The 57,671-nt window shown below is 66.8% G+C and carries 46 protein-coding genes and 1 pseudogene (1 of these 47 running past the window's edge); 22 read left to right on the top strand and 25 right to left on the bottom strand.

Features of this window, described 5'->3' with window-relative positions; translation table 11 throughout:
• The 5 genes from treS to B5520_RS09210 all read right to left on the bottom strand — a co-directional run.
• A protein-coding gene (gene treS / locus B5520_RS09230; protein WP_079596772.1) for a maltose alpha-D-glucosyltransferase crosses the window boundary here: on the bottom strand, positions 1-841 show its beginning. Its footprint begins 1,454 nt before the window's first position; only the first 841 of its 2,295 coding nucleotides appear in the window; it begins with the start codon at positions 839-841; the stop codon falls past the left edge of the window.
• 125 nt (positions 842-966) lie between these two features.
• A complete protein-coding gene (locus B5520_RS09225) occupies positions 967-1,626 on the bottom strand; it encodes a GntR family transcriptional regulator (protein ID WP_079596771.1) in 660 nt (219 codons plus the stop codon).
• Positions 1,627-1,735: 109 nt separating this feature from the next.
• Positions 1,736-2,755: a transketolase family protein gene (locus B5520_RS09220; RefSeq protein ID WP_079596770.1), complete on the bottom strand. Its 1,020-nt coding sequence runs from the start codon at positions 2,753-2,755 to the stop codon at positions 1,736-1,738.
• Positions 2,752-3,648 (bottom strand): transketolase, encoded by an 897-nt coding sequence (locus tag B5520_RS09215; RefSeq protein WP_079597005.1) that lies wholly within the window; start codon positions 3,646-3,648, stop codon positions 2,752-2,754. The genes B5520_RS09220 and B5520_RS09215 overlap by 4 nt, the downstream gene beginning before the upstream one ends.
• A gap of 35 nt (positions 3,649-3,683) precedes the next feature.
• Positions 3,684-5,021, bottom strand: coding sequence for an MFS transporter (locus tag B5520_RS09210; RefSeq protein WP_079596769.1), 1,338 nt, complete (start codon positions 5,019-5,021; stop codon positions 3,684-3,686).
• Positions 5,022-5,247: 226 nt separating this feature from the next.
• Between B5520_RS09210 and B5520_RS09205 the strand changes: the two genes are divergently transcribed.
• From B5520_RS09205 to B5520_RS09195, 3 genes are read left to right on the top strand one after another with little or no spacing between them, the layout of a single operon-like run.
• Positions 5,248-6,021, top strand: coding sequence for an SDR family NAD(P)-dependent oxidoreductase (locus B5520_RS09205; protein ID WP_079596768.1), 774 nt, complete (start codon positions 5,248-5,250; stop codon positions 6,019-6,021).
• Between the two features lie 7 nt (positions 6,022-6,028).
• The gene (locus tag B5520_RS09200; protein WP_079596767.1) at positions 6,029-6,313 is read left to right on the top strand and encodes a hypothetical protein; all 285 of its coding nucleotides are present in this window, start codon (positions 6,029-6,031) and stop codon (positions 6,311-6,313) included.
• A gap of 46 nt (positions 6,314-6,359) precedes the next feature.
• A complete protein-coding gene (locus tag B5520_RS09195; RefSeq protein WP_079596766.1) occupies positions 6,360-6,800 on the top strand; it encodes an SRPBCC family protein in 441 nt (146 codons plus the stop codon).
• On the opposite strand, the gene B5520_RS09190 is transcribed toward B5520_RS09195, so the two are convergent.
• Positions 6,778-8,376, bottom strand: coding sequence for a carboxylesterase/lipase family protein (locus tag B5520_RS09190; protein ID WP_079596765.1), 1,599 nt, complete (start codon positions 8,374-8,376; stop codon positions 6,778-6,780). The two genes, B5520_RS09195 and B5520_RS09190, sit on opposite strands and share 23 nt — an antisense overlap.
• Positions 8,377-8,437: 61 nt before the next feature.
• Here B5520_RS09190 and B5520_RS09185 point away from each other — a divergent pair, with 61 nt between their 5' ends.
• Positions 8,438-9,232, top strand: coding sequence for a GAF and ANTAR domain-containing protein (locus B5520_RS09185; protein ID WP_079596764.1), 795 nt, complete (start codon positions 8,438-8,440; stop codon positions 9,230-9,232).
• Here B5520_RS09185 and B5520_RS09180 read toward each other — a convergent pair.
• A complete protein-coding gene (locus B5520_RS09180) occupies positions 9,217-9,507 on the bottom strand; it encodes a hypothetical protein (protein WP_079596763.1) in 291 nt (96 codons plus the stop codon). The genes B5520_RS09185 and B5520_RS09180 overlap by 16 nt on opposite strands.
• Before the next feature lie 81 nt (positions 9,508-9,588).
• Positions 9,589-10,854: a glycoside hydrolase family 1 protein gene (locus B5520_RS09175; protein WP_079597004.1), complete on the bottom strand. Its 1,266-nt coding sequence runs from the start codon at positions 10,852-10,854 to the stop codon at positions 9,589-9,591.
• A 217-nt stretch (positions 10,855-11,071) separates the two neighbouring features.
• Between B5520_RS09175 and B5520_RS09170 the strand changes: the two genes are divergently transcribed.
• From B5520_RS09170 to B5520_RS09150, 5 genes are all read left to right on the top strand, one after another.
• Positions 11,072-12,628 carry an ABC transporter substrate-binding protein gene (locus B5520_RS09170; RefSeq protein WP_079596762.1) on the top strand — a complete coding sequence of 519 codons (1,557 nt, stop codon included), beginning with the start codon at positions 11,072-11,074 and terminating at the stop codon, positions 12,626-12,628.
• Positions 12,629-12,689: 61 nt separating this feature from the next.
• On the top strand, positions 12,690-13,643 hold the full coding sequence (locus B5520_RS09165) for an ABC transporter permease (protein ID WP_079596761.1): 954 nt from the start codon (positions 12,690-12,692) through the stop codon (positions 13,641-13,643).
• Positions 13,640-15,715 carry a dipeptide/oligopeptide/nickel ABC transporter permease/ATP-binding protein gene (locus B5520_RS09160; RefSeq protein WP_079596760.1) on the top strand — a complete coding sequence of 692 codons (2,076 nt, stop codon included), beginning with the start codon at positions 13,640-13,642 and terminating at the stop codon, positions 15,713-15,715. The genes B5520_RS09165 and B5520_RS09160 overlap by 4 nt, the downstream gene beginning before the upstream one ends.
• Positions 15,712-16,716 carry an ABC transporter ATP-binding protein gene (locus tag B5520_RS09155; protein WP_079596759.1) on the top strand — a complete coding sequence of 335 codons (1,005 nt, stop codon included), beginning with the start codon at positions 15,712-15,714 and terminating at the stop codon, positions 16,714-16,716. Before B5520_RS09160 ends, B5520_RS09155 begins: the two co-directional genes overlap by 4 nt.
• A gap of 54 nt (positions 16,717-16,770) precedes the next feature.
• On the top strand, positions 16,771-19,044 hold the full coding sequence (locus B5520_RS09150) for an alpha-L-rhamnosidase (RefSeq protein ID WP_079596758.1): 2,274 nt from the start codon (positions 16,771-16,773) through the stop codon (positions 19,042-19,044).
• A gap of 82 nt (positions 19,045-19,126) precedes the next feature.
• Here B5520_RS09150 and B5520_RS09145 read toward each other — a convergent pair whose 3' ends face one another.
• From B5520_RS09145 to B5520_RS09135, 3 genes are all read right to left on the bottom strand, one after another.
• Positions 19,127-20,467 (bottom strand): MFS transporter, encoded by a 1,341-nt coding sequence (locus B5520_RS09145; protein ID WP_079596757.1) that lies wholly within the window; start codon positions 20,465-20,467, stop codon positions 19,127-19,129.
• A 307-nt stretch (positions 20,468-20,774) separates the two neighbouring features.
• A complete protein-coding gene (locus tag B5520_RS09140) occupies positions 20,775-21,230 on the bottom strand; it encodes an Hpt domain-containing protein (RefSeq protein WP_254865530.1) in 456 nt (151 codons plus the stop codon).
• Between the two features lie 212 nt (positions 21,231-21,442).
• Positions 21,443-22,273, bottom strand: coding sequence for an IclR family transcriptional regulator (locus B5520_RS09135; RefSeq protein ID WP_079596756.1), 831 nt, complete (start codon positions 22,271-22,273; stop codon positions 21,443-21,445).
• A 163-nt stretch (positions 22,274-22,436) separates the two neighbouring features.
• Between B5520_RS09135 and B5520_RS09130 the strand changes: the two genes are divergently transcribed.
• The 7 genes from B5520_RS09130 (at position 22,437) to B5520_RS09100 (ending at position 32,106) form a co-directional block, all read left to right on the top strand.
• Positions 22,437-25,127: an alpha-L-rhamnosidase gene (locus tag B5520_RS09130; RefSeq protein WP_079596755.1), complete on the top strand. Its 2,691-nt coding sequence runs from the start codon at positions 22,437-22,439 to the stop codon at positions 25,125-25,127.
• Positions 25,124-26,161, top strand: coding sequence for an alpha/beta hydrolase (locus B5520_RS09125; RefSeq protein WP_079596754.1), 1,038 nt, complete (start codon positions 25,124-25,126; stop codon positions 26,159-26,161). Before B5520_RS09130 ends, B5520_RS09125 begins: the two co-directional genes overlap by 4 nt.
• Positions 26,161-27,114, top strand: coding sequence for an alpha/beta hydrolase (locus tag B5520_RS09120; RefSeq protein WP_079596753.1), 954 nt, complete (start codon positions 26,161-26,163; stop codon positions 27,112-27,114). The genes B5520_RS09125 and B5520_RS09120 overlap by 1 nt, the downstream gene beginning before the upstream one ends.
• A gap of 178 nt (positions 27,115-27,292) precedes the next feature.
• Positions 27,293-28,171: an alpha/beta hydrolase gene (locus B5520_RS09115; protein WP_079596752.1), complete on the top strand. Its 879-nt coding sequence runs from the start codon at positions 27,293-27,295 to the stop codon at positions 28,169-28,171.
• 74 nt (positions 28,172-28,245) lie between these two features.
• Positions 28,246-29,112, top strand: coding sequence for a fumarylacetoacetate hydrolase family protein (locus B5520_RS09110; RefSeq protein ID WP_079596751.1), 867 nt, complete (start codon positions 28,246-28,248; stop codon positions 29,110-29,112).
• A complete protein-coding gene (locus tag B5520_RS09105) occupies positions 29,112-30,896 on the top strand; it encodes an FAD-dependent monooxygenase (RefSeq protein WP_079596750.1) in 1,785 nt (594 codons plus the stop codon). The genes B5520_RS09110 and B5520_RS09105 overlap by 1 nt, the downstream gene beginning before the upstream one ends.
• Complete coding sequence (locus tag B5520_RS09100; RefSeq protein ID WP_079596749.1) at positions 30,874-32,106, top strand: DUF3500 domain-containing protein; 1,233 nt, start codon at positions 30,874-30,876, stop codon at positions 32,104-32,106. Before B5520_RS09105 ends, B5520_RS09100 begins: the two co-directional genes overlap by 23 nt.
• 73 nt (positions 32,107-32,179) lie before the next feature.
• Here the strand turns inward: B5520_RS09100 and B5520_RS09095 are convergent, their stop codons facing one another.
• The 5 genes from B5520_RS09095 to B5520_RS09075 all read right to left on the bottom strand — a co-directional run bounded on the left by B5520_RS09095 (position 32,180) and on the right by B5520_RS09075 (position 37,452).
• Positions 32,180-33,250, bottom strand: a complete 1,071-nt coding sequence (locus B5520_RS09095) for a quercetin 2,3-dioxygenase (protein WP_079596748.1) — start codon at positions 33,248-33,250, stop codon at positions 32,180-32,182.
• 170 nt (positions 33,251-33,420) lie between these two features.
• Positions 33,421-33,720: a DUF4193 domain-containing protein gene (locus tag B5520_RS09090; RefSeq protein WP_079596747.1), complete on the bottom strand. Its 300-nt coding sequence runs from the start codon at positions 33,718-33,720 to the stop codon at positions 33,421-33,423.
• Between the two features lie 204 nt (positions 33,721-33,924).
• Positions 33,925-35,811, bottom strand: a complete 1,887-nt coding sequence (locus tag B5520_RS09085; RefSeq protein WP_079596746.1) for a glycoside hydrolase family 15 protein — start codon at positions 35,809-35,811, stop codon at positions 33,925-33,927.
• 29 nt (positions 35,812-35,840) lie between these two features.
• Entirely contained in the window at positions 35,841-36,317 is a 477-nt protein-coding gene (locus tag B5520_RS09080) for a hypothetical protein (protein ID WP_079596745.1), read from the bottom strand.
• Positions 36,318-36,591: 274 nt separating this feature from the next.
• The gene (locus B5520_RS09075) at positions 36,592-37,452 is read right to left on the bottom strand and encodes an SDR family NAD(P)-dependent oxidoreductase (RefSeq protein ID WP_254865529.1); all 861 of its coding nucleotides are present in this window, start codon (positions 37,450-37,452) and stop codon (positions 36,592-36,594) included.
• Positions 37,453-37,587: 135 nt separating this feature from the next.
• Between B5520_RS09075 and B5520_RS09070 the strand changes: the two genes are divergently transcribed.
• Complete coding sequence (locus B5520_RS09070) at positions 37,588-38,181, top strand: TetR/AcrR family transcriptional regulator (protein WP_079596744.1); 594 nt, start codon at positions 37,588-37,590, stop codon at positions 38,179-38,181.
• Positions 38,178-39,290 carry a DMT family transporter gene (locus tag B5520_RS09065; protein ID WP_079596743.1) on the top strand — a complete coding sequence of 371 codons (1,113 nt, stop codon included), beginning with the start codon at positions 38,178-38,180 and terminating at the stop codon, positions 39,288-39,290. Before B5520_RS09070 ends, B5520_RS09065 begins: the two co-directional genes overlap by 4 nt.
• On the opposite strand, the pseudogene B5520_RS23035 reads toward B5520_RS09065, so the two are convergent.
• Together B5520_RS23035 and B5520_RS09055 are read right to left on the bottom strand one after the other, a co-directional pair.
• Positions 39,246-39,419, bottom strand: a pseudogene (locus B5520_RS23035) (DUF3040 domain-containing protein); the annotation flags it as partial. The gene B5520_RS09065 and the pseudogene B5520_RS23035 sit on opposite strands and share 45 nt — an antisense overlap.
• 263 nt (positions 39,420-39,682) lie before the next feature.
• Positions 39,683-40,729: an aldo/keto reductase gene (locus B5520_RS09055; protein ID WP_079596741.1), complete on the bottom strand. Its 1,047-nt coding sequence runs from the start codon at positions 40,727-40,729 to the stop codon at positions 39,683-39,685.
• 183 nt (positions 40,730-40,912) lie between these two features.
• Between B5520_RS09055 and B5520_RS09050 the strand changes: the two genes are divergently transcribed.
• Positions 40,913-41,647: a GAF and ANTAR domain-containing protein gene (locus tag B5520_RS09050; RefSeq protein WP_079596740.1), complete on the top strand. Its 735-nt coding sequence runs from the start codon at positions 40,913-40,915 to the stop codon at positions 41,645-41,647.
• A 134-nt stretch (positions 41,648-41,781) separates the two neighbouring features.
• Here B5520_RS09050 and B5520_RS09045 read toward each other — a convergent pair whose 3' ends face one another.
• The 4 genes from B5520_RS09045 to B5520_RS09030 form a co-directional block, all read right to left on the bottom strand.
• The gene (locus B5520_RS09045) at positions 41,782-44,364 is read right to left on the bottom strand and encodes a glycoside hydrolase family 78 protein (protein ID WP_079596739.1); all 2,583 of its coding nucleotides are present in this window, start codon (positions 44,362-44,364) and stop codon (positions 41,782-41,784) included.
• Between the two features lie 79 nt (positions 44,365-44,443).
• Entirely contained in the window at positions 44,444-45,274 is an 831-nt protein-coding gene (locus tag B5520_RS09040; RefSeq protein WP_079596738.1) for a carbohydrate ABC transporter permease, read from the bottom strand.
• On the bottom strand, positions 45,271-46,197 hold the full coding sequence (locus tag B5520_RS09035; RefSeq protein ID WP_079596737.1) for a carbohydrate ABC transporter permease: 927 nt from the start codon (positions 46,195-46,197) through the stop codon (positions 45,271-45,273). The genes B5520_RS09040 and B5520_RS09035 overlap by 4 nt, the downstream gene beginning before the upstream one ends.
• 64 nt (positions 46,198-46,261) lie before the next feature.
• Entirely contained in the window at positions 46,262-47,575 is a 1,314-nt protein-coding gene (locus B5520_RS09030) for an ABC transporter substrate-binding protein (RefSeq protein ID WP_079596736.1), read from the bottom strand.
• A 208-nt stretch (positions 47,576-47,783) separates the two neighbouring features.
• Between B5520_RS09030 and B5520_RS09025 the strand changes: the two genes are divergently transcribed.
• Together B5520_RS09025 and malQ are read left to right on the top strand one after the other, a co-directional pair.
• Complete coding sequence (locus tag B5520_RS09025) at positions 47,784-48,815, top strand: LacI family DNA-binding transcriptional regulator (RefSeq protein ID WP_079596735.1); 1,032 nt, start codon at positions 47,784-47,786, stop codon at positions 48,813-48,815.
• A gap of 174 nt (positions 48,816-48,989) precedes the next feature.
• Complete coding sequence (gene malQ, locus B5520_RS09020) at positions 48,990-51,245, top strand: 4-alpha-glucanotransferase (RefSeq protein ID WP_079596734.1); 2,256 nt, start codon at positions 48,990-48,992, stop codon at positions 51,243-51,245.
• Between the two features lie 121 nt (positions 51,246-51,366).
• Here malQ and B5520_RS09015 read toward each other — a convergent pair whose 3' ends face one another.
• Entirely contained in the window at positions 51,367-54,240 is a 2,874-nt protein-coding gene (locus B5520_RS09015; protein WP_254865528.1) for an alpha-amylase family glycosyl hydrolase, read from the bottom strand.
• A gap of 500 nt (positions 54,241-54,740) precedes the next feature.
• Complete coding sequence (locus B5520_RS09010) at positions 54,741-55,787, bottom strand: lactonase family protein (RefSeq protein WP_079596732.1); 1,047 nt, start codon at positions 55,785-55,787, stop codon at positions 54,741-54,743.
• Positions 55,788-55,982: 195 nt separating this feature from the next.
• Between B5520_RS09010 and B5520_RS09005 the strand changes: the two genes are divergently transcribed.
• Positions 55,983-56,819, top strand: coding sequence for a putative protein N(5)-glutamine methyltransferase (locus B5520_RS09005; RefSeq protein ID WP_079596731.1), 837 nt, complete (start codon positions 55,983-55,985; stop codon positions 56,817-56,819).
• Between the two features lie 260 nt (positions 56,820-57,079).
• Here B5520_RS09005 and B5520_RS09000 read toward each other — a convergent pair.
• A partial coding sequence (locus B5520_RS09000; protein ID WP_254865527.1) for an HNH endonuclease signature motif containing protein occupies positions 57,080-57,671 on the bottom strand: 592 nt, incomplete at its 5' end.

The raw sequence follows: 57,671 nt of genomic DNA, 5'->3' as shown, positions 1-57,671 counted from the left end.
GGCCAATGATGTACCCGGCCTTCTGCAGGGCCTGCTCGGAATCGGGGCTCAGGTTGACGGAGTCCTGCCCCTCGGGGACGTCCGGCAGCAGGTGCCAGTCCTCCTCCGGGATATCCACCATGTGGTAGATGCCCGGGTAGTCCCGGAAATTCATTTCGGCCAGGCGGAAATCAGCTCCCTTGCCGGTGTGGCCGGGAACGATGTCATCGATGATGGTTCCGCCGTGTTCCGCGGCGACCTCGCACATCCGGCGGAACTCATCCTCGGTTCCGAACACCGGATCGATCGCCATGCTGATCCGGTCGAAGTGCCCGTCCACGCTGGGCGTCTGGGACCAGCCGCTGATGCCTCCGGCCAGTTTCACCGGACCGGTGTGGATGGCCCGGATGCCTATTTCGCTGAACGCTTCCCACATGGCCGGATCGCCCAGGGCCGAGAGGAAGGACTCGGTGGACCTGGTGATGAAGGACAGCGGATAGGCAGTGAACCAGACGGGTGCCCGCTCCACGGCAGCCCGGGGGTTCGGGTGAGCGTAGGAGTTCTGCCACATGCTGGCTTGCCCGGAGAGCTGCCGGGCCAATGTGTTGGCGTCGCCGAGCATCGCCTGGTTCCGCAGCCATTCAACATAGGCCGCATTGCGTCCATCGAATTCGAAGGATGGCCTGGTGGCAAAGTATTGGCGCCGCCGGGCGGTGGGCCTTAGGGCCTTGGGCCGGGCCGGATAAAACTGCTCGTCGAAATTGACGTCCGGGTCCGCTGACGGTTCAGCAGCTGCTTCTTCGTTTTCGCCGGCAACGGTCTCCGCTTCAAAAACATCGTCGCTGGTCATCGGTTCCCGCATTGAGTCCTCTTTCTACAGTTGGTCCCGCGGTCCCAAGGCATACTGCCTGGCCACCCTGCTCATAGTCCAACGTACCCGGGGGCGCGGGGACTATTCGCGCGAACTACGAAACTACCAAGAAGTGGCTAGGACACCAGGGTGGCCGCGGCCGTGTCCATGTGCTCGAGGATGGTCTTGCGGACCAGGGCGGCGTCGCCGGTGTCGATGGCGGCGACGATGTCCCGGTGTCGGTCCACGCTCATGTTGCTGACGCCCTTTTCCCGGCCGGCGAACATGATGGACATCCGGATGGAGCCTTCCAGCGATTGCCAGGAATGCAGGAGCGTCTCGTTGCCGGTCAGGCGGCAAAGGGTGCGATGGAATTCGAGGTCCGATTCGATCCGTTCCTCAAGCGTCCCGTCAGCTGTCGCGCTCATCGCGTCGATGGCTTTGTGCAGGGACTGCGTGACGTGTTGCCGGTCCGGAAGTTCGCAGAGGGTCCGGGCGGCAAGCGACTCCAGGGCGGCGCGGACGGCGAAGATATCCCGGATTTCCTTTTCATCCAGGTGCCGGACGGAGAGCCGGCCACGGGGCCCGGCCGAGAGCAGGCCTTCCTGTTCCAGCTGGCGCAGGGCTTCACGGAGAGTTCCCCGGCTGATCTGCAGCATCTCGGACAGCTCGGTTTCCACCAGGTGCCGCCCGGGTTCCAGCTCGCCGCTGGTGATGGCGGTCCTCAGTGCCGCGAGCGCCTGCTCGCGCAGGCTTTTCTTTTCCAGTCCCAGCAGCGGGGCTGTCAGTCCGGCCATGGCTTCCGTCCTCAATGTTGTAAGTCGACTGTTTACAGTCGTACGTCGATACTACGACAGAAAGCACGGCACCGGCCGGGACCGGTGCCGTGCTCTTTGATGCTGAAGGTCAGCCCAGTTCGGCGAGGACCTTTGCGACGATCCGGTCCACGGCAAGCCCGTAGCGGTCGTGCAGGGTGGGCAGCGCCCCGGCGTCGAGGAACTGGTCCGGCAGCGCCACGGGGACCACGCGCTTTCCTACGCCGGCGGTGACGACGGCGGAGGCGACGGTTTCGAACAGGCCGCCCACCACGGAGTGGTTTTCCAGCGTCACGGCCAGCCGGTCGGTGTTGATCTCCTTGAGGACGGTTTCGGCGTCGAACGGCTTGATGGTGGGGGTGTGTACGACGGCGACGTCCACGTTGTGTGCCGCCAGCGCTTTAGCGGCCTGCAGGGCACGCATGGTCATCAGGCCGGAGGAGATGAACACAACGTCGTTGCCGCCGCGCAGGACCTTGGCCTTGCCGAGCTCGAACGTGTAGTCGTATTCGTCCAGGACGGTGGGCACGTTGCCGCGCAGCAGGCGCAGGTAGGTGGGGCCCTCGGACGCTGCGAGCTGGGGGACAGCCTGCTCGATGTCCACCGAGTCGCAGGGGTCCACGATGGTCAGGTTGGGCATGCCGCGGAAGATCGCCATGTCCTCGGTGGCCTGGTGGCTGGGGCCGTAGCCGGTGGTGAGGCCGGGCAGGCCGCCCACGATGTTGACGTTCAGGTTGGGCTCGGCGGCGTCCAGGCACAGGAAGTCGTAGGCGCGGCGGGCAGCGAACACCGAGTAGGTGGACGCGAACGGCACCAGCCCGGTTTCCGCCAGGCCGGCCGCGGCGCCAAAGAGCAGCTGCTCGGCCATGCCCATCTGGAAGAACCGTTCCGGGAATGCCTTGGCGAAGATGTGCATGTCCGTGTACTTGCCCAGGTCCGCGGTCAGGCCGACGATCCTGTCGTTTTCCTGCGCGGCCTTGACCAGGGCGTGCCCGAACGGTGCGGACGCCGTCTTCTGGCCCGGGTCAGCGAAGGAGGCGATCATGGCCGAGGTCTTCAGCTTCGGCTTGACGGCTGTCGTGGTGTTGGGGGCCTCGGTGGTGGTGCTCATGCTGAAGCCTTTCCTTCATAGCCGGCGGTGAGCTGCTCGCGGCAGGTCTGCCATTCGTGTTCTTCGATGCGCATGAAGTGCGCCTTTTCGCGGTTTTCGAGCAGGGGTACGCCGCGGCCTACCTTGGTGTCGCAGAGGATCACGGAGGGGCGTCCGACGGCGGCGGCCTGGGTGGCTGCGTTGTCGAAGGCTGCGAGCAGCGCGGCGACGTCGTTGCCGTCCACCCGCTGGGTGTACCAGCCGAACGATTCCCACTTTTCGGTCACCGGCTCGGTGCGCAGTACCGTGTCCGTCTTGCCGTCCGCCTGCAGGGCGTTGATGTCCACCATTGCTGTGAGGTTGCCCAGCTGGTGGTGGTGCGCGCCCATGGCCGCCTCCCAGGTGGAGCCTTCGTCCAGCTCGCCGTCGGAGAGGAAGTTGAACACCCTCGAATCGGAGCCCTGGTACCGGAGGCCCAGGGCCATGCCGACGGCGATGGTCAGGCCGTGGCCCAGGGAGCCGCCGGAGATCTCCATTCCGGGCGTGTAAGTGGACATGCCGGACATCGGCAGCCGCGAATCATCCGAGCCGTAGGTTTCGAGCTCGTCGACCGGGACGATGCCGGCTTCGGCCAGCGCGGCGTAGTGGCCGATGGCATAGTGGCCGGTGGAGAGCAGGAACCGGTCCCGGGCCTCCCAGTGCGGGTCCTCGGCGCGGAAGCGGAGCTGGTCGCCGTAGACCGTGGCCAGCATGTCCGCTGCACCCAGGGCCTGGCCCACGTAGCCCTGGCCCTGCACCTCGCCCATGTTCAGGGCGTGGTGCCGGATCCGGTAGGCGGCGGCGGCGATTGTGGCGATCCGCTCCTGAGCCGCTTGGCTTTTGATGGCCGGGGCTTGGACGGTTTCTGTCGGCATGGCTTGCTCCGTGTTCGTATCGTGCGTGACGGTCATTAGACGCTCACCGTGTTGGGGGTGCTTTTGGTGGCTTCATCGGCCAGCTCGCGCTCGCGCTTTCCCCAGGTTTCGCGGGTGGCGACTGCGGCCCACAGGCCCACTGCTGCATAGGCGCCGAACAGAAGGGCCGGGCCCATCCAGCCGAAGCTGACGAAGAGCAGCGTGGTGACGAAGGGGGTGAAGCCGGAGACCATGGCGGAGATCTGGTAGGCAAGGCTGGCGCCTGAGGCGCGGGTCTTGGCCTGGAAGAGCTCCGGGAACCAGGCGCCCTGGGCGCCGGCAAGTGAGTTCTGGCAGACGGCGTAGGAGATGGCGATGGTGGCGATGATGAAGAAGAACAGGCCGGTGTTGACCAGCAGGAACATGGGCACGGCGAACAGGACGGCGAAGGCGCAGGACCAGAGGTAGACCGGGCGGCGGCCGATGCGGTCGGTGAGGCGTGCCCACGCGGCGGTGGCGAAGATGCCGATGAAGGATGCGATGCAGAGCGCCACGAGGGTCTGCGTCTTGTCCGCCAGCTGTTCGGTGTGCAGGTAGGAAATCATGTACGTGATGGACACGGCGTAGCCGGCAGTCTCAGCAACGCGGAGGCCGATGCCCTTGACGATGTTGCGCCAGTCGGTCTTGATGACCTCCACGATGGGGGACTTGACGATGTCACCGCTGTCCTTGACCTCGTCGAAGACGGGGGACTCGGGAACCTTGGAGCGGATGATCAGGCCCACAACCACCAGAACGATGCTGGCCAGGAACGGAACGCGCCAGGCGAGTTCGCCACCGAGATTGACGCTGACCAGGAAGACCAGGTTGGCGAGCAGGAGGCCTACCGGGAAGCCGGCCTGGACAATGCCGGTGTACTTGCCCTTGGACTTCCATGGTGCGTGCTCGTAGCTCATCAGGATGGCGCCGCCCCATTCGGCGCCGAAGGCCAGGCCCTGGACGATGCGGACAAACACCAGCAGCGCCGGAGCCAGCAGGCCCACCTGGCTGTAGGTAGGGAGCAGGCCGATCAGGAACGTGGCCACGCCCATCAGGATCAGCGAGGTGACCAGCACGGGCTTGCGGCCCACCTTGTCACCCAGGTGTCCACCAATGATGCCGCCCAGCGGGCGGGCAGCGAAGCCAACGCCCAGGGTGGCGAAGGCGGCCAGGGTGCCGGTAACGGGATCGCCGGTGGGGAAGAAAGCGGTCCCGAAGTACAGCGCAGCGGCGGTGCCGAAACCGATGAAGTCGTACGTCTCGATTACTGCGCCCACACCGGAGCCAATGGCGACGCGCTTCGCGTCCTTGGTGCCATGCACTGGACCGCGCATGTTCAGAGCATCTTTGCCCATGGTGGTTCCCTTTCGGAAAGCGGCTCGTTGGGGTAGCCGCTGTCGACGGTTAACAAAATGATAGGTCCAGTGTGATCGGCGTCATGAGCAATGTCAACAGTCAATGTCGGAGGTTGACTGTTAACATTGGCAGGACTAATGTGGTCCCCATCACGAATGCCCGTGCGAGCCGGGCCAGCCAACCCAAGGGACCAAAGATGTTCCATCACAGCCAAGGAGCACCATCATGACCACCATCCAGCGCACCGCAGTCCTCACCGGGGCAACCTCGGACCGGGGCATCGGCATCACCACCGCACGCCGCTACGCCAACCAGGGCTGGGCAGTGGTGATCCTGGACCTCGACGGCGAGAAGTCCGCCAAGGTCGCCGCCGAGATCGGAAACGAATTCAACGTCCCCGCCTTTGGCCACGAAATCGACGTCGCCAACGAAGCATCCGTCAACGCCGCCTACCAGGCCGTAGCCGCGGAGGTCACCGCCGGCAACCTGCCGCCGGTAGGGGCCCTGGCCAACATCGCCGGGATCACTTCCCCCGTCCCGTTCCTGGAGACCACCCTTGAGCTGTGGCACAAGGTGATGGACGTCAACGCCACCGGCACCTACCTGGTGACCAAGGCCTTCCTGCCGGACATGATCGCCAACGGCTGGGGCCGGATCGTCAACATGTCCTCCGTATCAGCCCAGCGCGGTGGCGGGGTCTTCGGCAAGGTCCCGTACTCCGCAGCCAAGGCCGCCATTCTGGGCCTTACCAAGGCCCTGGCCCGCGAACTGGGCACCACCGGCGTGACCGTCAACGCCATCACCCCGGGCGCCGTGGACACCAACATCCGGGTGGGCAGCACCGAGGAGCAGGAAGCCGCCATCAACGCCGGGATTCCGCTGGGCCGCAACGCCACCACGGAAGAAGTTGCTGCCGTGATCACCTTCCTGTCCTCCGAGGAATCCGCCTACCTCACCGGCACCACGGTGGACATCAACGGCGGAAGCCACATGCACTGACCGCGCCATGAAGTGGTTTCGCTTTCACGACTGGAGCCGGCTCGTCGGGATTCCCGTGGAGGTCCGGAAGGATTTCCAGCTGGTCCGGGCAGGGGTGGTGGATGACGCCATGCAGGATTCCTCCGCCCTCTGGCTTGCAGCGGACATGACAGCGGGCAGGGCCCTGTTCTCGGCAGCCGAGGGCTATGAGGTGTGGATCCATCCCCGCGAACTCGGCGGGCAGCTGTGCTACAAAATGGCGTCCGTCCAGCTGGCCGGACGGAAAACGGCTGCGGCGGCCGGGCGGGCGTAGGGCGGCGGGGCTGTGCATCCCGCCAGCCCGTTCCTACACTGGGGTGATGATCACAGTCACCGGAAGCGTGGAAACCAAGCTGTCTGCCGAAAAGGCCTTTGCCTTCATGAGGGAGTTCGAGAACACGAGCACGTGGGACCCCAACACTCCCGTGATGGACAAGCTGACGCCGGGCCCGGTGGCGGTGGGCCACCGTTACCACGCGGAGTCCGAATTCCGGGGGAAGCGCCAGACCCTGGAGTACGAGGTCATCGAGCTGACGGAGAACCACATCAAGCTCCGCGGCGAGAACAAGACCGTCACGGCCTTTGACTCCGTTGACGTCAGCCCGTCCGGCACCGGGTCGCTGGTGAAGTACACGGCCGAGTTCAGCATCAAGGGACCGGCCAAGATTATTCAGCCGCTGCTGAAGCCTGCCTTCATGCAGCTCCGGGACCCCGCGCTGAACGGGATCCGGGATACCCTCAACGCCCAGGCTGCAGGCTGACCCGGTTCGCCTCGAAGAACTCCCTGATGTCCCGGCGCGGATCCGCGTCCACCCGGGGTGCCGCGTCGAGGATCATAGTGTTGCGGTGCCGCCCGTATTCCGGCCACTCCAGTCCGGGCAGGACGGGTGTTCCGGTCCACGCGAATGACGCCCACGCGCCGCTCATGGTGTCGCTGAGGGATTGCGGTGCCCGGCCGCGGGTGAGGAAGGCCGCCTCCGGCGCATCCAGGTGCCGGAAGACGAACGGGATGTCCAGGGCGTGGCATGCCCCGAGTTTTCCGCCCATGGCCGGGCTGCGCCAGGTGAAGAGGTAGGAAAAGGTCCGGCCCGGCGCCCCGTGCCGGGCGCCACTACCGCGCGCGTCCAGCAGGTTGTTGCTGGGCTGGCGGTAGACGGAATCGGCAATGGCGGCTTCGAGGAGTTCCTTGCCGGACACATCCCGCGGCAGGCCGGCGTCCTGCGATAAACCGGCCTCCAGCGACAGAACCTTGGCGAGGGCGGCCGCGTAATCCGCCGCCCGGTCCCCGGCAATCCCGGCGGCCGTGAGAACGGCGGCCGCGCGTTCCGGATAGCCAGGATCCTCTGGGGCAGTCGGCCGCATTTCCACCGCGAAGGACCCCTCGTTGAGGTTGGTCCCGACAATAAGATCCACTCCGGCGTTGAGCCCTTGCCGGACCGCGTCCAGGGGCGGCTGCGGCAGTGAGGGCGTCCCCACTGTCGGCTGGAAGGGCAGGGGAACCGCGAATGTTTCCCGGCCCACCTCCTGCACCAGCTTTTCCTGGGCCTTCAGCAGCCGCTCCACGGGCAGGGCCAGCAGCTCGGCGGCCGAGTAGCTGTCCAGGCCGCACAGGGCGAGGAACCTCCGGCTGGTGCTGGCAGAGTCAACGGGCGTGCGCCAGCGTTCGGCGGTGCCGCTTTGCATGATGGCCCGGCGGAACAGGCCTTCCGACGCCGGCATGCCCAGGAGGGTGCCGATGGCCGCGGCCCCGGCCGATTCCCCAAACAGGGTCACGTTCTGCGGGTCCCCGCCGAACCCGGCGATGTTGCGGCGGACCCAGCGCAATGCTTCGAGCTGGTCCAGGAGGGCAATGTTGGAGGAGTCTTCGTAGCCAGGTCCCAGGAGGTCCGCCAGGTGCAGGAAACCGAGCGCTCCCAGCCGGTAGTTGATCGTGACCACCACGGCATCGCCCGCGGCGGCGAGGTTGGCGCCGTCGTACATGCCGTCACTGTTGGAACCACTGAGGTAGGCGCCGCCATGGATCCACACCATCACGGGCCTGGCAGGGCCGTCCGTGGCGGGAGTCCAGATGTTGAGGTTGAGGCAGCCCTCCTCGCTCCAGATCCGCGGTTTGGCGCCGGGCGGTGCCGGCGACTCAGGATTCTGCGGGGCGGCCGGACCCGGCGCGGTGCCGTCGAGCACACCGGGCCATGGGGACACGGGAACGGGCGGGCGGAAACGGCGTTCCCCCGTCGGCGGCTCCGCGTACGGAACCCCCAGGAAACTGTGCACCGGGACGCCGCCGGCCGTCACTGTTCTACCGCGGACGGAGCCGCTGTGGCTGGAGGCGGGCTTCATGGTTGACACGTTACGTCCTTCGCACGGGTAGGCTGGAATGACCGTTTGGCAGTGAGCGGCCATGTTGTTATGGCTTTTCATTTTCGTCCGGGAGGAAAGATCCTTGGTGGTCACCGATGTTGCGGATGGCAGAGTCTTTGCCGATGTTGCAGCGCACCTGCAGGACCTGGTCCTCGGGAACCGCGGCGTGGAGCAGCTCCTTCAGGACCTCGCAGAGTACTCTGCCGCGCGCCTGGGCAGTGCCGGCCGGGACGTGTCCTGCGGCATCAGGCTGACCCGCCCCAAGAAGCCCACCGCCACGGCCGGCAGCAGCCCCGGCTCCTGCCTGCTCACCGAGCTGGAAGACACGCAGGGGGACGGCCCGGGCCTGGCCGCCATCCGGACCAGGGGAACAGTCCTCGTCCCGGACCTGGAACACGAAGACCGCTGGCCGGAGTACGTGGTGGCCGCCCGGGAGCAGGGCATCGGGTCTGTGCTGGGCATCCCGCTGATCCTGGAAGGCAAGGACCTCGGCGCTCTTACCCTTCACTTCGAGCAGCCGGGGGCGTGCAGCGGTGACGACGCCGCCACCGCCGAGGCTTATACCGAACAGGTCTCCAAGGGGCTCACGCTTGCCCTCCGGATGGCCAGGCTTCAGGAGTCCAGGGACGGCATGAGTGCGGCCATGCAGTCACGGACGGTCATCGACCTGGCCACCGGTGCCATCATGGCGCAGAACCGCTGCAGCCAGGCCGCCGCCTTCCAGGTCCTGCGCGAGGCCTCCAATTCCAGGAACGTGAAGCTGCGGGACGTCGCGGCCACCGTGGTCTCCTCCGTGGCGGGCGGCACTGACACCTTCACCTACTTCGACGAGTAGGGATCCTGCCGTTCCTTCTGCGGAAGCGCGAGGAGGGAACCGCTGAAGGGTGCCCGGACCAGTGCATTCGCCGCGGCACAGTGCTCATTCACTGCCTGGTTCAGGGCATCCCGGTCATCTTTTGACAGTGCCGCCGTCCCGGAGCTGTAATCCCTGATGTCCTGTTCGGAGGCGTCCCCGCCGAGGGCAACAAAGTCGAGCCACACCTCGGCGAGGTCGAGGCTGTGCCTCTTGATCACCGCTCCGGTCAGGGCCTGCTGGTCCGCTTCATCCATCGTCCCGTCCTAGCTTTGGGAGTTTTGTCCCAAGGGATTCGGAGCGGGCGGCCGGACTGATGGGTGAAGTGCCGGATCTCCCTAGGCAGGCTGCGTCACGTGTGACAGCGCATGCTCACGGGCGAGGCTCCCCAGCCAGTGGGCGCTTTCCTTGGGAGTGCGCTCCTGCGTGCCGCGGTCGACGGCGATGAGCCCGAACTTGGGCCGGTAGCCGAAGATCCACTCGAAGTTGTCGAAGGCGGTCCAGGCGATGTAGCCCCGGACGTCGATGCCGTCCGCCAGGCAGGCCGCGACGCCGTCCACGGCCACCTGAAGGTAAGCCACGCGCTGGGCGTCGTCCTCGGTAGCCAGGCCGTTCTCCGTCACCATGACGGGAATGCCTGCGATCCGGTGCGCTTCGCGGATGGTCGCCTCCAGTGCCTGCGGGTAAATTTCCTCGCCCATCTGGTTGACCTCCACGCTTTCGGGCGCCGGTGCGTGGCCGTCCGGACCGTATACCGTGCGGCCGTACGTCTGGATCCCCACGAAGTCATCGCCCCGGGATGCTTCGAGGAAGCGCTCGTTGACGTCCCGGCGGACCCGGTCGGCCAGATCGCGGCCGCCCTCGATGGACTGGATGTCCGAGTTGGCAAGCGTCCAGCCCACCTGCAGCCCGGGCCGGTGCGCCTTGATCGCTGCGGTGGCGGCCCGGTGAGCCGCCAGCTTGACGGCGAACCCGGCCTCGGTGGAGCAGAACTGGAAGGGCGCCACGGTGCTGGCATACACGCCCAGGCGTTCGGCGGCGGCAGCCCACATGGGCACCGAAACGCGGTTTTCCGGCGCTTCACCGCCGATGCCAAACGATTCCAGCAGCCACGGCAGGTTCGGTTCATTCAAGGTGCAGGCGACGCCGACCAGGTCACCCAGGTGCGCCATCACGCGGCCGCAATAGCGGGCAAAAAGCTCCGCCGTCCGCGGGCCCTCCCACCCGCCCATGGCCAGCAGCCACCGCGGTGACGTGAAGTGGTGGAAGGTCACAACCGGGGTCAGTCCATGGTCACGGCACGCCTCCAGCATGCGGCGGTAATGGTCCAGTTCGGCCACCGAGAAATGGCCTTCCTCGGGTTCTATCCGCGCCCATTCCAGCGAGAACCGGTAGCTGGTGAAGCCGAGTCCGGCGATCATGGCGATGTCCTCGCGGTACCGGTGGTAATGGTCCACGGCGTCACCTGAGGGCTCGGCAAAAATCGTTCCGGGCAGGTGCTCCAGGAGCCACGTGTCGCTGTTGACGTTGTTTCCTTCCACCTGGTGCGCGGCGCTGGCCACACCCCACAGGAAGTCGGGCGGGAAAAAAGGGGAGACGGTCATGGTGATCCTTTCGGTGCAACGCCGGGGCCCGGCGCCAGGCTTCGCTGCCTTGACATTCATCCTGTCCTGCGCAGTGACCGGCGCCACAGAAGTATTCCAACCAATGAAATAGTCGTGTCTGGCGAAAACGTGCCCACAGCATTCTTGAGGAAGCCGGCCACTCGCCTGGCCCACACAGTCCTCTCCGTTGTCACATCAGAATGCAAAGGCGCACTACATGAAACTCCTGAACTCCACCGCCCGTGGGAGCTCCGCCATTCTGGCCGGCGCCCTCCTGCTGGGATCACTCACCGCCTGCGGCGGCGGCTCCGGCCAGGCGGCCGCCAAAGTGGACACCAGCACCCTGACCCTCGCCATCGACAGCGACTCCGCATCCTTCGGCTTCGATCCGCTGCGTGTGTCGGCCGCCCAGCGGCAGTTCTTCGAAGGGCTCTACGAAAGCCTGATGATCCTGCAGCCGGACGGCTCGGCAGGCCCGGGCCTGGCCAAGGAGTTCAGCTACAACGCTGACAACACGGTCCTGACCCTGACCCTCAAGGACGACGTCACTTTCACGGACGGGTCAAAGCTCGACGCCGAACTGGTCAAGGCAAACCTCGACCGCCGCTCCGACCCGGCCTTGACTGCCTACTCCGCCGTCGCCAAGGGCGGCGCGCAGGAGATCGCCTCGGTGGACGTCGTCAGCCCCACGCAGGTGGCCCTGACCTTCGCCAAGCCGCAGCCGGGGTTCGAAAAGAACCTGGCCTCCACCACCGGCATGATCGTCGGCAAGACCGCCGTTACAGACACCGCGAGCCTCGCTGCAACCCCGGACGGCTCAGGCCCCTACACGCTTGATCCCTCCACCGTGAAGGGCAACAAGTACGTCCTGGTCAAGAACAGCAAGAGCCCGGAAGCCTCCAAGTACGCCTTCGACAAGGTCATCTTCAGTGTGGTCCTTGACCCGCAGGCCCGGGCGAACGCCCTGGTCTCCGGCCAGGCCGACGTTGCCATGCTGACGTCCTCCACGGTGGACTTCGTGAAGACCAAGGGCGTGGGGGTGTCCCAGATTGGCGGCACGGTCAACACCATGATCTCCTTCGACAAGATCGGCAAGACTGCTCCGGCGTTCGCCGAGGAAAAGGTCCGCCAGGCCATCCAGTACGCCATCAACCGCCAGGCCCTGGTGGACGCGCTCCACAAGGGTGACATCCCGGCCTGGAACGCCCTGCCCAAGGACTCCGCCGGCTTCACCAAGGACCTCGAAACGGCGTTCGCCTACAACCCGGAGAAGGCCAAGAGCCTGCTCGCCGAGGCCGGCTACCCGGACGGCTTCGAGTTCACCATCATTGCCGGCGCCCAGACCCAGACGGACCTGCAGGCAGTCCAGAAGGACCTCGCCGCCGTCGGGATCACCATGAACGTCAAGATGGCCGCCTCAACGGACGAGGCGTTCGCCGCCGTCGCCACCACCCCGCTCGGCTACGCACCGCTGAACTGGGACAACCCCGTGGGCGTGATGTACGGAGCAGTCCTGAGCGGCTTCACCAACGTCCAGAAGGCCACCGACGAGCAGCTCAGCGCCGCCACCGGTGAGCTGGCTGCCGCGAAGGACGACGCCGCCGTCAAGGCCGCGGCCAGCAAGCTGAACACCCGGCTGGTGGAATCCGGCTGGATGATTCCGCTGTACGAGGCGCTCACCAACCAGGGCTACAACACCAAGAAGGTGGCGCCGGTGGAGTTCGCCGGCACCAACGCCTACCCGCTCCTCTCGTCCTACAAGCCGGCCAGCTAACACCCGCACCTGCCGGACGGGCCTTCCCCCACAGGAGGGCCCGCCCGGCAGGGCCTGACCGATGGAGGTCACCATGGCACTATTCATCACCAAACGCCTGCTGATGGCGCTTGCCACCGTTCTGGTGGTTGCGGTGCTGGCATTCCTGTTGGTGCACGCGATGCCCGGAAGCCCCGGAGCCGTCTCGCTCGGAGCCGGCGCCACCCAGGAGGCCATCGACGAAGTCAACCAGCGGCTGGGCTGGAATGATCCGCTGCTGACCCAGTTTGTCCGCTGGCTGGGCGACGCCGTCCAGGGCAATCTCGGCACTTCGCTGATTGACGGCCGCTCCGTCAGCGCCGACCTGGCCAGCAGGCTTCCCGTCACCGCGTCCCTGGCCGCCGGGGCCACGCTGCTCAGCGCTCTTTTGGGCATCACCCTGGGCGTCACCGCAGCGGTCCGCGGGGGAACGGCAGACCGCATCATCGGCGCTGCCTGCGGCATGGGTGTGGCCCTGCCCAACTTCTGGGTGGGCGTCATCTTCGTGTACCTGTTCGCGGTCCAGTCCTCCATCTTCCCCGCCACCGGCTACGTCCCGTTCGAGGCATCCCCGCAGGACTGGGCACTGTCCCTTGCCCTGCCCGTCATCACCCTGGCAGTGGGCGGCGCAGCGTTCATCGCCCGCCAGACCAGGGCCTCCATGCTTGAGGCGCTGCAGCAGGAACACATCCGGACCCTTCGCGCCACCGCTACCCCCACCTGGAAAATCCTCTACGTCCACGCCCTGCGGTATGCCAGCCTCCCCATCGTTGCCGGCATCGCACTGCAGTTCATCCAACTGTTCGGCGGCTCCGTCATCGCGGAGCAGCTGTTCGCCATGCCGGGCCTGGGCCAGGCTGTCCAAACCTCCGTCAGCACCCATGACGCTCCGTCCGTCCAGGGCGTGGTGGTGATCGCCACCGTTGTGGTGGTTGCCGTGAACCTGGTGCTGGAACTCGCCACCAAGTTCCTAGACCCGAAGTTGCGTGCCTCATGATCCCCTCAGTTGCCCCTGCCCCCGCGGGTTCCCCCGCCGAGGCTCCCGCCGCCGGTGCCGCAGCGCCCACGGTGTCCCGCCGGCCGGCACTTACCCGCTTCTCCGGGAGCAAGCTGTTCGCCTCACCGGGAAGCATCGCCGGGGTGGCCTGGCTGGCCGCCATGGTGGCCGCGTCCGTGACCGCGCCGCTCTGGCTGCCCTTCAAGACCGAGGACCAGGACTTCACCGCAGTCCTCTCGGGCCCCACGGCCGCGCACTGGCTCGGCACCGACGAACTGGGCCGGGACCTCCTCAGCCGCATTTTCGCTGCCGCGGCCGGCACCCTGGGAACGTCCATGATCACGGTGCTCGTCGCCGTCGGGCTCGGGACCATCCTGGCCATGCTGGCAGCCGCCGGCGGGGACCGCACGGAGTCGGTCATCAGCCGCACCACCGAGATCATGATGTCGATCCCCGGCACCGTGATCATCCTCGCCGTGATCGGCGCGGTGGGCACCAACATCCCCGTGGTCATGGCCATCCTGGGCATCCTCATTTCCGCCGGCATCTACCGCGTCATGCTGGGCCAGGCCAAGTCGCTGCAGTCCCAGCTGTATGTGGACGCAGCCAAAGTGGACGGCGTCAGCATGCTCGGGATCAGCCTCCGGCACGTCCTTCCCGGACTGACCAACACCATCGTGGTGCAGTCCGCCCTCATCTTCGCCGTCGGCATGCTGATCCAGGCCGGCCTCGCCTTCATCGGGTTCGGCCCGCCCATCCCGCAGCCCAGCTGGGGCGGGATGATCCAAAGCGCGTCCCAGCACGTCTACGACGCCCCCTGGCTGATGGTTCCCACCGGCGCCGTGCTGGCCCTGACCGTGCTTGCCGCCAACGCCATCGGCAATGCCCTGGGCAAGTCGCCCAACGCCACCGCCTCCCACCTGCCGTCCGCAGCAGCCCGCCGCCAGCGGGCAAAGGCCGTCTCCGCCATCGCTGCAGCATCACCGGTAAACCCGGAGGAGGCACCGGCGCAGGACCAGCTCAGCGTCCGGAACCTCTCCGTGGGCGTGGACGGCAGCGTCCGCCTGGTCACCGACGTCTCGTTCGACGTCGAACGCGGCACCGTGCTTGGCCTGGTGGGAGAGTCCGGCTGCGGCAAGACCATGACCGCACTTTCGCTGCTGGGACTGCTGCCCTCCGGGGTGTCCGTGACCGGCGGGGAAATCCTCTGGAACGGCAGGAACCTGGCCGCGGCAACTGACAAGGACATGGAAGGCATCCGCGGACGGGAAATCGCCCTCATTTCGCAGGAACCCATGCGCGCCCTGGACCCGATGTTCACGGTGGGCTACCAGCTCACCGCGGCGATCCGCCGCCTCCGTGGCATGGGCAAGGCCGAAGCCCGCACCGAAGCCCTGGGCCTGTTGCAGAAGGTGGGCATCGTGGACGCCGAACGCATCCTGAAGACCTACCCGCACCAGATCAGCGGCGGCATGGCACAGCGCGTCGCCATCGCCCTGGCACTGTCCGGCAGGCCCCGCCTCCTCGTTGCCGACGAACCCACCACCGCCCTGGACGTGACAGTGCAGGCGGAAATCCTCTCCCTGCTGCGCTCGCTGGTGAAGGACACCGGCATGTCGGTGGTCATCGTGACGCACGATCTCGGCGTGGTGGCCGACATCTGCGACAGGGTGGCAGTGATGTACGCGGGCCAGGTGGTGGAAAGCGGCCAGACCGCCGGCATCCTGGACAACCCCCGGCACCCGTACACCCTGGCGCTCCTCGCAGCTGATCCGCACGCCAATTCCGCCGCGGACATGCCGGAGCGGCTGGCAACCATCAGCGGCCAGGTGCCGCAGCCCAAGGACTGGCCCGCAGGCTGCCGGTTTGCCGCCCGCTGCCAGTTCGCCGGCTCCGCCTGCGCCGCCCCGGTGCCGTTGCTGCCGTCCGGTTCGGAATCCGGGCTGGTCCGCTGCGTCAAGGCGGACGAACTCGCGGTTGAGGGCCTGGCATGGGTGCCCACCGAAGTGCCCACCCACCGTCTGCTGGACGTTACCCCCAAGGTTATGACTGTTGAAAAGGACCTGGCATGAGCATCGAGACCCCGGCCCGACAGGCACCAGCGGCCGTCCTGGCCACCCCCATCCTCGAGGTCAAGGACCTCGTGGTCCGGTACGGCCGCGGCCGCAAGGCTGCCGCAGCCCCTGCCGCGGTGGACCGCGTCAGCTTTACCATCCAGCCCGGTGAGACAGTTGGCCTGGTGGGGGAGTCCGGCTCCGGAAAGTCCACCATCGGCAAGGCCATCCTGGGCCTGCAGAAGGTCTCCGCCGGATCCATCAGCTACCAGGGCAAGGACATCACGCACGCCGGTTCCGGCCGGCGGCGGGCCCTGGGCAGCGAACTGCGGGCTGTCTTCCAGGACCCCAACTCCTCGCTCAACCCCCGCCAGACAGTGGGCGCCTCCCTGGCCGAGCCCCTCCGGATCCGCGGCGTTGCCGCACCGGATGCCCGGGACAGGGCAGAAGCCATGCTGGAACGCGTGGGCCTTCCCCGCGAAGCCGTGGACCGGTACCCCAGCCAGTTCTCCGGCGGCCAGCGCCAGCGCATCGCCGTGGCCAGGGCGCTGATCTGCGAACCCAGCCTGGTGGTGTGCGACGAGGCCGTGAGCGCCCTTGACCTTTCCACCCAGGCCCAGGTGCTGAACCTCCTGGCAGACCTTCGCGATGAGCGGGGACTGAGCTACCTGTTCATCGCCCACGACATCTCCGTGGTGCAGTTCCTGGCCCAGCGCGTCGTGGTGCTGTACCGGGGGCAGGTGATGGAGAGCGGGCCTGCCGCCGCCGTCACCGAGGACCCGAAACACCCCTTCACCCAGGCGCTGGTGGCAGCGTCCCCCGTGCCCCGGCCGGCCGAGCAGGCCGAGCGGCGCACGCTGCGTGAATCCATGGGGGTGCGGACGGCATCCTCAGTTTCCAACGCGCCGGGCGGCTGCCCGTTCCGGCAGCGCTGCCCGCTCGCCACCGAACTGTGCGCAACGGAACGTCCCGCCCTCCGCGTGGTGGGCGGATCTGACGTCGCCTGCCACTACGCCTGACGCCATCATTGCCCCAAGCACACCTCCCTGCAGACCTATAGAACGGAACCCTTCATGACACCCACGTGGCACGCCGCCATGATTTCACCGCAGCAGGACTTCGACGGCGCCCCGCGGCTCCGCAAGGAGTTCCGGCTTGAGGAGGGCCACGGGGCCGTGGTGAAGGCGACGCTGCGCGCCACCGCCTTCGGTGTCTACGAGGCCTTCATCAACGGCGCCCCCGTGGGCGTCGATGTCCTGAGCCCGGGCTGGAGCTCCTACGAATGGCGGCTCCGCTACCGCACCTACGATGTGACGGCCCTCGTGGCACCGTCAACGGTCATCGGCGTGGAACTGGGCAACGGCTGGTACCGCGGCCGGCTGGCCTGGCACGGCGAATCCAACCTGTACGGCAGCGAGCTGGGGTTCTACGGGCAGCTGGACATCGAATACGCGGACGGGCACGTCCAGTCCGTCGCCTCGGACGGCACGTGGCAGGCCGGCCCCTCCGCCACCACCTTCAACGAGATCTACGACGGCCAGGCCATCGATGCCCGCCGCACCCAGCCCGGCTGGACCAAGCCAGGCTTCGGCGGCGGCGGCTGGACGGGCGTGCGTGAGGTGGAGTTCGACGCCGGCCGGCTGGCAGAGCCGGTGGGCCCACCCGTGGTGCGTGCCGGCGTCGTCAAGCCCGTCAGGGTCTTCACCTCACCCGCCGGAAAAACCCTCGTGGACTTCGGCCAGAACCTGGTGGGCTGGCTGCGGTTCACGGTCCAGGGCGGGCCGGGTGAGGTAATCACGCTGCGGCACGCGGAGGTGCTCGAAGACGGCGAGCTGGGCGTCCGCCCGCTGCGCTCGGCCAAAGCCACGGACACGTTCATCCTTTCGGGAGGGCAGGACTTCTTCGAGCCCACCAAGACCTTCCACGGCTTCCGCTACGCCGAGGTGACCGGCTGGCCCGGCACCCTCACCGAGGACTCTCTCGAAGCCGTGGTGGTCCACTCCGAACTGGAGCGCACGGGGACTTTCGAATGCTCCAACGAACTGGTCAACCAGCTGCACCGCAACATCGTCTGGGGGCTCCGCGGCAACTTCCTGGACCTCCCCACCGACTGCCCGCAGCGCGACGAACGCCTGGGCTGGACCGGCGACATCGCCGTGTTCGCCCCCACCGCCGCGTTCCTCTACGACGTCAAGGACTTCCTGCAGGATTGGCTGCTGGACCTCGCCGCCGAGCAGGAAGCCGCCGACGGGCTGGTCCCCATCACCGTCCCGGATATCCTCAAGTACTGCCCCCAGCCGCCGGAGTTCCCGAAGCCGGAGTCCTCCGCGCTGTGGAGCGAAGCCTCCGTCTGGGTGCCGTGGGCGCTCTGGGAGGCCTACGGTGACGTCGGCGTGCTGGAAAACCAGTACGCGTCGATGGCCTCGCACACCCGCCGGGTGGAGGGACTGCTCTCACCCACCGGGCTGTGGGACCAGGGCTTCCAGTTCGGCGACTGGCTGGACCCGGACGCCGCACCCGACGAGCCCTGGGCTGCGAAGGCCGACACCGGCGTGGTGGCCACCGCCTGCCTCTACCGCACCGCGTGCATCACCGCCCAGACCGCCAGGCTCCTGGGCAAAACGGACGACGCCGCGTACTTCGAGCAGCTTGCCGGCCGGGTCCGGGCGTCCTTTGCCGAGCACTATGTGGCCGCGGACGGAACCATCCGCAGCGACTGCACCACCGTCTATGCCCTGGCCATTGCCTTCGACGTGCTGCACACCGAGGGCCTGCGGGAGTTCGCCGGGAACCGCCTGGCGGAGCTGGTCCGGGATAACAACTACCGCGTTTCCACCGGGTTTGCCGGCACACCGTTCATCACGCACGCCCTCACGGACACCGGCCATGCCGACGAGGCCTACCGCCTGCTCCTGGAAGAGAGCTGCCCCTCCTGGCTCTACCCCGTAACCATGGGTGCCACCACCGTCTGGGAGCGCTGGGACTCCATGCTGCCGGACGGGACCATCAACCCCGGCGAGATGACCAGCTTCAACCACTACGCCCTGGGCGCGGTGGCCGACTGGATGCACAAGGCCGTCGGCGGCATCCGGCCCCTCGCCCCGGGCTACGGCAAAGTCCGGATTGCACCGCTGCCGGGGGTCGGGATCGACTGGGCCAGGACGTCGCTGAAGACGCCACACGGCACCGTCAGTGTGGAATGGCGGCTCGACGGCGGCGCCCTCCACGTGGAGGCGACGGTCCCTGACGGGGTGGAGGCCGACGTCGACCTTCCGGGCCGCGAGCCCTTCACTGTCCAGGGCGGCACGCACCGCTTCACGGCGGATGCGGGCCTTCTGGCGACGTAGCCGACTTGGAAAACCGCAAAGGCCGGGGGCCGGAACAGATGTTCCGGCCCCCGGCCTTTGCGTGTTGGCTGGCGCTGCAGCGTCAGTTGGCGGCGCCTTCCAGCAGGTACTCCTCGTCCTCCGCCACGTTCGAATCCCGGCCGAGGGCCAGGCCCACCATGGTGAGCAGGCAGGCGGCGGTCAGGTAGATGGCCACCGGGAGCCAGCTATTGAAGGCGCCCATCAGGAGGGTGAACATGAACGGTGCCAGAGCGCCGCCGATGATTCCGGCGAAAGTGTAGGCCAGGGAGCTGCCGGTGGACCGGAGCCGCGGGCTGAACTGCTCCACCACGAAGGCGGCCTGGGGGCCGTACATAAAGGAGTGGAACACCAGTCCCATCACCGTGCCGATGATCAGGACCGTGGGCGACTTGCCTTCCAGGACGAAGAAGAACACGAAGGCCCACACCGAGGCGCCAACGGCGGCGGCACCGTAGACGAGCCGGCGGTTGATGCGGTCCGAGATGGCTCCTGCCAGGGGCATCGTGAAGAGCTGGAGTGCCGAGCCGATCATCACTGCCACCAGGACCTGGCCGCGGTCGAACCCGAGTTTCTGGATCCCGTACGTGAGCGTGAAGACGGTGCACAGTGCGTACAGCACGTCCGGGCCGATGCGGCTCAGGATGGCTGCCGCCAGCGGGCGGCGCTGGGTGAGCAGGACTTCGCGGATGGGTGCGTTGGGCTTTTCGCCGCGGGCCTCAAGTGCGCGGAACACCGGTGTGTCCTCCAGCTTCAACCGGATCCAGAGCCCGAACGCCACCAGGACGGCCGAGATAAGGAACGCGATCCGCCAGCCGTAATCAAGGAACGCCTGCTCGGAGAGGACCAGGGTGAGGACGGCCAGGGCGCCGTTGGCCATCAGGTTGCCGGCAGGCGGGCCGATCTGCGCGGCGGAGGCCCAGAACCCGCGGCGGTTGGGGTCGCCGAACTCGCTGGAAAGCAGGACGGCGCTGCCCCACTCGCCGCCTACTCCCACGCCCTGGGCAAACCGCAGCAGGACCAGCGCGGCCGGGGCGATGATGCCGATGTTGCCGTACGTCGGCAGCAGGCCGATCAGGAAGGTTGCGACGCCGATCAACATCAGCGTGATGACCAGTACCTTCTTGCGGCCGATCTCGTCCCCAAGCCGGCCGAAGATGATGCCGCCCACGGGCCGGGAGATGTACCCCACGGCGTAGGTGGAGAAGGCGAGCAGGGTGCCGGTCAGCGGATCCTGGGCGGGAAAGAAGATGAGGGGAAAGACGATCGCGGCTGCTGCCGAGTAGACGGCAAAGTCGTAGAACTCAAGCGCGGTGCCGGTGAGGCTGGCGGCAAAGGCTTTGTACATGTCCTTGCGTCCGACAACCGTTGTCGGCTCGGCGGCAGGTACTGGCGTGATGGCCATTGGTGTCCTCCAGGGGATGCGGTGCGGTGTTGCGTACGGCTGAAATTGCCGGCGGTGGCCGACGACGCGTCCGGGTCATGGCGGCATGGCCTGGCGAAGACGCTGGGTTGGGCGGGCATCCGGCGCTTCGCAATAGCCGCTGGCCGGATGGTCACTTTTCGATTCAGGTTGTTGAACAATCTGAGGTTGTTGAACAATCTAATGTGAAGTGGACCACTACGTCAAGGGCTGGGCACAAAAGAGGCATCCACCCGCTGCCGCAGCAGAAGTGGATGCCAAGCCGCACCTGGTGAAGGGCGGCTACGGGTCAGCGACCGAAGGGACGTGCCTCCAGCCGTTGTTTGGTCTGCAGGCCGCACTGATGGATGGCCCGAAGGAACAGCGCTGCGAGCCGCGGAAGGACTACGGCATCCGCCTCGCGTGTCTGGATCCGGATCTCGCCCTCCAGGTCCGTTAGCAGGGCGGACAGCCGCTCGGCACCTACGGCATGGCTGGACAGCTTGAGGCCCTGGACGGCGTCCAAGGACCCTTCGAGGTCGCCCGTGGTCAGGGCCAGCCGCAGCTGGTTGAAGCGCCGCGGCAGGCCCTCGATAAAATCGTCCGCAAACACCCTCCGGCAGCCTTCGTATTCGTCCAGCTCCTCGCGAAGCCCGTCAAGGAATGACGGCCCCACCACCGGCAGCGTGGCATCGCCCAGCGCGCCCGTCGCGCCCCTGCGGCCGGATTCCCCTGAAGGGGCGGTGCATTCGGTTCGCAGCTTCATCGTTGTCCATCCCCTGCCGGCAGCCTGCACCAGGACAGCTGCCCGGCGGCGCCGGTGCTGTGCTGGTTTTGTGCCACGGTAGGCCGGAGGGCTTGGAATTTGTTTGGCGGATCAGGTCCGGTTCCGGGCCCGGCCGCCTAGGGTTTTTCCAACGTTTAAACCCCGCAGACGAGTGCTATGGATCGCCTGACCCAAACAGGGATTGGAACCGTTCAGCCCTGGGAATGGGTCCGCACATCCGGGCTGACAGCTGCCTGGTGCCCCAGGCTGCGGGACACGGCCCTGGCGGCGGCACGGACCGCCGGGGCCAGCACGTTCGGGGGAGTGGAGCCGTCCGGAACCACGATGGACAAGGCGGCCACCACCGCGCCCTGTGCATCGAAAATCGGCGAGGCGACCGAGACGGTCCGGGACGGGACGGTGCGGCGGATCATGGCGATGCCGGTACGCCGCACATCCGACAGCGTCCTGCGGACCTGGCCTTCGGGCATGGCGGCCACGCCGGGCTCATTCTCCGGATCCTTCGCCAGGATGGTTTCCTGGAACTGCTGGTCCGCGCCGGCCAGCAGCACGAGTCCGACGGCGGTGGACCGCAGGGGTGCCCGGCCTCCCACCCGGTAGGCCACTTCGGTGGCGTCCTTGGCGGAGAGCCGCTCGATCAGCACGGCTTCCTCGTTGTCCCGCACGGCCAGCAGGACGTGGTGCCGGGTGACTTCGAACAGGTCCTCCAGGTATGGCAGGGCGATCTCGCGGACGCCGTGGCCGCGCGGGGACAGTGAGGCGACTTCCCACAGCCGGACGCCTACGACGTACCGCCCGTCGTCGAGCCTTTCCAGCGCGCCCCAGGCTACGAGCCGGGCAATCAGCCGCAGCGCCGTGGGGGCCGGCATCTCCGCGTACCGTGCCATCTCTGACAGGGTCAGCGCCCTGCGCCGGTCGGAGAAAACTGCCAGCAGGCTCAACGCGCGGTCGATGACCGGCTCACCCTGCTTGGGCCGCTTTCCACGGGCGGCAGGGGTGTCCGTTCCTGAGGGGTTGGTCATGGCAGAAATTCCTAGCGCCGTTGATCGATGCACCCAAGGTCATGGGGTTCCGCAGTGAGCTGCCCCACAATACTATTCCAGCCAATGAAAGTGAGCTGTGGGGCAAGGCTGCCCGGAAAGGAAGCTGGAAGCGTCAGCCACCTCACGTTCAGGAGTCCGCCCCATGACTGCCCCCACCCGGCTTCGGGCCGAGCACCTGGCCGAAGCCATCGGCCTCACCACCACGCGGCCGCGCCTGAGCTGGACACCGCCGGCCGGGACCACAGCCCAGTCGGGCTACCGCATCCAGGCCACCAACGGGTGGGACACCGGCCGGGTGCCCTCCGGCCGGCATCTGCTGGTGCCGTACACGGGCCCTGCCCTGCAGTCGAGGAGCCGCTTCGAATGGCGTGTCCGCACGTGGAACATCCGCGAAGACGGCACCGAAACGGACAGCGGCTGGTCCGCGCCGATGGCCGTGGAACTGGGACTCCTGCACCCCTCCGACTGGCAAGCCCGGTGGATCGGCCCGGAGGAGCGGGAAACCCCTCCGCCGGGACGGCGCCCCGGCTATGCCCTCTCCACCAGCTTCTCCCTGGCGGCCGCCCCGGACGTGGCCCGCGCCTACGCCACCGCTCATGGCATCTACGAACTGTTCATCAACGGGCAGCGCGTTGGCAACCAGGAGCTCACGCCCGGATCCACCAGCTACCACAGCACCCTCCAGGTCCAGACGCACGATGTCACCCCGCTGCTGCGCGCGGGCACCAACACCGCTACTGCGGTGCTCACCGACGGCTGGTACCGCGGCACGTTCGGCTACACGCGCGACGCCGACATGTACGGAACACAGACGGCCTTCCTTGCCCAGCTGGAACTGGAGTCCGGGCCGGGGCGGAAGGTCATCGGCACCGACGCGTCCTGGCACGTCGCACCCACCGAAATCGTGGCCGCAGACCTGATGGCGGGCCAGCGCGTGGACTTCCGGGTCCTCGGCAACACGGGGACGGCCGGCGGCGCACCCACGGCGGGTGCCGCCGTCGTCCGCAACTGCTCGTACCGCAACCTGGCAGGACAAACCGCGCCGCCCACCCGCGTGGTCCGGGAGTTCGCACCGGTGTCCATCACGCGCCTGGCCGGCGGGAACCAGGTGGTGGATTTCGGCCAGAACATCCACGGCTGGGTGCGGCTCGGAAAGCTGGGGGACCCGGACGAGACAGTCACCCTGGCCTACGGTGAGGCGCTGGACAAAACCGGCGACGTCACCCGCGACCACCTCCGCCCGCACGACTTCCGTTCCCCCGGCGCCTTCCTTGACGCGGGGCAGGTGGACTCCGTCATCGCCTCGGGAACGCCCGGGGAAATGTTCGAGCCGCGGCACACCACGCACGGCTTCCGGTACGTCTCCATCCAAGGGCTCCGGGCCGATCTGCTGCCGGGGGACATCACCGGCTGCCTGGTCCAGACCGACCTGGAGAGCATCGGCTCCTTCAGCTGCAGCGAAGACCGGCTGAACCGGCTCCATGACATCGTGGAATGGAGCTTCCGGGACAACTCCTGCGAGGTCCCCACCGACTGCCCGCAACGCGAAAAGGCCGGCTGGACCGGGGACTGGCAGCTCTTCGTCCCCACCGCCGCCTATCTGTTCGACGTCACAGGCTTTTCCCGCAAGTGGCTTCGGGACGTGCGGGCGGACCAATGGGACAACGGGATTATTGCCAACATTTCGCCTTCGCCCGGGCCCGCCGCCACCTCCGCCGACTTCATGGCCTTCGTGAACGGGTCCGCCGGTTGGGGCGACGCTATCGTGATGGTCCCCTGGGAGCTGTACCTGGCCACGGGGGACGCTGACATCCTTGCGGAAAACTGGGACGCCATGAACCGCTGGCTCGGCTTTGTCCGTTCCACCGCCGAATCGCAGCGGCACGCCTCCCGCGCAGCCGCCGGTCCCGTAGCCGCGCCGCACGAGAAGTATTTGTGGGACACCGGCTTCCACTGGGGCGAATGGATGGAACCGGGCGGGCCGCCGCCCAACCTGTTCGCCGCCCGCGATGCCGACCACGGCATCGTGGCCACCGCCTTCTACCGGAACACCACCGCGCTGATGGCACGGATCGCCCACGTCCTGGACCTCCCCGCCGAAGCCCGGGACCTGGCCGCGCTCTCGGCCGGCATCCGGCAGGCATGGGAAACCGAATACCTCGATGCCGACGGACGGGTCACGGAGGCCAGCCAGGCGAACTGCGTCCGCGCCCTGGCCTTCGACCTGGTCAGCCCCGCACATCGGGCCGCCGTCACCGCGCAGCTGGTGTCGCTGATCCGGGACGCCGGCACCCACCTGGGCACCGGCTTCCTGGCCACGCCCTACCTGCTGCCCGTCCTCGCGGACAACGGCGAACTTGACCTGGCGTACGAGCTTTTGATGCAGGACACCGAACCGTCCTGGCTGGCCATGGTGGACCGGGGCGCCACCACCATGTGGGAACTCTGGAACGGATTGGATACGGACGGCACCCCGCACCAGTCGCTCAACCATTACAGCAAGGGCGCCGTGGTGTCCTTCCTGCACCGCTACAGCGCCGGGCTCCGGCAGGCGCCGGGCAGCGCGGGCTACAAGCAGGTCATCATCGAGCCGCGCCCCGGGGCAGGACTGACGTCAGCCGGCACCTCCCACCAGGGCCCGCAGGGCCTGATTGAAGTGCAGTGGGCAACGGACGACGGCGGGCTGACGCTCACCGCCGTGGTCCCGTCCGGCACCAGCGCCGAGGTACGGCTGCCCGGCCGGCCCGCCGCCGTCGTGGGCCCCGGGACACACACCATTCTTGCCGCCGCCGGCGGCGTCCGGAAACCCGAGCTTGTGAGGAGCACACTATGACAGTGGAAGAAGCAACCGACGTATTCGATCCTGCCCGCCAGAATGTCGCCCCGCCGGACACTTCCCGACTGGACACTTCCCCGCCGGACACTTCCCGCCCTGGCGGGGTGGATGTTCCGCCGTTCCCCGTCTTCGACGCCCCCGGCACTCCGGAACCGGCCTCGGACATTTCAACCGTGCACCGGGAACTCACCTATGCGCGCGCCATCGGGTTCCGGCCGCTGAAGATGGACGTCTGGCTGCCACGCCAGGCGTCCGGCCCGGTCCCGCTGGTGCTCTGGGTCCACGGCGGCGCGTTCCAGCTGGGGGACCGGCGCGAGCTGCCGCCCACGTTCGCGCCGGACTCGGTGTTCCGCCTGCTCAACGAGGCCGGCATGGCCTGTGCCACCGTGGACTACCGGCACTCACTTGAAGCACCTTTCCCTGCGCAGCTGCATGACCTCAAAGCCGCTGTCCGCTACCTCCGGGAATTCGCGGAGGTCCTGGGCGTGGACCCCGCCCGGTTCGGGGCCTGGGGCGAATCCGCCGGCGGCCACCTCGTGGCCATGCTGGGGCTGACCGGGAACCGCGGGGACCTTGACGGCGGGCTCGGTGCGCAGGGGCACCCCAGTGCCATCAGCGCCGTCGTCGATTTCTACGGCGTCTCCTCCCTCGTTGACATCCCGCCCATGGCCGGGCCGGACGGGCTGTTTCCGCCGGCATTGACCTCCGCAGTGCCGGCCGGGATGTCACTGCAGCCCGAGTACATGCTGGTGGGCGGCTCGGATGATCCTGCGCTGCTTGCCGCCGCCAGCCCGGTCACGTATGCCGATGCCGGGGCGCCGCCATTCCTTCTGGTCCATGGCGACCGCGACGGACTGGTGCCGCACGCCCAGACCGATCTCCTCGCCGCGGCGCTCGCCGCTGCCGGAGTGGATCATGAAGTGGTCACCATCAAGGGCGGTGACCACTGCTTCTTCGGGGCGGAGGACCAGATGGACACCATCCTGGCCACCGCCGTTTTGTACCTCTCCCAAAAGCTGGGGCAGCCGTGATGTCCCCGCAAACAGAACATACCGCTCCGGTTGCCGGCAGCGGCCTGGCACCCGACGCCGGTTTTGCCGAATACCTGGCCACCCCGGAAGGCCCCCAATTCCTTAACCCGGACGCTGTCCGCTCCCCGGGGCCGGACGTTCCCATCCGTACCGTCTCCGCTGACGGGAGGCACGGTCCGGTCAGTGTCCGGATCTACGGTGAGGCGACTTCCCCGGACAGTCCGGCCCTGGTGTGGCTGCACGGGGGAGGGTTCGTCAGCGGCGGACTGGACATTCCAGAATCCGACTACCTCGCCCGGGTGCTGGCTGACGGTGGGACGCCGGTGCTCTCCGTTGACTACCGGCTGGCCCGGGACGGCGTCTCCTTCCCGGTTCCGCACGACGACGCCCTGACAGGGTGGTTCTGGGCGCGGCAGAACGCAGTGTCCCTTGGCCTGGATCCGGAGCTTCTGTGCCTGGGCGGGGCGGGCGCCGGCGGAAACCTTGCGGTGGGTGCCGCCCTGTACTTGATTGACGCCGGAAAACCACTGCCGGCCAAGCTCCTGCTCGCGTACCCGTTCCTGCACGCGGAACTTTCGCCGCCGGCGAAGGGCCTGGACGAGGAAGTGATGGCGCGGCTGCCGCGGCACCTGCGGTTTACGCCCGAGGACTGCATCCGGCAGGCGGAAAACTACGTGGGCGGGCCGGTCAGCATGGCATCGTCCTATGCGATGCCGGGCTACGCCGACCCTGCCGGGCTTCCGCCCACGGCCCTGCTGGCGTGCGAGTACGACGACGCCCGCGGCTCGTCCGAGCTGTTCGCCTCGGCCCTGGAACGGGCAAAGGTTCCGGTGACCTACTTCTTGGCGGAAGGTGCGTTCCACGGTCACCTGAACCACACGGCCGGACTTCCTGAGGGTCAGCCGGCGTTGGATTTCCTGGCCAGGGAGCTGTCCTCGGCGCGTGCCCGGTGACTGCTTCCAGCGCCTGCCGGGGCACGTTCGTACGCTGCCGAACTCTTTTCATTCAGTGAAACCGCCCGCGCCGGGCAGCAGCCATATGCCCGAAAGTTGAGTCAGGACGCAGCCCGCACGGCAGGCCCGCGGACAACAAAAACACGGACAGAACGGCGTAGTGCATATGGAGTCAACGATGACGGCAGGGCGGATCCTTCAAGGCATTGAGTTCGCATGCCCCAATGGTTCGAGCCCGCTGCTGCTGGACCTCTACCTGCCGGCGGGCTCATCCACCGGGGGCACTTTTCCCGCCGTCGTCCATTTCCACGGCGGCGGCTGGCGGACCGGCGGTCGCTCCTCGCTGGGACCCACCGTCGATAGCTTCGGACTCAGCCCCATCGAGCAGCTGGTGGACGCGGGCTTTGTGGTCGCGTCCGCCGACTACCGGTTGACCACCGTTGCCACTTTCCCCGCGCAGCTGCTGGACGCCAAGGCGGCGGTCCGGTGGCTGAGGGAGCACGCCGACGAATACAACGTGGACCCGCACCGCATCTACGCCTGGGGTGACTCGGCGGGCGGGCACCTCGCCAGCCTGGTGGGACTGACCGCCGGCGCCAAGGAATTCGGCGAACCCGGCAACGCAACTGATGAGGCAGTGGCCGCAGTGGCCGCAGTGGCCGCCTGGTACCCGCCCACCGACCTGAACCGGATGGGCACGCAGGCCCGGCCGGACGCCGTCGCGCGCGCCGACGATCCCGGCTCGCGGGAAGCCCTGCTGATCGGTGCGCAGCCCGCGGACGCTCCGGACAAGGCCGCCGCCGCCAGCCCGATCACCTACGTACACCCGGATGCGCCGCCCTTCCTCCTCGCCCACGGAACCACCGACCGGTACGTCCCCGTGGCCCAGTCGGCCACCTTTGCCGCGGCGCTGGAAGCCGCGGGCGCCGCCGTCGAACTTCTCCTGATCGATGAGGCTGACCACATGTGGGCGCTCCCGGATGCCAGCCAGGCCGCCGCGCAGCAAGCCACCACCGCCACCATCGATTTTTTCCGCCGCCAGGCGCAGAACCACTGAACAAGACCACCAAGCAGAACCACAGACCCGCAACCCGGCACCCAAGCGTGCCGGGCAGACCCGAAAGGCTTCACATGCAGTTCATCGGCATCAACCACTTTGGCGAACCCTGGGCAGCGGCCCTCGCAGGCGCGCGCGTTGTCCCGCTCACCCCGGTTTCGGACTTTTGGGCGGACGCGGAGGGCTGGCAAGACAAGTCTGTCTCGCTGGTGTCTGCAGCGTCCGACGCCGGCACCTCGCTGGAGCGCGGCAGCGTCACCGAAGTACCGCTCGTCCCCGCTTCCGCGCGGGTCATCTGCGTGGGACTGAACTACAAAGCCCACGCCGCCGAGGGCAGCTACAAGGACCAGGAACTTCCGCCGTACCCCACCCTCTTCGGGCGCTGGACGGCATCCCTGTCAGTTGGCAACGTTCCCGTTCCTGTCCCGGCGGGCGAAGCGGGCCTGGACTGGGAAGGCGAAGTTGCCGCCTACATCGGCCGCCGGGTGGAATCTGCGGACGAGGCCACGGCCGCAGAGGCGGTCTTCGGCTATTCGACCTTCAACGACATCACCTCCCGCACCGCCCAAAAGCTCACCTCGCAGTGGACGCTGGGCAAAAACGGCGACTTCAGCGGCCCGCTCGGCCCGCTGGTAAGCCGCGATGAGGTGGGCGACCTTCGGGACGGACTGCGGGTGCGCACCCGGGTCAACGGTGTGGAGGCCCAGAACGGCAACACCCGGGACATGATCTTCTCCGTACCGGCCATCATCTCGCTGATCAGCGGGACCTTCACGCTGCACCCTGGCGACGTCATCGCCACCGGCACCCCCGAAGGTGTCGGCTACGCCCGCACGCCCCAGTGGCTGCTCCAGCCGGGCGACACCGTCGAGGTGGAAATCGAGAAGCTCGGCACCCTCACCACGCCCGTCGGTGATGTTTCACTCCGGAGCCGTGCCTGATGGCCACCTTCCAGGACGCCCCGGCAAGCGGGATCCCGGAGGAGGCTCAGGTCCTCATCTCCGGAGGCGGCCCCAGCGGACTCTTCCTGGCGCTGGACCTGGCCGTCCGCGGTATCCCCAGCACCGTCATCGAGCCCCGGACAACGGTGGACCACACCCGGCCGAGGGCGAAAACCACCAACGCCCGCACCATGACCCACCTGCGAAGGCTCGGACTCGCGGACGCGCTCCGGGCAGCCTCGCCGCTCCCGGTGGACTACGCGCAGGACGTCATTTTCTGCACCGGCCTCACCGGTCCCGCGGCGCATGAGCTGCGCCGTTTCCGCAACGCGTTCCAGCTGGTCCCGGGCCGGTACGGCCCCCAGCCCGAATGCGGACAGCAGGTTCCGCAGCCGGTCCTGGAAGAGGTGCTGCGCGATGCGGCGGCACGCAATCCGCTGGTGACCTTTCTGACGGGCTGGTCCGTGACGGAGGTTTCCGGGAAAGACGCGCCGTACGCCGTCGCCGTCGCCAGCCCTTCCGGCATCAGCCGGACCATCACCGCGGACTACGTGATCGGGGCCGACGGCGGATCCTCCACCGTGCGGCGCAGCCTGGGCATCAGGCTGGAAGGCGGGTCCGCGGCGCTGTCCAACATCAGCATCCTCTTCCGTTCCAGCGGGCTCGCATCTGCCGTGGCACTGGACCCCGCCGTCCAGTACTGGGTGGTGGGCTCGGAGGCAGCAGGCATGGTGGGACCCATGGACCTGCAGGACACCTGGTGGGCCATTGTGCAGGGGGTTGACCCGGACCGGGACGTGGACCAGGAGGAGGCCGGCGCCCTGGTGCGCTCCCTGGTGGGTTCGGACGTGGATGTTGATGTGCTTGCCACCGACCCCTGGACGGCCCGTATGCTGCTGGCCCCCGAATACAGCAGAGGCAGGATCTTCCTGGTTGGCGACGCCGCCCACCTCAACCCGCCCTGGGGCGGACATGGCTTCAACACGTGCATCGGTGACGCCGCCAACCTGGCCTGGAAGCTCGCCGCCACCATCACGGGATGGGCCGGTCGCGCGCTTCTGGCAAGCTACGGGGAGGAGCGCCGGCCGGTGGCCGCCCGCACCATCAGCGACGCCGCGGCCAACGGCAAGGCACTGGCCTACCATTTCGCCGACCCTGACCTGGTCGCCGCAGGCCCGTCAGGCGAAGCCGCCCGGCAGGCGGCGGAGCAGGCACTCGCCGTGAAGCAAAGCGAGTTCGATTCCCTGGGCCTGGTGCTTGGGTATGCCTACGGTGATTCATCCATGGTGGTGCCCGACGGTTCGCCAGTCCCCGCCGAGGACCCCATCCGCTATGTTCCCTCCGCGAGCCCCGGCGCACTGCTGCCGCACGCCTGGCTGGCTGACTCCACGTCTGTCTACAGCCGGCTGGGCGCGGGCTTCACCCTGCTGGCCGACGCCGGTGTGCTGGGTGGAGTGCCCGCAGCCGAGGCGTTTGCGCCGGTGCTGGACGCCGCCGCCCGGCTGGGCATCCCGGTGGCCGTTGCCGCCGTCGGCCCTTTCGATGACGGAACACCGCCCTCCGAGCTGTGGGGAGCGGACGCCGTGCTGGTCCGTCCGGACCAGCACGTGGCATGGCGCGGCAGCTCCACCGAAGCTGCGGCCGCAGCACTGTCCACCGCCGCCGGCTGGGCAGCAGCCCGGCAGTCGGAATCCAGGCAGCCGGAATCCCAGGAGCCGGCCTTCGAATCTCCGGCATCCCACGACCATTTCAGGAGCACCCGTGTCGACGCTGTCATTCCGTGACTTCCTTTTTGCCCCGGACCACCCCCGGGTGGCGGAAATCCGGGGCCTGAACGCCCGCGAATATGCGGAAGCGGCCACCACCGATTCCTTCGCCGGGCCCATGATTGAAGGCTGGAAAAAGCTCTATCCGCAGCCCTTTAGCGGCATCACCAGCGACGGCGTCCGCCGTGAAGGCCTGTTTCCGCTGGCCGCCGCACGTCCCGGCGAAGAAGCGCCGACGGCGGAAATGGTGGCGGCAGCCGGCAAGCTGCTCGGAGCGGTCACGCCCGAGCAGAAGCGGAAGCTGTGCTACGCCGTCGACGCTCCGGAATGGCAGAGCTGGGCCAACCCCGAGTTCATGCAGCACGATACCGGGCTGCGGCTGGATGAGCTGGAACCGCCGGTCCGCGACGCAGCCTTGGCGCTGGTGGAGGCAAGCCTGAGCGCCGAGGGCTACGGGCTGGTGCGGAACCTGATGCGGATCAACGGATTCCTGGGTGACCTGGTGGAGTTGCCGCTGCTGATGAACGAGTTCAGCTACAACGTGGCCCTGTATGGCGAGCCGTCCGAGACCGAGCCCTGGGGATGGCAGATTTTCGGCCATCACGCCGCGCTGAACTGCCTGGTGGCCGGGACGCAGCTGGTCATCTCACCTGTGTTCATGGGTGCCGAGCCGGACATGATCGACGACGGCCCCTACAAGGGGGTCAAGGTGTTCAAGGAACGGATCGCCTTGGCCCGCGCTCTGATGGCTGCGCTGCCGGACGGCCTCCGGGCGGAGGCAACCGTGTACCAGGAGATGGTGGATCCCGCCATGCCCGAGGGGCGCATCCATCCCGGCGACGAACGCCACCTGGGCGGCTGCTTCCAAGACAACCGGGAGATCCCGTACGAGGGCATCCCGGTGACCGGCATGCCGGCGGAGGCCCGTGCGCTGCTGGATGCCGTGGTGGACGACTTCATCGCCTACCTCCCGGATGGTCCGAGGGCTGCCCGACGGCGGGAGATCCAGGAGCACTATGGCGAGACCTTCTTCAGCTGGATCGGCGGCTGGAAAGGTGAGGAAGCGTTCTACTTCCGGATCCAAAGCCCGGTGGCGGTCCTGGAACTCGACCACCACACCGGCGTGTTCCTCAGCAACGACCAGCCCGCCCCGTTCCACATGCACACCGTGGTCCGCACGCCCAACGGCAACGACTACGGCCGTGAACTGGTGAAGCAGGCCCGCTAAGACAGCAAGAAGGCCCGGGCTTTCAAAAGTCCGGGCCTTCTTTGGTGCTGCTTTTTGGCGTTGCGGCGGGAGGCTAGGGGATGTCGAGTGCGGCGCGGCGCTGCGGCGGGGGACCCACCACGGTCAGGTCCATCTCGGCCTGGGCCCGGCCGAAGCCCTCCATGTCCATGTAGGGCTCGCCGCCCTCGGTGTACATGTAGTCCTCGGTGGGCTTGTTGAAGTACTCGAAGAAGCCGTTGAAGACGGACGGCGTCAGGAAGCCCAGCATCTGGGTGTTGTGGGAATCGAACGCGAACGAGTGGATGGTGCCGGCGGGGGCATGCACAAAGTCGCCCTTGGTCAGCAGCACCTCCCGGCCGTTGGCGTACAGCCACATCCGGCCCTCCGTGCAGATGAAGTTCTCCGTGTGCTCGGAGTGGAAGTGCAGCGGAATGTAGGGCGACTTGGCGCCTTTGGTGTGCACCGCGAAGTAGTTGGAGCCGGTGTTGGCGGGCCGGGACAGGTAGGTGAACATGGTCTGGTAGCTGACCAGGCGCTCGCCTTCCCCGGCACTGAGGAAGTAGGGGCTCTGCGTGGGCGGCAGGCCGGCGTCGTGCTTGAACGAAGGGGCCACGCGCTCCACGTCGGGGAAGGTGATGCCGAACTCGGCACCCACCTCGGCCTGCTCCTGCAGGCTTGCCGAGTGGCCGGCGCGCACCGGCGGGACGTGGGAATCGATGGGGGTGCCCACCCGCTCGTAGTACGCCTCCGCGCCGCCGGGGGTCATCCAGTTCAGGAAGCGGGTGTAGTGGCTGGCCATTCGGTAGGCGTGCGGGGTGTTCGGCGGGATGACGACCGAGTCGCCCGGGGTGAGGATCCGGCTTTCGCCGGGCAGCCAGACGTGCAGGATGCCGTCAAAAACATAGAGGGTCTTGTGCTCCACCTTGTGGCTCACGAAGGGGGATTCCGCGCCCATGCCGCCCGAGATGTAGGCGGCGCTGAAGATGCCGCCGGTGTCCGCCGCGCGGGCGATTACCGTCACCAGCTGGCCATTGATTTCGTAGCGTGCGCCCTCGCCGGACGCCATGTAGTAGGGGACCGCTTCGCCGGGCAGCACGTTGGCTGCCGGGAGCTGGGTGTTCATTTCCTCAACGCTGAGGGACATGGTTTCCTTCTTTCCAGTCGGCCGGCCCTTGCCGGAGCGTGACCTACATCATGGCTGGCAGCAGCTCCGGCCACGACCGGAAATTCCAATGGATGAAAACCAAAACCCCAGGCAGCTGTGATTCCCGGCGGAAGCGGAGTGGCCCGCTTCCGCCCTGCAGCTGCTCCCCGTCAGGACTCGCACTCCCGGCAGTACTTGTTGCCGTCCTTTTCCCTCGCCAACTGGCTGCGGTGGTGAACCAGGAAACAGGACATACAGGTGAATTCGTCGGCCTGGACCGGAACCACCTGGATCTGGAGTTCCTCGTTCGAAAGGTCGGCTCCGGGCAGCTCAAAGCTGTCCGCGAGGTCCGTCTCGTCAACGTCGGGGGTTGCCTCCCGGCGCCCCGGCTTCTCGGTCTTGAGCTCCTCCAGGGCGACATTGGGTTCTTCCTCCGGTGTCACCCGCGGAGCGTCGTAGTCAACTGCCATTGATGCGTTCTCCTGTCCGGCTTCTGGTGCCCAGATTATTCTGGACAGAGCGAAAACCCGGGGCGGTCCCCAGATATTCCCGGCGCTGCCAAGATACTGAATTACGGTTGCAGACGCCATAGCGCGGGGACCGCGGCAGCCACGGCTCCCACGAAGCCGATGGGTTCCTGCTGCTTGGCTTGCCGGCTCAGTGGCCGGCTCACTTTATGGTCCAGCCGGGTGTGGGGCTTTCCCTGCGTCCATGGGCGGGTTGTCCCGGAGCGCCAAAGCGGCCTGGACCAGCGCGGCGTGGGTGAGGGCCTGCGGGTAGTTGCCCAGGAGCGCACCTGATGCAGGGTCCAGCTCTTCGCTGAAGAGCCCCAGCGGGGAAGCCAGGTCCAGCAGGGAGCGGAATGCTGCCTCCGCCTCGGCGCTCCTGCCGGTCATGGCCAACGCCTGCACCAGCCAGAAGGAACACGGGAAGAAGGCGCCTTCGCCGCCGGCCAGCCCGTCCTTCCCCGGCGGGTACCGGTACAGCAGGGGGCCGCCGGCGGCCAATTCCGTCCTGACGGCATCCACGGTGGCCCGGACCCTGGCCGATTCCGGTTCGTCCAGTCCAATCAGCGGAAGAACCAGCAGGGCGGCGTCCAGGTCCTGCGAACCGTAGGTCCGGGTGTACGTGTTCCGGGCCGGATCCACGCCTTTGCTGCGGATCTCAGCCGCAAGCGCATCCCGCGCCAGCTGCCAGCGACGGCGGTGGCCGCTGCTGAGGCGGTGCGTGGTTCCGATGCGCAGCGCCCTGTCCAGTGCAAGCCAGGCCATCAGTTTGGAATGGACATGGTGGGCGGCGTCAGCGCGGATCTCCCAGATGCCGGCATCGGGTTCACCCCATTGCGACGCCACAAGGTCGGCAAACCCGCGCATGGCCCGCCACGTTTCCGAATAGAGCGGGTGGCCGCCGCCCACCAGGACGGATGCCGCGTCCAGCACCCAGCCGTATCCGTCCAGCTGGTGTTGACCGGCCGCGCCGTTGCCGGTCCGCACCGGCCTGCTCCCCGCGTAGCCGGGCCAGCCCTGAAGCACCCGTTCCCGGGGAACATGCCCGCCGGCCAGCGTCAGCAGTGCGGAGAGCCGGGGACGCTGGAGCCGGCTGGCATGCAGCAGCCAGCCGAGGAAAGCGAGGGCTTCGTCGGTTTTGCCTGCCCGCAAAAAGGCGCCGACGCCGATGCTTGCGTCCCGCGGCCAGGCGTACCTGTAGTCCCAGTTCCGTATTCCGCCGGGGTCCTCCGGCAAGGATGTTGTGGGGGCGGCGACCGGAGCGCCGGAGGGGGAGTAGGTGAGCAGCCGGAGGGTGAGCAGGCTCCGCAGCACGTGCGCGCGGAACGGCATGTCCGCGTCGACCGCCTCCGACCACGCCTCCCACCGCTGTTCGTCCCGGCGGAGCAGGTCCCAGGCTGCCGATGGGTCCAGATGGATGAGCGGTTCCCCGTACGCCAGTGCGAGGACCAGTGTCACCGGCCGGCCGGGATGCACGGTCAAGGTCTGCTGCGTGCCGCATTCCAACGGAAACTCCGTACTGCAGCCCAGCGAGAGCGCCAGCGGTCCCCACTCACAGACGATGTCCCGGCCGCGTTTGCTCACCCGTGGCCGGCGGTGGTTTTCGCCCAGGCGCGGATTGAAATCGACGGTAGCGGTCACCGGGGCACCTTCAGCACTGAGTCGCCTGACAAGGACCGTCGCCGGGAGAAGGGCACCCGATACTTCGGCCACCATCGCCTCAGTCAGGGTCAGCCGTCCCTTGCCGGACTGCCAGACGGTTTCCAGGGTGGCGGTGTTGCCCCGGTACCGGCGCGTTGCCAGTTCAGCCGGTCCGGCGGGACCTGCAACAAACCAGCCGGCCTCCTCTCCTCCCAGCAGGGCACCGAAGATGGGTTCGCCGTCGAAAGCCGGAGCACACATCCAGTCCACCGATCCCCGGGCGGACACCAGGGCCGCCGTCCGGGTGTCGCCCACCAGGCCGTAGTCGGCGATGGGTGCCGGCTGCCAGGGGTGGGCGGGAAGGGGAGGTGGGTGAGCCGGAAGGGGTGGTGCCGTGGCTTTCCCGCCGGGCATGGCCTGTTGCCGCGTCCCGGGCCCGGGTTTCACAGTGCCCTCAACAGGAGCCCGAGCATGGCGCCGTAGACCAGATGGGCCACGACGGCGACTGCCGGCGTTTGGATGCCGTAGTTCAGTCCCAGCAGCCCGGGGGGCTCCAGCACGGCTGCGGTTCCGGGGCCCGCCCTGGTGGACGCCATCCTCGGATGGACGCCCGGCAGCAGGGGCAGGATGACAGTCAGCGCCACCGCCACGTGCAGGAGCCCCAGCAGTGCGCCGATCCACCAGGTTGCCCGGCCCAGCAGTGCGAACGTTGCGGCGTACCCGAGGGCGAACACCTGGCCCACCACGAGGTGGATGAAGAAGCCCACCGCCCGTGCCCGGTCCGGATCCGGCGTCACCATGGTGCCTAGCACCAGTGGAAGGTCAAGCCGCGTGAGTCCTGCCATCTGAGCGGCGATCAGGACAACTGTCAGTGCCGCCGTTGCGAGCAGTCCGAAGAGGGCCCACCCTTGCCAGTCCATCTCATGCCGCCCCGCTCCGGGCTTGGCCTCCGGAAGCCCGGGCCGGTGCAACTGCGCCGGTGTAGAGATGCATTGTGGGAGAAAGCATGGCTCCTCGCTCTAAAAAGGAATACCTTGAATTTAGAACCGGCGCAGGGGCCTGTCAAGACACTGTGGGCAGGGCGTGAGGAGCTGCGTCGGACGGCAAGGTGCGGCTGAACGGGCGCCGCCGTGGCTGTGAAGGATTGTGCGAGATGCGAGACTCGAGACCCGGCGCCTGCGGGAGAAGGTCGCCTTACGAGCGATTGGCCAGCCGGGAACACTCTCCCCAGAGCCGCCGGCGGGCCTGCGGGTCGGAGCCCATTCCCGGCGTCGGCAGTTCCTTGCGCCGGGCCCACAGCTTGCCGGTAACTCCAGCAGTTTCGTTTGAGGTGGCCAGCCACAGAGGGGTGTCGGCAGCCTTTTCGGCAGGGCTGCCGAATGTGTTGGTGACCCACTGGAACGGCCCGCCCACGTCCCGCAGCAGTGCGGTGTTCTTGACCAGGCCCGGATGTGCAGCGTTTGCCACAACGCCGGATCCCTTCAGCCGCTCCGCGAACTCCTGTGTCAGGAGGACACGGGCGAGCATGGTTGGGGGAGTGGAGCGGAGGTAGCTGTACTTGCCCTTGGCCGTCTGCAGGTCGTCAAAGGTGAGCCCCGTATTCCCGTACCTCGAAGCGATGTTCACAATCCGTGCAGACCCGTTGGTGGCGGCGCCTCTCTTTAGGGCGTCCAACAGGAGGCTCGTCAGCAGGAAGTAGGACATCACGTTGGTGGCAAACGTGAGTTCAAGCCCGTCAGGCGTCTCATGGCGTTCCTTGCGGAACACCCCCGCGGCGTTGACCAGGACGTCCAGCCGGTCATGCCGGGACAGGAACGTGTCCGCGGCGGAACGGATCGAGGACTGCAGGGAAAGATCGCAGGCGAGCGGCTCAAGCGTCGCTGCGGGAACGCGGGTGCGAATTTCCCCCGCCGCTTCGTCCGCCCGCGCCACGGTGCGGCCCACCACCACGACCGTGGCGCCTTCCCGGGCCAGGCCGGCGGCCACTGCCTTTGCCAGGCCGCCCGTCGCCCCGGTCACCAGCGCAACGCGTCCGTCCATCGAACCCACGGCCATCGCCTCCCGACGCTTCCATCCCGTCAATATCCCAGCACGAATCACCGGTCCTGGCCATAGTGCAGGGGATTGCCCGAGCAGGCTGGTGAAATCCCTCCAGGTAGGTAGACTGGTCTACCTACTCCAAGGAGCTGTATGTCCCACAACGTTTCCATCCCGCCCAGGCGTCGGGCCCGGGAATTGCTCCTCGACGCCGCTTCCCGGCTGTTCTACGCCCGGGGCGTCGCCGCCACCGGTATCGACACGATTACCGCGGAAGCGGGAGTGGCAAAGAAGAGCCTGTACAACAACTTCTCGTCCAAAGCCGACCTGGTGGCGGCCTACCTGGAAGCCCGGCATGAGGAATGGCTCAGCCTGTACCGGGGGAGGCTGGAGGCGGCGAGGGGTCCCCGGGACGGCGTACTTGCCATCTTCGACGCCTATGTGGACCACGCCAACGCCGCCTACAGCCACGGTTTCCGGGGCTGCGGCCTCCTCAATGCGGCAGCGGAACTGCCGGCGGGCGACCCCGGCAGGCTTGCCGTCCGGCAGCATAAGGACGAAGTGGAAAGCCTCCTGGCGGAGCGTGTGGCCGGGCTGCTGCCGGGGGAGGAAGAACGGGCCGCGGACCTGGCCCGGCACCTGTCCTTCCTGCTGGAGGGTGCCATGGCCAGGGCGGGCCTGGAAGGCAGCGATGACCGGCTCCAGGATGCCCGGGCCATCGCCATGCGGATGCTGGAAGACCTGTGACAGCAGATCACAGCCACCCGAACGCCCCGCTCTGGGGCGCCCTCTTTGTCGTGGCGGCGTCAATACTCTGGGGAACCACAGGAACAGCGGCCACGTTTGCCCCGTCCGTGAGCCCGCTTGCCATCGGAGCCGTAGCGATGGGCATCGGCGGGCTGCTGCAGGCGGTGTACGCGGCCAGGCACATCATGGACCAGCGGCACGGCCTGCTGGAGCGATGGCGCCTGGTATCCCTGGCGGCAGCAGCCGTTGCCGTCTACCCCCTTGCCTTCTACAGCTCGATGCATTTTTCCGGGGTGGCCATCGGAACCGTGGTCTCAATCGGTTCGGCCCCCGTTGCCGCGGCGCTGATCGAGCGGTTCGCGGACCGCAAGCCGCTCACCCGGCGGTGGGTCATCGGTGCGGTGCTCGGAGTGGCCGGCGCGGGGCTGCTGTCCTTTGCCGGCCATAGCCCGTCCGGCTCCGAAAGCGCCGGCCCGTGGGCCTCGACCGTGGGCATCCTGCTGGGGCTGGTGGCCGGCGGCACGTACGCCCTCTATTCCTGGGCAGCACACCGGCTGATCGGCGGCGGGATCACGTCCAGGGCCGCCATGGGCGCGGTTTTCGGCATTGGCGGGCTGCTGCTGATGCCGTTGCTCGCTGTGACGGGCAGGCCGCTGCTGGAGTCGTGGACCAACTTCTCGGTGGGCGCCTACATGGCGCTCGTTCCGATGTTCGCAGGGTACGTCCTGTTCGGCTGGGGGCTGGCCCGCATCCGGGCAAGCACTGCCACCGGCATCTCCCTGCTGGAAACGGTGGTGGCCGCGGTCCTCGCCGTGCTGGTGGTGGGGGAACGGCTCCCGGCACTTGGCTGGCTCGGCGCCGCCGTCGTCCTGGGAAGCCTGTTCATCCTGACGCCGGTCGCCCGCCGTGCCAGGGGGCGCACGCCGGGCGGCAGCGGGCACGGGTCAACCGGTGGGCTGTTCCCGGCGCCGCTGCCAGTGGGGGAAGAACCGGGCCAGGACCAGGCAGGCGCCCAGCCCCAGCAGCAAAATACCCAGGACGACGGCGGCAGGCCCCTCGCTGCCGATTCCCGTCATCAGGAGTACCAGCCCTATCAGGCAAACGGCTGAGCCAGTGAAAAGGCCTGCCGGAAAGCGGCGGGCCGGGTAACCGGAGAGCAGCTCCATGGCCAGGTGGGGATCGTCGGCAATCAGGCCCAGCTCCAGCTCCTTGAGCAGCCTCCGCTCCTCTTCGGACATTGGCATGGCATGCCCCTGCATTTCACGAGATGCGGATATCGGTATTGACCGTAGGAGCCTTATCCCGCCCAGTCAAGACCTGCCGGCGCCGGGCTTGACGCCCCTCTCCACCCAGCCCTTCTCTTCGGACCAGCTGGTCTTTATGGACGGCACGGCCAAAGCGGGTTAGAGGCTGATCTTGGCGGGACTCCCCGCCCTGGCGTTCTGGCCGGGTTGCCACGTGGCCCTGCGCCGTGTCCGGCGACGGGGCCAGCCCACCGCAGCTACCGCCGTCGCAGTTCCGCGAACTCTATGGACGGGACGATGGCGCCGGCGTCGCGCTCCACGAAGTTGGTGCCCGGCGGCACCAGGTCATCGATGGCGTCCAGGACGGATTCGCCGAGCCGGACATCCGCCGCGCGCAGGTATGCCTGCAGGTGCTCCTCGTTGCGCGGGCCGATGATCACGCTGCTGATGGCCGGGTGGGCCAGGGCAAAGCCAACCGCCAGGTCCACGAGCGAGAGCTCCAGCTTGTCCGCCAGCCGGGCCAGTGAGTCCGCGGCCAGGAGTTTGCGCTCGCTGGACGGTCCGGAGATGTCATACCGTCCGGGGAGCGAATGGACCCGGGTGGGCGCCTGGCCCGACTCGAGCACAAAGTTGCCGGACAGCCAGCCGCCTGCCAGCGGGCCGTAGGCCAGGACGCCCAGGCCGTACTGCTGGGCGATGGGCAGCACGTCGCGCTCGTTGCCGCGAACCAGCATGGAGTACGGCACCTGGTTGCCCAGCGGCGGAATGAGGTGGTTGGTGGTGGCCAGCCACTGCGCCTCCACGAGCTGCGCGGGGGTGAACACGGACGTGCCGTAGTAGAGGATCTTGCCCTGCCGGATCAGGTCGTTGAGGGTGGTGATGGTTTCCAGGACATCGGTGTTGTAGTCCGGCCGGTGGGCCTGGTACAGGTCGATGCGGTCGGTCTGCAGCCTGCGGAGGCTTCCCTCCACGGCCTGGCTGATCCAGCGGCGCGAGTTTCCCGAATGGGCGGGGTTGGCGCTCATTTGTCCGTGGAACTTGGTGGCGAGGAAGACGTCGTCGCGGCGGCCGCGCAGTGCCCTGCCCACCACCTGCTCGGACTGGCCCTGTGAGTAGACGTCTGCGGTGTCGACGGCGGTGATCCCGGCGTCGAGCGCCGCGTGGATGATGCGGATGCTCTCCTCGGCGCCGGTGGGCGCGCCGGACGGCCCGCCCGTTCCTTCGCCGAAATTCATGGTGCCCAAAGTGAGCGGACTGATGGGGGTCCCCGACCGCCCGAACACCCGCAGTTCGCTGAGGCTCATCCCCGGTCTCCTCCCGATGCCTTGCGTTGCATGCCCTTGATCGTCACGAGGCTACACAGATCCGTCGAAGGCCTGAAGATTCCTGCCTTAGTCCTTCTCTTTTCGACGCACGGAGTAACCATGAAGTGCCGCGATGACGTTTTATGGCGCGCGCCGAGCCCGTCCCCAGGCTTATATTGGGGAATGGCCACCCCAAGTTCTGACGAGCAGTTCGCTAAGCTGCACGACCTGATAATCGGCAGCACCAACGTGAACGGCTTCCTCGGCGAGCTGTCCACGGTGGCGGCGTCATCTGTGTCCGAATCCGCCGGTTCGGTCATCGAATGCGGCGTCACGCTCCGGCGGCGCAAGCGCAGCACCACGGTTGCGGGCAACAGCGACCGCGCACGCGAGCTGGACGAGCTGGAACAGGCGCTGGGCCAAGGGCCTTGCCTGACCGCACTGGAGATAATGAAGCCCGTTGTCCTGGCAGACGTGGACACGGAACCGCGCTGGCCGCAGTACCGGAAAGTCCTCGCCGAACACGGCTGCCGCAGCGCCCTGGGAGTTCCCCTGGAACTGGACCAGCACCAGTCGGCCGCGCTGAACTTCTTTGCTTCCGAACCCGGGGTCTTCTCCGATGCCGTCATCTCCACGGCACAAGGCTTTGCGGACCTCGCCGGCCGTGCACTCCGGCTGGCCCTGAAGATTGCCGATGCGCAGAACCTTGCCGATGACCTGACGGCAGCCATGGAACACCGCACCACCATCGACCTCGCCTGTGGCGTGATCATGGCCCAGAACCGCTGCTCCCAGGAAGAGGCGATGGCGCTCCTCACCAAGGCGTCCAGCCACCGCAACCAGAAGCTCCGGGAACTGGCGGCGGACATCCTGGTGCGGGTGAATGGTGGAGCGGTCACCACGCACTTCGAGCCCTGAACCGCGCACTGCGGGCCTTGAACCACACACTGGGAGCCCTCAACGGGAGGGCATGGAGGAAGTCCGGCTGGAACCGGCGCTGCGGATAGCAGCTCCGGTTCCAACCGGACGGCGCTACAGGTGCGGCAGCACCTTTAGGAGACTGCGGCCACCGTGTAGTCGAACCTTCCGGAGCCGACCTCCACAGGTTCCTGCCCGGGCAGCTCCACCCGTGCAGTGGTTCCGGTGGGCACCTCAACCTCTACGCTCAGGCCTGCAGCAGTGGTGCGCCATGAAATGGCGGCCCGTCCGTAGGGGGTTTCATGTGCCGCCGAGGCCCAGGTGAGGCCGCCGCCGGGCTGCGGCCGGAAGAGGATCCGCCTGTATCCAGGCTCCATGGGCGCCAACCCGGCGACGCAGCGGTGCATCCAGTCCGCCACCGCGCCCAGCGCGTAGTGGTTGAAGGACGTCATTTCGCCGGGATTGACGGTGCCGTCGGGAAGCAGCGAATCCCACCGTTCCCAAATGGTGGTCCCTCCCTGTTCTACTGAGTAGAGCCAGGAGGGGCACTCCTTCTCCAACAGCAGATCGTACGCAGTTTCCAGCTCATCCACTTGGGTCAGCGCGTCGGTGATCACCGGGGTTCCGGCGAAGCCTGTGGCGATCCGGTTGCCGGCTTCCCGCACCAGCCCGGCCAGCCGCTTCCCGGCGAGCTGCCGGAGCTCCACAGTGGGAAAGAGGTCAAACACAATAGCCAGCGCGTACGCGGTCTGTGCGTCGCTGGTCATCCGGCCATCAGGCAGGATGTACTCAGCGGCGAAGGCGTCAGCCGCAGCCCGCGCCAGCTCCAGGTAGTGCAGCTCATCCCCGGACTTGCCCAGGACGCCGGCCATTTTGGCAAGGTGACGGGCAGACCAGGCAAAGTATGCGCTCGCCACCAGATGGCGGTCGGTCTTTGCCTCGCTCGGCTTTTCGGGCGGGGCGCTGGGGTCCAGCCAGTCACCCAGCTGAAAACCTGTATTCCACAAGTGGCTGTCTCCGGCCAGCTTGTCCAGCAGGTCCACCCACGCTTTCGCGCTGGGGTACTGGTCAGCCAGGATCCCGGGATCGTTGAACCGTTCATGGAGGACCCACGGAGTGAGGACCGCGACGTCGCCCCAGACCGCACCGGGCCGCACGGGCGTCCAGTAGTCCCCGCCGGGAATGACGGGAACGTACCAGGGAACGGTCCCGTCCGGCGATTGTTCGGCGGCCACGTCCTTGAGCCACGAGGAGAGCATGCCCGAGCAGTCATAGAGGAAGGTGGCGGTGGGAGCGAAAACCTGGAGGTCCCCGGTCCAGCCCAGGCGCTCGTCGCGTTGCGGGCAGTCGGTGGGGATGTCCACGAAGTTACCCTTCATGCTCCAGCGGACGTTTTCGTGCAGCCGGTTCAGGCCGGCGTCGGAACACTCGAACCAGCCGGTGCGTTCCATGTCGGTGTGGTAGACGCGGGCCACGACGTTTTGGGCGACGTCCCCGCCGGTCCAGCCCTCAATCTCGGCGTACCGGAAGCCGTGGATGGTGAAGCGCGGCTCCCACGTTTCCGGTGCTCCGCCTGCCAGGGTGTAGACGTCCGTCGCGGCTGCTCCCCGCAGCGGCCGCGTGTAGAGCTCGCCGTCCTGCAGAACCTCGGCATGGCGCAAGGTGACTTTGGCGCCTGCTTCGCCGTGGACAGTGATCCGAAGCCTGCCCACGAGGTTTTGCCCGAAATCCAGGATGAGCTTCCCCGACGGCGACGTGGAGACGTTCACCGGCTTCACTTCATCGGTGCACCGGACCGGAGGACCTTCGGGAGCCACCAGGGTGGCAGGGTCCCTGGTGACGGCGGCAACGGGCTGCCAGCCGCCGTCGTCGAACCCCTTACTGCTCCAGCCCGCGGGGAGCTGGCGGGCATCGTGGTCCTCGCCCTCGTACAGGCCGGTGAACAGGATGGGCCCGAAGGCGGCCTTCCACTCGCTGTCCGTTCCCACTATGGTGACGGAGCCGTCGTCGTGCGTGACATGCAGCTGCGCCAGCAGCGCCACCTTGTCCCCGTAGAGGTTCCGGTGCCCGCCGTGGAAGCCGAAACGGCCGCGATACCAACCATCTGCCAGCCAGGCGCCCATGGCATTCTCGCCCTCGGCGAGCTGGGCCGTGACGTCGTAGGTGTAGTAGCGCAGCCGTTTGCCGTACACGGTCCAGCCGGGGGAGAAGGCGTCGCTTCCGATCCGGGTTCCGTTGACCTCCATTTCGTACAGCCCGTGCGCGGTGACGTACAGGCGGGCCGACGCCACCGGCCTGGACAGCGTGAAACCGCGCCGCAGCAGCGGCGGACGCCGGTCCGAATCCGGGTCCTCATCCCAGGCAGGGGTGATGGGGGTTGCCGTCCAGTCAGCAGGTGACAGCAGGCCGGTTTCGACGGCGGCGGCGGGACTCCAGGGGCCGGGCGCCTTATCTGCCTCCCCCCAAAGCCGCACGCTGACGTCCGCGCGCTCGCCGGAACCGAGCGGCCGGGCTGGCCACGGCTGAAGCACCGAATCCTGCGACTCAATGCGCTCACTGAGCCAGGTGCCCGCCGCCGAGGTCACGGACACCTGGTAGGCGGACTGGGCCCAGCCGGGCTCGGCGCGGGTCTTCCAGGAGATACGGGGTGTTGCGGTCCCGATGCCCAAGGCACCGGGAAGATGCTCGCAGGTCACCGGTTGGACGGTGGCAGACATAAGGCCTCTTCCATGCAGGGGTGATGAACGTGGGGGCGGCGGCAGGGCCACCGCGGAGTTGGTGTAAGGGGTCCGGGTCCTAGCCCTTGACGGCGCCGGCAGTCATTCCGGCCACGATCTGGCGGTTGAAGAACAGGTACATGACCAGCGGCGGGATGGTGATCAGCAGGATGTTCATGAAGAGCAGGTTGTAGGCGGTGGTGAACTGGCTCTGGAAGTTGAACAGGGTCAGCTGGACAGTGGCGTTGGCGTCCCCGGGCAGGAAGTAGAGCGGGTGCTGGAAATCGTTGAAGACGGCCACGGACTGCACCACGATCACCGTGACGATCACCGAGCGCAGCAGCGGGAAGATCACCCGGAAGAAGAGCCGCACGGGCCCGCACCCGTCAATGACCGCAGCCTCGTCCAGTTCACGGGGAATGGTGGAGATGAACGCCCGGAACAGCATGATGCAGAACGACAATCCAAACGCGACTTCGATGAGGATCAGGCCGGGCAGGGTCTTGAACAGCCCCAGTCCTTGGAGGACCCAGATGGTGGGCACCACGGCAGGCGGGATGATCAGGCCGGACAGGATCAGGAAATTGATCAGCGGATTCCAGCGGCTGCGGCGGCGCTGCAGTACCCAGGCAACCATGGCCGCCAGGATCACCATGATGGCTACGCTGGCGACGGTGAGGATGGTGCTGTTGATGAAGGCCGTGACCAGCATGAACCTGCGGGCGGAGAGGACTTCCTGGAAGTTCTCGATCAGGGCGAAGTTGGTGGGCCAGGAAAATTCGAGCTTGTTGGCTTCCCGGCGGTCCTTCATGGCGGTCAGGGCCATAAAGAGCAGCGGGATGACAAACAGCACCACGGTGACGGCGATGGCCAGGATTCCCACGCCGTAGCGCTTCAGGGCGGCGGTCATGCCTCTACCTCCTTGCGGTTCAGGATCATGGACAGGGGCACGATGACGGCCGTGACAATCAGGAACAGAACCACGTTGCCGGCGGTGGAGAGCCCGTAGAAGCCCGCCTGGTACTGCTTGTAGATCACCGAGGCGATGACGTCCGAGGTGAAGCCAGGGCCGCCCTTGGTCATGGCCCAGATCAGGTCGAAGGAACGCAGCCCGCCGATCAGGGACAGGATGATGACGGTTGCGGTTGCGGGACGGGCCAGCGGCACGGTGATATTCCAGAAGCTCTTGAATGAGCTGGCGCCGTCAACTTTGGCGGCCTCGAAATACTCCTGCGGAATGGACACGATGCCTGCGATGAAGATAACGGTCGCGAGGCCAACGCCCTTCCAGACGTCCACGAAGGCTACCGACATCAGCGCCCAGGCAGGGTCCGTGAGCCACTTCGGGCCCTCGATGCCGACGACGGCGAGCGCTTCGTTGATCATGCCCCGGGAGGGGTCCATCAGCACGGTGAAGACAATGCCGACGCCGATGCTGCTGAGCAGGACGGGGAAGAAGATCACGGAACGGAGGTAGCCGCGGGCAATAATCTGCGAGGTGAGGAGCACCGCCAGCAGCATTCCGAGGACCACCTTGAGCGTGGAGGTCACCACGCCGTAGATGAAGGTGTTGGTCAGCCCTTTGAGGAGCGCCGGTTCCGAGAAGAACTGGACGAAGTTGTCCATGCCGATCCACGTGAACTCGGTCAGGTTCCAGCGCGTGAAGCTGAAGAAGAACGAGGCAAAGGTCGGAACCAGAAACAGGGTTGTATAGACGAGCGCGGCCGGCAGGTAGAACCAGTAGGGGTAGGACGACTTGCGCTGGCGCCTCTTGGGTGCCGCGGCTGTCAGGGTCCGCCCGGCAGGAGCGGCCACGGTGGTGTTGGTTGTCATGTCAGTATCTCCAGTTGCCGTCCGGGCCGGCGTGCGGCCCGGACGGCAGGGTTGGTGGCGGAGGTCAGTTCCAGCCGGGCAGGTTCAGCTGCTGAGCCTGCTTCTTGACGTCCTCGTCGTAGAGGGCGGCGCCGTCCTTGGCCGAACGGATGCCCGAACCCACCTCGACGGTGATCTGTTCCAGGGCCGGGCCCTTGACGGGGGAAAGGAACTCGAGGGCCGGGCTGTTCTTGCTCTCGTCCTCGAAGAACGGCAGCATGTCCTTCACCGCAGCCGGGACATCATCAGGCAGGTCGCACCCCTCCACCAGATAGGGGCCGTTTGCGCCCACGGCTTCGGTTTGGGAATCGCAGCCTTCCTTGCTGGCAATGAAGGCCAGGAACTTCTTGGCTTCCTCCACGTTTTGGGTGGACTTGGGCAGGTAAACGCCGCCGGGCAGCCAGACGGTCAACGGGTTCTTGGATGCGTCATCACTAGGAAGCGGGAAGATGCCCAGGTCATTGATCTTGTCCGGGTAGCTGACCTGGATCTCGGGCAGCGCGAAGCTGAGGATCGGGTAATGGGCGCCTTCCCCGTTGACCAGCTTCTCAAGGCCCTGGGCATAGGTGGCAGAGGCGAAATCTTCATTGAAAAGACCGGCCTTGAAGGCTTCCTCCTGGTGTTCGAAGCCCTTGATGGCGGCGGGGTCGGTAGCGTATTTGACCTTGTTCGCCGTGTAGTCCTCCGCAAAGGTGGGATTGGCCGCGGCAACGTTGGCAAAGTCGCCCAGGACGAACAGCTGGGATGTCCACGTGGTCTGGTACGTCTGGATGATCGGATCGATGCCGGCGTCCTTGATCTTCCGGCTGTTCTCCATGAATTCGTCCCAGGTCTTGGGTACGGAAAGGCCCAGCTGTTCGTAGACCTTCTTGTTGTACATGACGCCGCCGGCCGAGCCGGTTCCCACCGGGACACCGTAGACCTCGCTGCCGGATGTGACGACCGGCTTGTAGGAATCCAACACGTTATCCATGTAGGGCTCGCTGGTAAGGGGCACCAGGTTCTGCTCCGGGTTGATCTGCTGGAACAGCGATCCGGTGTTGTAAGAGAACACATCAGCCATATCGCCGGTGGCCAGTTTCGTCTTGACGATGTTGTCACCGTCGCCACCCTGGGGCCGGGTTTCAATTTCGACCTTGATGTCCGGGTTGGCTGCGTTGAAGTCTTCGGCGAGCTTTTCCGCGTAGGTGATGGTGTTCTCGGTGTTGTCGACGAGCCAGGTAATGGTCTTGGCATCGCTGCTTTCGCCTCCGCCGGCGGAGCAGCCGGTGAGGATCAGCGCTGCCGCCGTCACGCTTCCGGCGATTACGGGCCAGCGCCGTTTAGGGGTGGTGTTCATCTTTACCTCCTCGTAAAGCCGCAGGCCCTACAGGTCCTGTGGAACGTTTCAAAGCAGTCATTGCAATCCAATTACTGAGGGATGACTGCCGGGAGTTTTCTTGTAGATCGGTCTACGTTTTTAATGTAAGCCACGCCACGTCCAAGGCGCAAGGGATTTTCGTAGATCAGTCTACAATTTCTTTAGAAACCAATCGGATGGGGACGTTGTGAACGGGCAGCAGAAGCGGGCAACTATCAGTGATGTTGCCGAGCACGCGGGTGTCTCGCGTGCTGCTGTCTCCAAGGTCCTCCGCGGCGCGTACGGCGTGAGCGACGTTATGAAAAAGCGCGTCGAGGAGTCGATGGAAGCCTTGGGGTACCGCCCCTCGGCCCTGGCGCGCGGCATGCGCGGCAGGAGCTTCACCCTGGGCGTCTTCGTCGTGGATCTCTCCAATACGTTCGTCACCGTCCTGATTGAAGGCATCCGTGCTGAAGCGGAGAGCCGCGGCTACCAGGTGTTCATCGGCGAGGCGGACATGGGGCTGGCCCAGCAACAGCAGATGATCGATGCCATGCTGGACAGGAAGATGGATGGGCTGGTACTGATTGCCCCGTTCGGCCCCGAGGAAGAGCTGGAGAGAATCGGCAGAAGCGCCCCCACCGTGGTGCTCGGGCGCCACGGCCCGGGCCAGGGTTATGACACGGTTGCCAGTGACGACATCGCCGGCAGTGCCCTGATTGTTGACCATCTGGTGTCCCTTGGCCACCGCCGGATTGCGCACCTGAAGCACGTCGGCCGGGAGAAGAACGAGAGCACCATGCCGCAGTCGGTTCGTGCCGATGGCTACGTTCAGGCAATGGTGCGCAACGGCCTGGAGAAGGAGGTGGATGTGATCGAATCGCGGTGGAACCACGAAGGCGGCGCCGCAGCCGTTGATTTCATGCTCAAGCGCGACACTCCGCCTACTGCCGTGCATACCGGAACCGACATGGCAGCGTTCGGTGTGCTTGCCCGGTTCTTCGAGCTGGGTCTGCCCATTCCGGAGAACTTTTCGGTGGTCGGCTACGACAACGCCCGTGCTGCATCTCTTCCACAGGTTGCCCTCACCACCGTGGACCAGTCCGGGTTCGAAATGGGCACCCTGGCCACGAAATTCCTGGTGGAGCGGATCGAAGGACGCCAGGAGCCCCAAGCCGCACTGGTCCAGCCGACGCTGATGATCCGCAGGACCACCGGGCCGGCGCCGGACGCCGGCTAGGCGCAGCGGAAGGTTGCGGCACGACGGCTGAAAGCCCGGGTGTGAAGCGGCCCGGTTTCGTCTCCGTGCCGCCCTGCAATAATCTGAACCAACGGTTGTGCGCGGGGTGCAAACGCCGGTACAACAAGCAGCACTGTAAGTTCGGGCCCATCACACCAGACGAGGCGGACACGCATGACGGCTTCAGACCAGCAGCACGCACCACGGCCAGGGATGCCGGTGGATCCACCGAATGGTCCTGCCGGTGCCCGCGGAAGTGCTGCCCAAGACGCTGAAGCACGTGGGGCCGTGGACTCCCACCTCCTCCAACAGCTGGCCGACGCGCACGGAGTGGGCACCTCGTTCCAGGGCTGGGACGGTCTGCCCCATGCCGTTGCCGAAGAAACGCTCATCAAAGTCCTGGCTGCCCTTGGCGTCCAGGCCCACACGAACCAGCAGATCCAGGCAGCCCTTGCGGAAGCGGAGCTGGCGCCCTGGCGGCGGATGCTGCCTCCCGCCGTCGTGATCCAGCAGGGTGAACCCGCGCAGGTTCCGGTCCATGTGCAGGAGGGTGCCATGGCGGACCTCACCATCACGCTCGAAGGAGGGGCGGGCAGCCGGAAAGCTGTGCAGCAGGATGTCTTAACGCAGCCCCGCGACGTGGACGGCGTGTCCGTCGGGCGCGCCACTTTTGCCCTTCCGCAGGACTTGCCGCTGGGCTGGCACACGCTTCACGCCGAATCCGAAAGCACCAGCGCGTCGACCACCCTGGTGGTGGTTCCCGCGAAGCTGGAAACTGCCAAAGCATTGGAAAAACGGCGCGGCTGGGGCCTCGCAACGCAGCTGTATTCGGTGCGGTCCAAGCGGTCGTGGGGGATCGGCGACTTCGCGGACCTGGCTGACCTGGCTGCGCTGAGCGGTGCCCGGGGTGCCGACTACGTGCTGGTCAACCCGCTGCATGCTGCCGAACCGGTGCCGCCCGTCCAGCCCTCGCCGTACTCGCCGTCCACGCGGCGGTTCTTTAACCCGCTGTACATCCGCATCGAAGCCATCCCGGAATTGGCCTACCTCAAACCCCGCAAGCGCGCCCTGGTGGAGCGGCTCCATGAGGAGGTGGCCGGCTTGAACAAGGACGCCAACCGGCTGGACCGGGACGCGGTCTATGCCGCCAAGCTGCAGGCCCTCGAACTCCTGTACCACACCCGCCGGTCGCCGGCCCGGCAGGCCGCCTTTGATGACTTCTGCCGAATTTCGGGCAGTGGCCTGGACGACTTTGCGCTCTGGTCGGCCATCCGCGAGGACCTCGCCCCGGATGATCCGCTGTGGAAGGATCCCGCCTGTGCCTTGGGCACTCCGGAGGCCGAGGCCCTCCGTGAAAAACTCGCCGACCGGATTGGCTTCCACCGCTGGCTGCAGTGGATCTGCGACGAGCAGCTTGAGGATGCCCAACGGACTGCACTGCGCTCGGGAATGCGCCTCGGCGTGGTCCATGACCTGGCCGTCGGCGTCGACCACAGCAGCGCCGACGCCTGGACCCTGCATGACGTGCTGGCTCCCGCCACCAGTGTTGGTGCGCCGCCGGACATGTACAACCAGCAGGGCCAGGACTGGGGCCAGCCGCCATGGCATCCCGCCCGCCTGGCCGAGGCCGGCTACGCGCCGTTCAGGAACATGCTGGCCACGGTGCTGCGGCATGCCGGTGGCATCCGCGTGGACCACATCCTGGGCCTGTTCCGGCTCTGGTGGATCCCGGTGGGCAATGCCCCCGGCGACGGCGCCTACGTCCGCTACGACCACGAGGCACTGATTGGCATCCTCGCACTCGAAGCGCACCGCGCCGGCGCCGTGGTGATCGGCGAGGACCTGGGCACCTTCGAGCCGTGGGTGCGGGACTACCTTGCCGCGCGCGGCATCATGGGCACGTCCATCCTCTGGTTCGAGTACGACGGCGATTCGCCCCTTGCGCCCGAAAAGTACCGCACGCAGGCGCTTGCCAGCGTCAACACGCACGACCTGCCGCCCACCGCCGGGTACCTCGCCGGGGACCATGTGGCCCTGCGAAGCCGGCTTGGCCTGCTGGAGCGCTCCGAAGCGGAGGAGCGCGCCGAGCACAACGCGTCCCTCGAGAAAATGCTCGCCCTGCTGCGGGAACGGGGCTACCTGCCCGACGGCGGCGCCGGCGGCGGATCTTCCGCGTCTGAAGAGCAGACCATCGAAGCTTTGCACCTGCTGCTGACGCAGACGCCGTCGGTATTGCTTGGCGTGGCACTCGTGGATGCGGTGGGGGAGCGGCGCGTACAGAACCAGCCCGGAACCACGGAAGCCCTTTACCCCAACTGGCAGGTTCCGCTGGGTGGACCGGACGGCAGGCCAGTGTTCCTTGACGACCTTCCCGCCAACGCGCGGTTCAACACGCTCCTCGCGGCGGTGGAGGAGGCCTTGCACCCATAGGCCAAGAGAGGACACACAGCAACGCGGAGTCACTTTTCGCCCGTGCCGATGCGTCGGAGCGGCCAAAAGTGACCCCGCGTTGCTTGTAGAAGCGGGCCTACGTTACTGCTGTTCCGGCTAGCTAACCCGCCGTGATGATGTGGGTGGCGTGGTCGTAGCGGAAGGTGACCGGTCCGCCGTCGTGCTCATACAGAATGTTGGCCCCGGGGGACACCCCGCCCGCGCCGTAGCTGACGTCCCAGGTACGATTCAGGGCTGCCTTGAACTCGTAACTGCCCGCAGGAAGGTTCCCGACGGTCAGTTTCCACACGAGGTCAGCCGGGTCCAGGGTGAGCTGGGCCTGGTCGCAGCTGGGCTCCCAGTCCGTGGCGCAGCCCAATGCCTTGTTGAGGCTGCCCGCCACGGCCACGGCTGAGGGCTGCTGGGATGCATACACGGCACTGATGACATGCGTGCTGTTGTCATAGCGGAACGTCACTGTGCCCCCGGGGTGGTCAAGCACGATGTCCCCTCCGCCGGCCGAGCCGCCGGCTCCGTAACTCACATCCCAGGTGCCGTTAAGCGCGGCCTTGTACCCGTACTGTCCCTTTGGCAGGTCCACCGTCAGGCGCCAGATATTGTCCGCGGGGTCCAGCTTCAGCATGGCCTGTGTACAGGATGGCTGCCACGGTTCGGTACAGCCCATCAGCTGGTTCATGGATCCGGCCACGGTCACAGAGTCCGGCTGCGGCGCGTCTCCCACTGTCACGGTCCGCACGTCGCTGACCATGTTGAAACCGGCTCCTGTCATGGAGGCGCGGTACCGCACAGTGATGCCGTCCGCCAGCCGGGACACGTCATCTGTTACCGAGTAGACGGGCGACGAATCGTCGGTTCCGACGGCAGTCCACTCACCGCCGCCCACGCTGCGCTCGAAGGACACCACATGGCTGGCCTTCTCCGGGTCGGCGGTGGCGCTGAGTTCCACCGTGCCCTTGGCGCTGCTGCCTTCCACGGGCTTCTGCAGGGTCAGCACCGGGGCAGGAACGCTTGCCGTGCGCGGCCTGCTCGTGGCCGTGTGTCCGCCGTTGTCCAGCACGGTGGCGCGGTACTCCACAGCAGTGCCGGCGTTCAAGTCCGCCACATCATGGAACACCTGGTAGGGCGCCGTGTCGTCGGTGCCGATCGCCTGCCAGTCCCCGCCTGCCTTCTTCGCTTCGAAGGTGACCTCATAGAACGAGGAACCGCCGACGTCGGCCGTCACCTTAAGGCGCCCGTTGTCACCGGGCGCCGCGGCCGGCTCCTGGAGGACGACGGCGGGAGCGTCCTTTGAGTGCGGAATCCTGCCTGAGGACTGGTACACCACGGCGGAAAGCGGCGGGACGGTGACCGTCAGCTTTCCGTCTGCGGAGGTCTTGGCTTCCTCTGCCCCATTCCCGTACACCCGGGTGTAGTTGCGCTTGGTGATGTAGGTGGGCACCTCCGCCGTCTGGGCCTGCTCACTGTTGTTCAGTGCCACCACATACTCGCGCTGGTCTTCGGCGTCCGTCCGGGAGAAGGCATAAATTCCGGCACCCTCGGATGCGTAGCGGTGCTGGTGGGCGCCGTCCCGCAGCGCGGGATGCTCCTTCGTCAGGGCGGCCAGCTCCCTGATCTTGGCGTACAGGGGGTGACTTGTGTTGAAGTTGTCCGTCGCGTGGGTGGCGTCGGTTCCCAGCAGGTCGTCGTCGAGGTACTCCGGAACCTGGCTGGCGAACAGCGTCTGCCGGGCGTCCTGGTCCCCGCCGGGGCCCGTGAAGCCCTGCTCGTCACCGTAATAGATCACCGGGTTGCCGCGCGAGAAGTACATCAGCTCGTGGGCCAGCTGGTCGCGGGTCACCTGCTCTGCATCGGTTGACCCGGGGTTGTCCGCTGCGATGAAGCTTCCAATGCGGCCCATGTCGTGGTTCCCCAGGAAGGTGGGCAGCTGGTAGACGTTGGAATCGGCGTCGGTGTACCAGTCGTCGCCGGCAAAGAAGGTCTCCAGGCTCTTCGTGCCCTGGCTCTTCGAGGCGAAGTTTCGGGCGGCATCCTGGAACGGGAAGTCGAGCACTGCCTGCATCTGGTTCCGTGTGGTGAACTGCGAGGTGAAGCTCTTGCTGGTGTCGAAGACCTCGCCGAACATAAAGAACTCCTCCTTGCCCTGTTCCTTGGCATAGTTCAGGACGTCCGGGCCAAATTCCTGCCAGAACTCGTCGTTGACGTGCTTCATGGTGTCGATCCGGAAGCCGTCCACGCCGAAGTCGCGGATCCACGTCTTGTAGATGTCCTTCATGCCGTCCACCACGGTGGGGTGCTCGGTGAAGAGGTCATCCAGGCCGAAGAAGTCGCCGTAGTAGGCGTCCTCGCCTGCAAAGGTGGTGTCGCCGCGGTTGTGGTAGAGCGTGGGATCGTTCAGCCAGTCCGGAACTTTGAGGTCCTCTTCTCCCGGTTGCAGGACCGGAACGTAGGGGAAGGACGTCGCGGGGTCGAGCTTCGGAAAGCTGTCAGAGCCTGCGAAGTCACGGTCATCGAACTCCTCGCCGTCCGCGGTCCTGTAGGGCTCTTCATCCTTGGAGGTGTAGCCCTTGCGCGCGCCTTTCCCATCGGGGCCCTCGTAACCGATGACGTCGGCAGTGTGGTTGGTGATGATGTCGAAGTACACCTTCATGCCGCGGGCGTGGGCCTCATCGATGAGCGTCTTCAGTTCGGCATTGGTGCCCAGGTGCGGATCGATCTGGGTGAAGTCGGTGATCCAGTAGCCGTGGTAGCCGGCGGACTTGTCCTCCGGCTGGACGGCCTTGTTCTTGAAACTGGGGGTAAGCCAGATGGAGGTGGTGCCCAGGCCCTGGATGTAGTCGATCTTGTCCAGGAGGCCTGCGAGGTCTCCGCCGTTGTAGAAGCCCTTCTTGGTTGGATCAAAACCGGACACCATGGGATCGGAGCCGAGGCCGCCCTGATCGTTGGCGGTGCTGCCGTTGCTGAACCGGTCCGCCATGACAAAGTAGAAGTTTTCGTCAGTGACAGGGGCACGGAGTGAGTGGGTCGCGGCTACCGAACCCGGATCCTTTGTACCGGGGGCAGCCTGGGCGGGAATTACTGCGGCGGAAACGGCGACAGCTGCTGCGAGGAGCCCTGCTGCCGACCGGAAAGCGGCTGTGCGCGCTGGAGTTCCGGGGTGGCGTGCTGTTGTTTTTGCACACGGGGGCGCGCTGGATGGGGTGCGAAATATCAAGGTTGAGACCTTTCCTGGAGAGCGGCGCTGCTGTACAGGCTTGCGGTGGCAAGGTTGTGCGGCGAGGATGCCAGGTTCACAAGACAACATGCTGACTTGTGAACCACGTCACAACTGTAAGCGCTTGCACCGGATAACTCCAGCGTTTAGGTAATGACCTTCCGCGGTGGGATGCTCACCAGTGTTGAGCCTGTTGTCAGACCCGTCCGGACTATCGGCACGTCTGCTTTCAGCGCCGTCCGAACCAGCGGCAGGGCGGGCAATCAGCTGGCGGGGACCAAGGCAGTGGGCGATGGCGCGTGCACATCGTGGATCACGGGACCGGGCAGTCCGGTGACCGGGTCCAGGGCGAAGGAGGCAACGTTGTCTGAGCGTTCATGGGCCACATGCAGCCACGTTCCCCGCACCAGGTGATGACGGGGCCAGTCGCCGCCGCTGGGTGTGTCCTGCACAGGCAGCAGTTCGGTGCCGCCGGCGCCGACCTCCAGGGTGCTGATGATGTTGGTGCCGCGGACGCCGGCATAGGCGTAGCTGCCGTCCTGGCTGAGGCAGATCTCGGCCGCGGAGTCGCCCTGCTGGCTGCCGCCCGATGTGGCCGGGCCCCGGAATACAAGTTCGAAGGTGCCCGCTTCGGGCCGGACGATGAAGACCTCCACGGAGTACTCGGAGACCACAAAGACGCTGCCGCTCGAGTGCTGCACCAGGTGCCGGGGGCCGCTGCCGAACGGGAGGGCCACTTCGTGGTCCGCGACCAGGCCTCTGCCGGGCACATAGTTCCAGACGCGAAGGATGTCATGGCCCAGATCAGTGGTCATGATGCGTCCATCCTGGAGCATCAGGCTGGCATGGGCCCGGCTTTGCCGTGGTTCGCCGGGAGAAAGGCTGGCATGCGGGTCCGCCGACGGTGGGGCGGGGAAGCGCCCTGTTATGCCGCCGTCGGAATCCAGCTCGTAGAGAAGGACTTGGCCGTCGCCCCAGCAGGCGGCGGTGACGAAGCGTCCATGTGGGTCAACGGCAACATGGCAGGTGGCCTCGCCTGCCGGCTGCGGTGCCCCTTGGGGCTCCAGGCCAAACTCTCCAGCCCTGCGGTAGGCCTGAACCATCTTCCGCTGCTCCGCCACGGCGTACACAACGGGCACCGTGGGGTGCACGGCAACGAACGACGGCGACTGCGCGGCCACAGCGGTGCCCAGCCATTCAAGGCTGCCGTCCTGGTGCGCGCGGAGGGCGCCGATGCCCTCGGCCCGGCCACCTCCGTCCGGGGTGTAGGTGCCGGTCCAGATGATGGTGTCGTCCGTGGCGGAGGTCATGGTTCCATCCTGCCAATAATTCTGCTTCCTTCGGGTGCAACCCGGCGTCCGTTAGCATGGAATTTCCAGCCACGGCAGAAGGAGGTGAGTCCGATTACCGCTGTACCAGTTTCGGGTTCACCCTTCCACCGCTGTCCGGTCCGCTTGGCCTAGATCATGTGCGGGGTGCCCATCGGCTCACCGAAAGGGCGTTCCATGCCGGCTCCTGAATCATCTACCGCTTCCCCTGCTTTTGCCCGTATCGTCTCCGAACTGCGGCGCGCCGGCTGCGTTTTCGCCGAGGAGGAGGCGGGACTCCTCATTGCCGAGGCTTCCAACCCAATCGATCTGGCCCACGACGTCCGACGCAGGGTCGCCGGCATCCCGCTGGAGTACATCCTGGGCTGGGCCTGGTTTGCCGGACGGCGCGTCATGGTGGAACCCGGCGTTTTTGTGCCGCGCCGCAGAACCGAATTGCTGGTGAACGAGGCGGCCGTAATTCTTGAGGCCGCTGGTGCTTCGCAACCCCGTGTGGTGCTCGACCTCTGCTGTGGGTCGGGGGCAGTGGCCGCTGCCCTTGCAATGCGTATCCCGGGGCTCGAGCTGCACGCCGCGGACATCGACCCCGTCGCTGTCAGGTGTGCCAGAGGAAACGTCGAGCCTATGGGCGGCCACGTACACGAGGGCGATCTCTTCGGAGCACTTCCGCTGCTGCTTCGCGGCCGCGTGCAAGTGCTCGCCGTCAACGCACCCTATGTTCCTACCAAGGCCATCCGGACCATGCCGCCGGAAGCCCGGCTCCATGAATCAAGACTTTCCCTTGACGGCGGTGCGGACGGTCTCGACGTCCACCGGCGGTTGGCCGCTGCTGCTCCCGAATGGCTTGGTCCTGCAGGTCATCTTCTTATCGAAACGAGTGAGCAGCAGGCCTTGGCAACCGCCTCGATTGTGTCTGCTGCGGGCTTCACAGTGAGGATCGTCCGCTCAGAGGAGTTGGACGGCACGGTTGTTGTTGGGGCGCTGCCTGACTTTGCCGCAGCACTGCCGCGCTAGTTCCGGGGTTTCCTCCCGGCAGTGTTCGGTACATGTCCTCCACGCACACCTATTCAGGGAGGGGCATCTCCTCCGAATATCCAAGGAACGGCATCGGTTGGAGTTCAGCTCCCCGGATAACATGTCACGCTCGCTCTCCCATTACCGCCCACTTGGGATGATTCCGGTGCCGTGCCTCAACGCGGGCCTTTGCGGTCAGCGGAATCAGTCATCTGTTTCGGCGCGCGACGTCACCCGACTGCTCCTTCGGGCTCCCCGCTTTATTCCCTGGGGTGGGGTGGTGGTGGGGGTTTGAAGTAGTGGTTTTGTTGGGGTTTTTGGGTGGGGTCGATGTGGGGTGGGGGGATGAATGTTGGGGTGCCGTGGGTGGTGGTGATAGTCCATTGTTCTTTGTGGATGAGGTGGTGGTGGTGTGTGCAGAGGAGCGCGCCGTTGGTGGTGGTGGTTGGTCCGCCGTGTGACCAGTAGGTGATGTGGTGGGCTTCGCACCAGGGTGCTGGGATGGTGCAGTTGGGGAAGGTGCAGCCTTGGTCGCGGGCGGTGAGGGCGAGGCGTTGGGCGGCGGTGAAGAGGCGTGTTTTGCGGCCGAGGTCGAGGATTTCGCCGTTGGTGCCCAGGAGGGCGGGGATGATGTCGGCGTCGCAGGCGATTTTGCGCAGGGTGGCGGCGGCGACGGGTCCGGTGAACACGAACGCCCCGGTCCCGGCCCGGGCGCTGGTGTAAGCGCCCGTTTCACTTCCGGCCCCGGTTGCGTTGCTGGTGTTTGTCGTCGTGCTGGTGGCCCTTGCGCCGGTGTCTGTGGGTGTTCCGGGGCGTGGGGTGGTGCGGGGTCCGGTGGCTGTGTCTGTGGTT

The sequence above is a fragment of the Arthrobacter sp. P2b genome (genome assembly GCF_900168295.1).
GTDB lineage: Bacteria > Actinomycetota > Actinomycetes > Actinomycetales > Micrococcaceae > Arthrobacter.
Note: the sequence above shows the minus strand (reverse complement) of the source record. Positions and strands in the feature narration are given on the sequence as shown.

Excerpts from the sequence above, each read along its gene's own strand:
- B5520_RS09140 (WP_254865530.1), bottom strand. The coding sequence starts at position 21,230 with ATGAAGCTGCGAACCGAATGCACCGCCCCTTCAGGGGAATCCGGCCGC.
- B5520_RS09150 (WP_079596758.1), top strand. The coding sequence starts at position 16,771 with ATGACACCCACGTGGCACGCCGCCATGATTTCACCGCAGCAGGACTTC.
- B5520_RS09155 (WP_079596759.1), top strand. The coding sequence starts at position 15,712 with ATGAGCATCGAGACCCCGGCCCGACAGGCACCAGCGGCCGTCCTGGCC.
- B5520_RS09195 (WP_079596766.1), top strand. The coding sequence starts at position 6,360 with ATGATCACAGTCACCGGAAGCGTGGAAACCAAGCTGTCTGCCGAAAAG.
- B5520_RS09035 (WP_079596737.1), bottom strand. The coding sequence starts at position 46,197 with ATGACAACCAACACCACCGTGGCCGCTCCTGCCGGGCGGACCCTGACA.
- B5520_RS09070 (WP_079596744.1), top strand. The coding sequence starts at position 37,588 with ATGTCCCACAACGTTTCCATCCCGCCCAGGCGTCGGGCCCGGGAATTG.
- B5520_RS09045 (WP_079596739.1), bottom strand. The coding sequence starts at position 44,364 with ATGTCTGCCACCGTCCAACCGGTGACCTGCGAGCATCTTCCCGGTGCC.
- B5520_RS09085 (WP_079596746.1), bottom strand. The coding sequence starts at position 35,811 with ATGCCCGGCGGGAAAGCCACGGCACCACCCCTTCCGGCTCACCCACCT.
- B5520_RS09115 (WP_079596752.1), top strand. The coding sequence starts at position 27,293 with ATGACGGCAGGGCGGATCCTTCAAGGCATTGAGTTCGCATGCCCCAAT.
- B5520_RS09005 (WP_079596731.1), top strand. The coding sequence starts at position 55,983 with ATGCCGGCTCCTGAATCATCTACCGCTTCCCCTGCTTTTGCCCGTATC.
- B5520_RS09080 (WP_079596745.1), bottom strand. The coding sequence starts at position 36,317 with ATGGACTGGCAAGGGTGGGCCCTCTTCGGACTGCTCGCAACGGCGGCA.
- B5520_RS09190 (WP_079596765.1), bottom strand. The coding sequence starts at position 8,376 with ATGAAGCCCGCCTCCAGCCACAGCGGCTCCGTCCGCGGTAGAACAGTG.
- B5520_RS09125 (WP_079596754.1), top strand. The coding sequence starts at position 25,124 with ATGACAGTGGAAGAAGCAACCGACGTATTCGATCCTGCCCGCCAGAAT.
- B5520_RS09145 (WP_079596757.1), bottom strand. The coding sequence starts at position 20,467 with ATGGCCATCACGCCAGTACCTGCCGCCGAGCCGACAACGGTTGTCGGA.
- B5520_RS09050 (WP_079596740.1), top strand. The coding sequence starts at position 40,913 with ATGGCCACCCCAAGTTCTGACGAGCAGTTCGCTAAGCTGCACGACCTG.
- B5520_RS09130 (WP_079596755.1), top strand. The coding sequence starts at position 22,437 with ATGACTGCCCCCACCCGGCTTCGGGCCGAGCACCTGGCCGAAGCCATC.
- B5520_RS09105 (WP_079596750.1), top strand. The coding sequence starts at position 29,112 with ATGGCCACCTTCCAGGACGCCCCGGCAAGCGGGATCCCGGAGGAGGCT.
- B5520_RS09200 (WP_079596767.1), top strand. The coding sequence starts at position 6,029 with ATGAAGTGGTTTCGCTTTCACGACTGGAGCCGGCTCGTCGGGATTCCC.
- B5520_RS09090 (WP_079596747.1), bottom strand. The coding sequence starts at position 33,720 with ATGGCAGTTGACTACGACGCTCCGCGGGTGACACCGGAGGAAGAACCC.
- B5520_RS09175 (WP_079597004.1), bottom strand. The coding sequence starts at position 10,854 with ATGACCGTCTCCCCTTTTTTCCCGCCCGACTTCCTGTGGGGTGTGGCC.
- B5520_RS09220 (WP_079596770.1), bottom strand. The coding sequence starts at position 2,755 with ATGAGCACCACCACCGAGGCCCCCAACACCACGACAGCCGTCAAGCCG.
- malQ (WP_079596734.1), top strand. The coding sequence starts at position 48,990 with ATGACGGCTTCAGACCAGCAGCACGCACCACGGCCAGGGATGCCGGTG.
- B5520_RS09165 (WP_079596761.1), top strand. The coding sequence starts at position 12,690 with ATGGAGGTCACCATGGCACTATTCATCACCAAACGCCTGCTGATGGCG.
- B5520_RS09055 (WP_079596741.1), bottom strand. The coding sequence starts at position 40,729 with ATGAGCCTCAGCGAACTGCGGGTGTTCGGGCGGTCGGGGACCCCCATC.
- B5520_RS09180 (WP_079596763.1), bottom strand. The coding sequence starts at position 9,507 with ATGGATGAAGCGGACCAGCAGGCCCTGACCGGAGCGGTGATCAAGAGG.
- B5520_RS09215 (WP_079597005.1), bottom strand. The coding sequence starts at position 3,648 with ATGCCGACAGAAACCGTCCAAGCCCCGGCCATCAAAAGCCAAGCGGCT.
- B5520_RS09015 (WP_254865528.1), bottom strand. The coding sequence starts at position 54,240 with ATGGCGGACCGGTTCAGCAACGGCAGCACCGCCAACGATCAGGGCGGC.
- B5520_RS09110 (WP_079596751.1), top strand. The coding sequence starts at position 28,246 with ATGCAGTTCATCGGCATCAACCACTTTGGCGAACCCTGGGCAGCGGCC.
- B5520_RS09030 (WP_079596736.1), bottom strand. The coding sequence starts at position 47,575 with ATGAACACCACCCCTAAACGGCGCTGGCCCGTAATCGCCGGAAGCGTG.
- B5520_RS09095 (WP_079596748.1), bottom strand. The coding sequence starts at position 33,250 with ATGTCCCTCAGCGTTGAGGAAATGAACACCCAGCTCCCGGCAGCCAAC.
- B5520_RS09205 (WP_079596768.1), top strand. The coding sequence starts at position 5,248 with ATGACCACCATCCAGCGCACCGCAGTCCTCACCGGGGCAACCTCGGAC.
- B5520_RS09185 (WP_079596764.1), top strand. The coding sequence starts at position 8,438 with ATGTTGTTATGGCTTTTCATTTTCGTCCGGGAGGAAAGATCCTTGGTG.
- B5520_RS09135 (WP_079596756.1), bottom strand. The coding sequence starts at position 22,273 with ATGACCAACCCCTCAGGAACGGACACCCCTGCCGCCCGTGGAAAGCGG.
- B5520_RS09120 (WP_079596753.1), top strand. The coding sequence starts at position 26,161 with ATGTCCCCGCAAACAGAACATACCGCTCCGGTTGCCGGCAGCGGCCTG.
- B5520_RS09170 (WP_079596762.1), top strand. The coding sequence starts at position 11,072 with ATGAAACTCCTGAACTCCACCGCCCGTGGGAGCTCCGCCATTCTGGCC.
- B5520_RS09010 (WP_079596732.1), bottom strand. The coding sequence starts at position 55,787 with ATGACCTCCGCCACGGACGACACCATCATCTGGACCGGCACCTACACC.
- B5520_RS09210 (WP_079596769.1), bottom strand. The coding sequence starts at position 5,021 with ATGGGCAAAGATGCTCTGAACATGCGCGGTCCAGTGCATGGCACCAAG.
- B5520_RS09160 (WP_079596760.1), top strand. The coding sequence starts at position 13,640 with ATGATCCCCTCAGTTGCCCCTGCCCCCGCGGGTTCCCCCGCCGAGGCT.
- B5520_RS09225 (WP_079596771.1), bottom strand. The coding sequence starts at position 1,626 with ATGGCCGGACTGACAGCCCCGCTGCTGGGACTGGAAAAGAAAAGCCTG.
- B5520_RS09075 (WP_254865529.1), bottom strand. The coding sequence starts at position 37,452 with ATGGCCGTGGGTTCGATGGACGGACGCGTTGCGCTGGTGACCGGGGCG.
- B5520_RS09040 (WP_079596738.1), bottom strand. The coding sequence starts at position 45,274 with ATGACCGCCGCCCTGAAGCGCTACGGCGTGGGAATCCTGGCCATCGCC.